Origin of the sequence: Kitasatospora sp. NPDC088783, assembly GCF_044750705.1 — a bacterium.
GTDB classification, from domain to species: domain Bacteria; phylum Actinomycetota; class Actinomycetes; order Streptomycetales; family Streptomycetaceae; genus Kitasatospora; species Kitasatospora fiedleri.
In genome coordinates this window covers 56660-98107 of record NZ_JBIVKJ010000008.1, presented here as the reverse complement: position 1 = coordinate 98107, position 41448 = coordinate 56660, and the positions used below count along the sequence as shown (strand labels likewise).

The following is a 41448-nucleotide window of genomic DNA, read 5'->3' as shown; positions in this document are numbered from 1 at the left end:
CGGCCGGCAGCGGCGTCTTCGGCGCGGTCTGACTGATCCGCAGCAGGTGAGCCCCCGGCGTGGTGCCGGGGGCTCTGCTGTGTGCGGGTCGGGGCAGGGCTACTGGTCGGAGACCTCGGACAGGTTGCTCAGCCAGGTCGGGACGTCGTACTCCTGGGCGCAGCTGCGCGCGGCCTCCTGGGTGGCGGAGTCGGCCCGGCAGTCCAGGTAGTCGTGGTAGGTGAACTGGATGGTGAACGCGCCCAGCGAGACCAGCAGGGCGAGGCCGCCGGTGAGCAGGGCGCCGAGCGCGGCGGGGACCTGCGGGCGGACCGGGCGCGGGGCGAACGGGTCGCTGACCGGTTCGGCGGGGGTGCGCAGGACGGTGACGGCGTACCAGACGGCCAGCAGGGAGAGCGGGAAGCCCAGCCAGTAGAGGCCGAACAGCACGGTGAGCAGCGCGGCGAAGCCCGACAGCAGCGCGTTGCGGGCGGCGCGGTGCGTGGGGTCGGCCGGGTCGAGCTTCGGCGGGGCGGGCTGCTGCTGGCCGGGGTCGGGGCGTTGGCCCCACGGCGGGGGTTGGGGGCGGTCCTCGTCGGACCGTCCGTCGGGCTGCTGCCCGGACGCGGGCGGCCGCGGGGTGCGGGGACGCCAGGGCTGGTCGGGCGCGCCGGGCGGAGGGGGCGCGAAGGGGTTGCGCTCGCCGCTGTCCTCGCCGCTGCTCATGGTGTCGGCCGTTTCTGCTCGTCGGGTGGCCGCCCGTCGGTGGGGGAGTGGGCGGTCGGTCAATGATCCCCCAGCCGGTTCCCGGCCGTACGGCACCCTGCCGGGTCGGGGTCCGGGCGGGTGGGAGATCCCCGTCTCAACTACGCGCGTAGCGTGGCCGGGCGGTGACAGGTGGCCTCCCACCAGCCGTTATCGTGGTGACGGTCGGCAGCTTCCCAAGGTTCCTCGGGCACCCGCAGCGCCGCGGCCCCCGGTGGTCCGCCGCCGGCTCCCGACCTGCCGCCGCCCGTAGTGGCCCCACCGAGGGTGGACGTACCAGCGGGCGGCACCCGACACGTACGGAGAATCGCGCCGTGGCTGCCGCTGACGCCCAAGTGTTCCCGCCCCGTACCCCCGGACCGGCCCGGCTGGTGGTGCTGGTCTCCGGCTCCGGCACCAACCTCCAGGCGCTGATCGACGCCGCCGCCGACCCTGCGTACGGTGCCGAGATCGTCGCGGTGGGCGCCGACCGGGACGGCATCGCCGGCACCGAGCGGGCCGAGCGGGCCGGCGTCCCGGTCTTCACCGAGCGGATCAAGGACCACGCCGACCGGGCCGCCTGGGACGCCGCGCTGACCGCCGCCGTCGCCTCGTACGCCCCCGACCTGGTGGTCACCGCCGGGTTCATGAAGATCCTCGGCCCCGCGTTCGTCGCCGCCTTCGCCGGGCGCACCGTCAACACCCACCCCGCGCTGCTGCCCGCCTTCCCGGGCGCGCACGGCGTCCCCGACGCGCTGGCGTACGGGGTCAAGGTCACCGGCTGCACCGTGCACCTGGTGGACGCCGGGGTGGACACCGGGCCGATCATCGCCCAGGGCGTGGTGGAGGTCGAGGACGCCGACCACGCCGACGGCGGCGAGGCGCTGCACGAGCGCATCAAGACTGTCGAGCGCAAGCTGCTCGTCGAGGTCGTGGGCCGGCTGGCCCGCGAAGGACACCGCATCGAAGACCGAAAGGTATGGATTCCGGCATGAGCGCCGCTTCCTCCGCCAGTAAGCCCGTCTCCGAGAACGTGCGCCCGATCCGGCGCGCGCTGATCAGCGTCTACGACAAGACCGGGCTGGAGGAGCTGGCCCAGGGGCTGCACGCCGCCGGGGTCGCCATCGTCTCCACCGGCTCCACCGCCGGGAAGATCGCCGCCGCGGGCGTCCCGGTCACCGAGGTCTCCGAGCTGACCGGCTTCCCCGAGTGCCTGGACGGCCGGGTCAAGACCCTGCACCCGCGGGTGCACGCCGGCGTGCTGGCCGACCTGCGCCTGGAGTCGCACCGCGCGCAGCTCGCCGAGCTGGGCGTCGAGCCGTTCGACCTGGTCGTGGTGAACCTGTACCCGTTCACCGCCACCGTCGCCTCCGGCGCCACCCCCGACGAGTGCGTCGAGCAGATCGACATCGGCGGCCCGTCCATGGTCCGCGCCGCCGCGAAGAACCACCCCTCGGTGGCCGTCGTGGTCGACCCGGCCCGCTACCCGGACGTGCTGACCGCCGTCCGGGGCGGCGGCTTCGACCTGCTGACCCGCAAGCGCCTGGCCGCCGCCGCGTTCGCGCACACCGCCGCGTACGACGTCGCCGTGGCGAGCTGGTTCGAGGAGTCGGGCTACACCGAGTCCGAGGCCGCGTTCCCGACCTTCCTCGGCAGCACCTGGGAGCTGGGCGACGTCCTGCGCTACGGCGAGAACCCGCACCAGCAGGCCGCGCTCTACACCGACGGGACGGGCGGCCTCGCGGGCGCCGAGCAGCTGCACGGCAAGGCGATGTCCTACAACAACTACGTGGACACCGACGCGGCCCGCCGCGCCGCGTACGACCACGAGGGCCCGGCCGTCGCCATCATCAAGCACGCCAACCCGTGCGGCATCGGCACCGGCGCGGACGTCGCCGAGGCGCACCGCAAGGCGCACGCCTGCGACCCGGTCTCCGCGTACGGCGGCGTGATCGCCGTCAACCGCCCGGTCTCGGTCGAGCTGGCCGAGCAGATCGCCCCGATCTTCACCGAGGTCGTCGTCGCGCCCGGCTACGAGGACGGCGCCCTGGAGGTGCTGACCAAGAAGAAGAACCTCCGGGTGCTGCGCGCCCCCGACGCCCCCGCCGACGCCCTGGAGTCCCGCCGGATCTCCGGCGGCCTGCTGCTCCAGCAGGTCGACCGGGTCGACGCGGCCGGCGACGACCCGGCGACCTGGACGCTGGCCACCGGCGCGGCGCTGTCCGCCGAGGAGCTGGCCGAGCTGTCCTTCGCCTGGCGGGCCTGCCGGGCCGTCAAGTCCAACGCGATCCTGCTCGCCAAGGACGGCGCCTCGGTCGGCGTCGGCATGGGCCAGGTCAACCGGGTCGACTCCTGCAAGCTCGCCGTCGAGCGGGCCGGCGAGCGGGCCGCGGGCGCGTACGCCGCCTCCGACGCGTTCTTCCCGTTCGCCGACGGCCTGGAGATCCTGCTCGCCGCGGGCGTCAAGGCCGTGGTGCAGCCCGGCGGTTCGATCCGCGACGAGGAGGTGGTCGCCGCCGCCGAGAAGGCCGGCGTGACCATGTACCTCACCGGCACCCGGCACTTCTTCCACTGAGCCGCGGGTGACGCCGAGGGCCCCGCACTCCGGACTCGGAGTGCGGGGCCCTCGGGCTTCGCGCGGTGCGGTTACTTCTTGATCACCAGGGTGCCGGCCGCACGGTCGTGCCAGCCCTGCAGCTTCCCGGAGTTGTCGAAGAACGGCGACAGGAAGACCAGCAGCGCGCCGATGTAGCAGACCAGGGCGCCCACCATCGGGATGATGAAGCGGATGAAGCCGCCGCCCACGCCGGGGTGCTGGCCGTCGTTCTCCCGGACCACCCGCAGGCCCAGCGCCATCTTGCCGATGGTGGCGCCCGCCAGGCCGACCAGCAGCCACTCGTACAGCAGGCCGAACACGGCGACCACGGCGATCAGGCCGAACATCGCCACGACGACGTTGGTGCCGGCCTGCGTGTTGCTGTTCACGCAGTCGTTCCAGGCGGTGCTGGGGTAGTCGTAGCCCGAGCAGTCCGTGGTGGTCTTGTCGGCCAGGCCGACCATCCCGGCCACGCCTGCGAACATCGCGATGCTGACGATCACACCGGTGACCAGGCCGTCCAGCAGCCGGGCCAGGAAGCGCTGGCCCATGGTGGCGAGCTTCACCGTGCCCAGGTTCGCGATGTTGATGTAGCCGTTGTTGGCCTGGATCGTGCCGGGCTGCGGCGGGTAGCCGTAGCTCGCCTGCGGCGGGACCTGCTGCGGGTAGCCGTACGGCTGCTGCGGCTGCCCCTGCGGGTAGCCGTAGCCGGGCTGCTGCTGCGGGGCCTGCGGGGCCTGCGGGGCCTGCGGGTAGCCGTAGCCGGGCGGCGGGGGCTGCTGGCCGTACGGGTTGTTCGGGTCGGGCGGGTAACTCAACGGTGCCTCCGGGCAGGAAGGGGTGTGGACGGAACAGGGAAAACCTGGGGACGGGCGGGCAGGGACACCGACCGTCGGGCAGCGTAGCGGAGCGTTCGGACAGGACACCGGGCAACTGGCATCGACGGCCCGCCCGTTCAGAGCCGGAACGGGCCGAGCCGGGCCAACTCCCAGGCCCAGGCCGGTAACAGGGCGCCGGCCAGCAGCAGGTTGCGGCCCGCGTACGACAACCCGCGCCACCACCGGCCCGGGCCCAGCGGCCAGGCCACCAGCAGCACGGCGGCCAGCGCCGTCACCGGGTTCGCCAGCAGCGCGGCGCCCCAACGGCCGTGGCCCGCCTCGACGAACACCGTGGTGCTGCCGCACAGCGGGCACGGGACGCCGGTCAGCAGGCGCAGCGGGCACAGCACCCCCGGGTCGTGCGCGTCGTGCGCCACGGCCACCGCGACGGCCGCCCCGGCGACCACCGCCGCCCGCAGCAGCACCCGCAGCGCCGCGCCCGTGCCGGTACCGACCGCCCGGCGGCGCGGGGCCGGGGCGCTCGGGGCCGCCGCGGCCGGGGCCGGGCCGTACGGGGTCGGGCCGTACGGGGTCGGACCGGGCGGTATCGGGTGGACCGGGGCCGGCGCCCCGGGGGCGCTCACGGCCGCACGGGGGCGCGAACGGGCAGGGCGGCAGCCGTGCCGCGGACGCCGCACGGCCCCGGCAAGTACGGTTCGCTCACTGTCGTTCTTCCCCCGGCTTCTCGTCCCCCGCCGGCGACGGCCCGTCACCGGGACCCGACGCGGCAGGCGTGGCCCGGCCATCGTCGTCCGTACCGCGCCGCGCTGTCCAGCCACCGGCCGGAACCCGGACCGGACCGTGGCACAACCGCAACGGGGCCGGTACGCTCCGTGGCCGCCGCGGGGGCGCTCGGCGGCGGGCGCGGACACCGCCGGTCCGACGGGCGGTCCGGCGGCACGCCCGCCGCCGCCGATCCGCGAGAATGGGGGCATGACTGCCCAGATTCTCGATGGCAAGGCCACCGCGGCCGCGATCAAGTCCGAACTCGCCGTCCGCGTGGCGGCCCTCAAGGAGCGGGGCATCGTCCCCGGCCTCGGCACCGTCCTGGTCGGCGACGACCCGGGCAGCCGGTGGTACGTCAACGGCAAGCACCGGGACTGCGCGGAGATCGGCATCGCCTCCATCCAGCGCGAACTGCCCGCCACCGCCACCCAGGAGGACGTCGAGAACGTCGTCCGGGAGCTCAACGCCGACCCGACCTGCACCGGCTACATCGTCCAACTGCCGCTCCCCAAGGGCCTGGACCAGAACCGCGTGCTCGAACTCATGGACCCCGACAAGGACGCCGACGGCCTGCACCCGACCTCGCTCGGCCGCCTCGTCCTCGGCATCGACGGCCCGCTGCCCTGCACCCCGCTCGGCATCGTCGAACTGCTCCGCCGCCACGGCGTGGCCCTCGACGGCGCCGAGGTCGTGGTGGTCGGCCGCGGCATCACCGTCGGCCGCTCCATCGGCCTGCTGCTCACCCGCCGCAGCGAGAACGCCACCGTGACGCTCTGCCACACCGGCACCCGCGACCTCGCCGCGCACCTGCGCAACGCCGACGTCATCGTCGCCGCGGCCGGCGTCCCGCACCTGGTCAAGCCCGAGGACGTCAAGCCCGGCGCCGCGATCCTCGACGTCGGCGTCTCCCGCAGCGAGGGCAAGATCGTCGGCGACGTGCACCCCGGTGCCGCCGAGGTGGCCGGCTGGATCTCCCCCAACCCCGGGGGCGTCGGCCCGATGACCCGCGCCATGCTCCTCAACAACATCGTCGAGGCGGCCGAGCGCCGCGCCGGCGTCTGACACCGGTGCCCGGCGCCATGCGGCGAGGCCGCCGCCGTCCCCCCGTCACCACCGAGGGCACCCTGCCCCCGGAGGGCTCCGCGACCGCGCTCGACCGCCGCCACACCCTCCCGCTGCGGCAGTGGCCGATCACGCTGCTGCTCGCCGTGGCGGCCCTCGGCCTGCTCACCACCTGGGCGGGCCACTTCCGGCTCGGGCTGCTCCTGGTCGGCGCGGCGCCGCTGCTCGGCGCGCTGCTCCGGCTCGGGCTCCCCGACGTCGGCATGCTCGCCGTCCGCAGCCGGTTCACCGACGTCACCCTGATGTTCCTGTTCGGCGGCGCGATCGTCCTGCTCACGCTGGTCGCCCAGCCCGACCCGTGGCTGCGGGTGCCGGTGCTGGAGAACATCGGACGGCTGATCGGGCACCCGCTGCGGTGACCGCCGCGCGGGACCGGGGGCGCGGAGCGGTCCGGCGGCCCCGGTCCCGCACCGGCGCACCGGCCGACCCCGTGCCCCGGTCGGTGCCGTCAGCGGCCTTGCGATAGCCTTGCCCAGGTCTCTCGATATCGAGAGATCATCCTCGGCTCCAGCGCGCCGGTGTGCCTGGGGCACCTGGCGATCGCAGGAGAAGGCTGAAATGACTCGCACCCCCGTCAATGTCACCGTCACCGGAGCCGCCGGCCAGATCGGCTACGCGCTGCTCTTCCGCATCGCCTCCGGTCACCTCCTGGGTGCCGACGTCCCGGTGAACCTGCGGCTGCTGGAGATCCCGCAGGGCGTGAAGGCGGCGGAGGGCGTCGCCATGGAGCTGGACGACTGCGCCTTCCCGCTGCTGCGCGACATCACCATCACCGACCAGGCGAACGTCGCGTTCGACGGCGCCAACGTCGCCCTGCTGGTCGGCGCCCGTCCGCGCACCGCGGGCATGGAGCGCGGCGACCTGCTCTCGGCCAACGGCGGCATCTTCGGCCCGCAGGGCAAGGCGATCAACGACAACGCCGCGGACGACATCAAGGTCCTGGTGGTCGGCAACCCGGCCAACACCAACGCCCTGATCGCCCAGCGCAACGCCCCGGACGTCCCGGCCGAGCGCTTCACCGCGATGACCCGCCTGGACCACAACCGCGCCGTCGCCCAGCTGGCGAAGAAGGCCGGCGTCACCGTCGAGGACGTCAAGAAGGTCACCATCTGGGGCAACCACTCGGCCACCCAGTACCCGGACCTGTTCCACGCCGAGATCTCCGGCAAGGCCGCCTTCGACGCCGTCGGCGCCGACCAGGAGTGGGTCGAGAACTTCTTCATCCCGAAGGTCGCCAAGCGCGGTGCCGAGATCATCGAGGTCCGCGGCGCCTCCTCGGCCGCCTCCGCCGCGAACGCCGCCATCGACCACGTCCACACCTGGGTCAACGGCACCCCGGCCGGCGACTGGACCTCGATGGGCATCGTCTCCGACGGCTCCTACGGCGTGCCGGAGGGCCTGATCTCCTCCTTCCCGGTCACCACCTCGAACGGCACGTTCGAGATCGTCCAGGGCCTGGACCTCTCCGAGTTCGACCGCAAGCGGATCGACGCCTCGGTCGGCGAGCTCGCCGAGGAGCGCGACGCGGTCCAGGAGCTCGGCCTCATCTGAGCCCCCTCCCACCAGGGCTGAACGGCCGGGCACCCACGGGGTGCCCGGCCGTTCTCCTACACTCGCCCCGTGAGTGAAACCCTGCAGGACGCCGCGCTCGTCCTGGTGTTCATCGTGCTGGGCGGCCTGTTCAACGTCGCCGAGATCGCGCTGATCTCGCTGCGCGAGGGACAGATCCGCGCCCTGGAGGCGGTGGGGACGCGGCGGGCCGGGCGGGCCGCGCACCTGGCGGCCGACCCGAACCGGTTCCTGGCGGCGGTGCAGGTCGGGGTGACCTGCATGGGCTTCCTGTCGGCCGCGTTCGGCGCGGACACGCTGGCCGGGAAGCTGGCGCCGGTGTTCGTCCGGGCCGGCCTGTCGGAGGGCGTCGCGGACGCGGTCGCGCTGGTCGGCCTGACCCTGGTCATCTCGTACGCCTCGCTGGTGCTGGGCGAGTTGACGCCCAAGCGGATCGGCCTGCAACGTGCCGAGTCGATCGCGCTGCTGGCCGCGCCGGTGGTCGACGTGATGTCGGTGGTGCTGCGGCCGGTGATCTGGCTGCTGGGCCACTCGACCAACCTGATGGTCCGCCTGCTGGGCGGCGACCCGAGCGCCGGACGCGGCGTGATGAGCCCCGAGGAACTGCGCGGCCTGGTCGCCGCCAACACCGAACTCGGCTCGGACGAACGCGCGTTGATCAACGAGGTATTCGCGGCGGGGGAGCGCCAGCTGCGCGAGGTGATGGTGCCGCGCACCGAGGTGACCTTCCTGGACGGCGACCGGCCGGTCGGCGAGGTCCGGGCCGAGACCGACTCCGCCCCGCACTCCCGCTACCCGGTGGTCGAGGGCTCCTACGACGCGGTGACCGGCTTCGTGCACGTCCGCGACCTGTACGGGGCGCGCGGCGAGCAGGCCGTCCGGGTGCGCGAGCTGGCCCGCCCGGTCAAGCTGCTGCCGGCCACCAAGCGGGTGCTGGAGGCGATGGGCGAGATGCGCCGCGAGGGCCACCACCTGGCGATCGTGGTCGACGAGTACGGCGGCACCGCGGGCATCGTCACCCTGGAGGACCTGGTCGAGGAGGTGATCGGCGAGATCCGCGACGAGTACGACGCCCAGGACACCACCGCGACCCGCCGGCTGGCCGGCGGCGGCGTCGAGATCGACGGGCTGCTCAACCTCTCCGACTTCACCCAGGAGACCGGCCTGACCCTGCCCGAGGGCCCGTACGAGACGGTCGCCGGCTTCGTGGTGCGCGAACTGGGCCGGCTGCCCCGCAAGGGCGACCAGGTGGTCACCGACGCCGGGGCGCGGCTGACCGTCGCCCGGCTGGACGGGCGGCGGATCGAGCGGCTGCGGGTGAGCACCGTCACACCGGCCGAACCGGCGGCCCCGGAGGTTTCCTGACCGGCCCGGGGAACTGGAACAATGGCCGCATGGTCAACGCAGCGGTCACCGGTCCCGTGAAGGACCGTCCCCGGGTGCTCTCCGGCATCCAGCCCACCTCGGGCTCCTTCCACCTGGGCAACTACCTCGGCGCGGTGCGCCAGTGGGTCGACCTCCAGGAGGCCAACGACGCCTTCTACATGGTGGTCGACCTGCACGCCATCACCGTCGAGCAGGACCCGGCGGTGCTGCGGCAGAACACCCGGATCTCCGCCGCGCAGCTGCTCGGCGCCGGCCTCGACCCGGAGCGCTGCACCCTGTTCGTGCAGTCCCAGGTGCCCGAGCACGCCCAGCTCGCCTGGGTGATGAACTGCCTCACCGGCTTCGGCGAGGCGTCCCGGATGACCCAGTTCAAGGACAAGTCGGCCAAGCAGGGCAGCGACCGCACCACGGTCGGCCTGTTCACCTACCCGGTGCTGATGGTCGCCGACGTGCTGCTCTACCAGGCCGACGCGGTGCCGGTCGGCGAGGACCAGCGCCAGCACCTGGAGCTCACCCGGGACCTCGCGGACCGCTTCAACACCCGCTACGGCAAGACCTTCACGGTGCCCGAGCCGTACATCCTCAAGGCCACCGCGAAGATCCAGGACCTCCAGGACCCGGCCGCGAAGATGAGCAAGTCCGCGGCCACCGACAAGGGCCTGGTCAACCTGCTCGACCCGGCGAGGACCAGCGCCAAGAAGTTCAAGAGCGCCGTCACCGACACCGACACCGTCGTCACGTACGACGAGGCCGCCAAGCCCGGCGTCTCCAACCTGCTGCGCATCCACTCCGCGCTCAGCGGCCGGTCGGTCGACGAACTGGTCGCGCACTTCGAGGGCAAGATGTACGGCGCCCTGAAGACCGAGCTGGCCGAGCTGTTCACCGAGTGGGTCACCCCGTTCCAGGCCCGCACCCAGCAGTACCTGGACGACCCGGCCGAGCTGGACCGGGTGCTGGCGCTGGGCGCCGAGAAGGCCCGCGCGGTGGCCGCCGAGACGCTCGCCGAGGTCTACGACCGGGTCGGCTTCCTGGCGCCCAAGCGCTGATGCCGACGGCTGCCGCCCCCGACGGTGCCGGCCTCGACGAGGCCGTCACCATCGGCGTGTCCATACACGTCCCGGAGCCCTACGGCAGCCGGGTGCAGGACGCCCGGGCCGGCCACGGCGACCCGCAGGCCAGGTCGATACCGACCCACGTCACCCTGCTCCCGCCGACCGAGACCCGCACCGCCCTGCTGCCCGCGATCGAACACCACCTGCGGACGGTGGCCGCCGCGCGCCGCCCGTTCCGGATGCTGCTCCAGGGCAGCGGCACCTTCCGCCCGGTCTCCCCGGTGGTGTTCATCCGGGTCGAGGAGGGCGCCCAGGAGTGCCGCGAACTGGAGGCCGAGGTCCGCTCCGGCCCGCTCGCCCGCGAACTGGCCTTCCCCTACCACCCGCACGTCACCGTCGCCCACGGCCTCCCCGAACCGGTCCTGGACACCGCCTACGAGGACGCCCGGAGCTTCCGGGCGGTCTTCGAGGTCGGTGAGTTCGTACTCTCACGGTTCGGGGCGGATTCTGTGTGGCGTCCCTGGTTGGCATTCGGATTCGGCGCTGCCTGACCGCCGGGTACGTGCCCTCTGGCAGTTCTCTGTGAATTGTTTGGCATTGCTTTGTGCGCCGTTGCGCCGTTGTTAGCGTCACCAGGGTTTTGGCGCGCACGGGAGTGACATGACGACCAGGCAAGCAGTTCCGCGGACGGTCCGGAGGGCCGTCGGCCGTGCCCTGCGCAGGTGCGGGCTGCTGCCTCCGGTACCTCCGCCACCGCCGCCACCGGTCGACCCGCGGCGGGTGCGCGAGGACGAGCTGGCCGCCGCCCGCCCCGGGCTGGTGCGGCACCGCGGCCGGCTGGCCGAGGTCCGCGACGACCTGCTCGACCCGCAGGCCCGGCAGGCCAACCTGGTCGACGCCGCCGAGGCCCTGGACGCGGCCGGCGTCCGCTACCTGCTGATCCCCGACGGCGGCCCCCGCCACCGCCTGGGCGTGCTGCCCGGCTCGCGCCCGGCCGCGCTGGCCGCCGTCGCCGAGGCGTTCCGCGGCGCCCCCGTGTACGCCGCGCTGCTCGGCCACGGCCGGGTGCACGGCACCGTCCTCGCCGAGGAGCTGCCGGCCGCCGTCGCCGCGCACGAGGCGCTCCCGCCGGTGCCCGAGGCGCCCGGGGACGAGCAGCCGCCCCCGCCGCCGGAGCCCCCGGAGCCGGTCAAGGGCGTGCGCCTGTACCGGCCGGTGGTCACCAGCGGCCGCACCCTCCACTACGGCGAGCAGCACGGCTGCGACCTGGAGTTCTGGGACGCCGCCGACACCCGGGCCGGGGGAGTCGCCTCGATCGACGAGACCCCGTACGGGTGGTGGCTGCCCTCGCTGGAGGCGGCCGGGAGCATCCGGATCGGCGAGCGCGACTACCCCGTCGCCGAGGCGTTCCTGCACGACCTGCCGGAGGCCGTCCGCTTCCCGGTGGACGCCGTGTTCACCTGGGTCGACGACGCCGACCCGGCCTGGCAGCGCCGCCGCGCCGCGGTCCGCGCCGAACTGTTCGGCGGAACGTCCCCCGAGCTGGTGGACACCGCCCACGACGACGGCGACCACCGCTACCGCAACCACGACGAGCTGCGCTACAGCCTGCGCTCCCTGGCCATGTACGCCCCGTGGATCCGGCGGATCTTCCTGGTCACCGCCGACCAGGTGCCGTCCTGGCTGGACACCGAGGTGGCCGGGCTGACCGTCGTCCCGCACCGGGACCTGCTGCCCGGCGGGCCGGTGTTCAATTCGTGTGCGATCGAGACCGGCCTGCACCGCATCCCCGGCCTGGCCGAGCACTTCCTGTACTTCAACGACGACATGTTCCTGGGCCGCCCGGTCCGCCCCGAGGACTTCTTCCTCGGCAACGGCCTGCCCAAGGTCTTCCGGGACACCCGGATCGTCCCGCCGTCCACCGGCACCACCGACCCCGACGTGTACGTCGCGGGCCAGCAGAACACCAGCGCACTGCTGGAGGCCGAGCACGGCCGGATCTACACCCGGGTGCTCGCACACGTCCCGTACCCGCTGCGGCGCAGCCTGCTGGAGGACGCCGAACGGCGCTGGCCGGCCGAACTGGCCGCCACCGGCCGCTCGGCCTTCCGGGCCGCCGCCGACGTCGCCCCCGTCACCCTGGCGCTCTTCCACGCCCAGCTCGGCGGCCGCGCCGTCGACGGCCGACTGGTCCACGAGTACCGGGCGGTCGACTGCGTCGAGGACCGGGAGCGGCTGGCCCGGCTGCTGGCGGAGCGCGACGTGGACGCGTTCTGCCTGGCCGACGGGGCCGGCGACGGCACACCGGCGGAGGAGCAGGGCCGGATCCTGTCCGCCTTCCTGGCCGCCTACTTCCCGGTGCCCGGGCCGTTCGAGCTGCCGGGGTCAGCGCCCGGTGCCGAGGGCCAGCATCCGGGCGGCCACCCGGGCGGCGGCCGCACCGTCGTCGAGGGGGCAGAACCGGGCCCGGAACCGGCGATAGGCATCCCGGTGCCGCGCCGGGTCGAAGTCCCGTAGCGCCGCCACCACCTGCTCGGAGCTGGACAGCAGCGGGCCCGGCGCCCAGCGCTCGAAGTCGAAGGTGAACCCGCGCAGCGCGTCCCGGTAGTGGGCGAGGTCGTAGGTGAAGAACAGCATCGGACGGCCGGTCACCGCGAAGTCGAACATCACCGAGGAGTAGTCGGTGACCAGGACGTCCGCGATCAGCAGCAGGTCCTGCACGTCCGGGTAGTCGGCCACGTCGCGGACGAAGTCGTCGTCGGGCAGCGCCCCGCCGACGTGCACGTGCGGGCGCAGCAGCAGCACGTGGTCGCGGCCCAGCACGGCCCGCGCGGCGGCCAGGTCGAGGCGCAGGTCGAGGGCGTGCCGGCCGCCCGGGCCGGGCCGGTCGTCGCGCCAGGTCGGGGCGTACAGCACCACCCGGCGGCCGGGCGGCAGGCGCAGCCGGCGGCGGATCCCGGCGGCCACGGCTCGGTCCGGGCGGGCCAGCCGGTCGTTGCGCGGGTAGCCGGCCTCCAGGACCTCGCCCCCGTAGCGGAAGGAGGCGCGCAGCTCCGGGGTGGCGAACGGGCTCGGGGACAGCAGTAGGCTCCACTGCCGCACCTCGTGCCCCAGCCGCTCCAGGTAGCCGTCGGCGGCGGCCCAGCCCGGCGGCATCCGGTGCGCGATCCGCTTGAGGGGGGTGCCGTGCCACAGCTGGACCACCACCTGGCCCTCGCGGCGGCGCAGGAACTCCGGGAAGTGCGTGTTGCCCACCAGGTAGCGGCAGGTGGCCAGGGCCTCGTACCACTCGGGGCTCCACTGGCGCACCGCGCGGACGCCCTCGGGGGGCCGCTCCTGCCCGTCCTCGACCACCCACAGGTGCTCCAGGGCGGGGCCGGAGCGGGCGAGTTCGGCGTGCACGGCGCGCGGGTTGCAGGCGTAGCCGCGGCCGCCGAACACGTCGTACAGCACCGCGTCGCGCAGCGGGCGGCGCCGGGCGGCCGGGTAGGCGTCGGTGCGCAGGCGGTGCTGGCGGTGGGCGCTGCGCTCGACGGCGGAGAGCACCGGGAGGCTGTCCACGATCAGGGTGTCGTGCCAACGGCGCTGGAGCAGGAAGGACTTGTCGCCCGCCCGGGCCCGGGCGGGCAGCAGCGGCAGCACCGCGGGGTGCAGCCGCACCGGGTCCCCGTGGCCGCCGTCCGGCCCGGCCGGGCGCAGCAGGACCTCCCAGACGCCCTTGCCGAGCGGGCGGGGCGCGCCGTCCGGGCCGTCCGGGGCGAGCGGCAGCCGGGCGGTGAAGCGCCCGTCCGGGGCGGGGCGGACCGGGGCACGGCGCTCGCGGCCGTCCCCGGTGTGCCGCAGGACCAGTTCGAGCGGGCGGTCCGCCGGGCCGGGGAACTCGCCGGCCAGCTCGAAGGCCCCGTCGGCGGGGGAGATCCGGTCGACCCGCGGTTCGGCCGGGCGGACGCAGAACTGCACCCGGCCGTCGGCGAGCTGCTTGGCCTGCAGGACGGATCCGCCACCGGGCAGCGGGAGTTGGCCGGGCCCGTGCGGCGGGTGGCGCAGCAGCAGCGGGGCGGGCCCGTCGGGCAGGGCCAAGGCCGGGTCCCAGTGCCCGGGCGCCGGGCGCGGGACGGTGCCCACCACGGCGGTGAACCCGCCGTCCTGCCAGTGCACCTGGGTCTGGATCAGCTCACCGGTGTCGCGGTGCCGCAGGACCAGCGGCCCGCCGCCGGGGCCGTCGGCGGTGCCGCGCAGCTCGAAGCCGTCGGGGCGGGCCCGGCAGGAGTCGACCCGGACGGGCGGGCGGCCCACCGTCAGGTGCAGGGTGCCGTCGGCGGTGAACGGCGCCAGGTGGATGCCCGGGCCGCTCCAGCCGGCCGGCGGGTACTCGCCGCCGCCGCACCAGTGCGGGGCGAGCGGGGCGCGGGCCAGCAGCCGGCCGGAGGCGACGGCGGCCTCGACCCGCCAGGTGGCGGCGGGCCGGCCGGCCCGGGGACGTAGCACGGCGGGGTCGAGGCGGGCGGTGAAGCCGGTCCAGTCGAGCCCGTGCCGGGTCTGCGCGCTGTCGTCGGTGGCCTCGGGCAGGTAGCGGGGCACGGTGCGCAGCCGGACGGCGCGCCGGGAGCCGCCGAGCGGCCGCAGTTCGAGGACGACCCGGGTCTGGCCCGGCCGTTCCCCGGGGTGGCCGTCCAGCCGGCCCTCGCCGTGCAGCACCAGGGCGTCGCCGTCCCAGACGGCGTGGCGCAGCGCGGCGTACGCGGTGGGGGCGGCGGGCGCCGCGGGCCGCGGGGCGTGGCCGGTCGGGGTGCGGTGCCGTACCAGGTGGGCCATTCACGACATCCCAGCGCAGAAACCGGGAAAATGTCAATTCCCTCCGCTTTCGAAAAGCGGAGGGAATTGACATATGTTTATCGGAATTACTTGGCCGGTGCTTCGGAATGCGGTCCGGAATCCGCCGCGCCCTCGGCCAGCAGCGCGTCCACCACCCGGGCCGCGGCCCGGCCGTCGTCCAGGTCCCCGTACGCCTCGCGGAACGCCGCGTACCTGTCGGCGTACTCGGCGGCCACCCCGGGCAGGTCGGCGAGCGCGCCGACCACCTCGGCGGAGGTGCGCAGCAGCGGGCCGGGAGCCTGGGCCTCGAAGTCGAAGCTGAAACCGCGCAGGTTGTCGCGGTAGTGCTCCAGGTCGTAGGCGAAGAACAGCACCGGGCGGCCGGTGTTCATGAAGTCGAACACCGAGGCCGAGTAGTCGGTCACCAGGGCGTCGGCGACCAGCAGCAGCTCGGCCGTGTCGGGGTAGGTGCTGACGTCCCAGACGTAGCCGTTGCCGGCCTCGGCGATCTGCCCGCGCACCACCTCGTGGCTGCGCACCAGCAGCACCTGGTCGTCGCCCAGCGCGGCGCGGGCCGCGTCCAGGTCGAGCTGCAGGTTGAACTGGTAGCCGCCGTCGGGCAGTCGGCGGTCCTCCCGGAAGGTCGGCGCGTACAGCACGACCTTCTTGCCCTCGGGCAGGCCGAGCTGCTCGCGCACCCGCTCGGCGGTCTTCTCCCGGTCGGCGGCGAACAGCAGGTCGTTGCGCGGCGAGCCGCTCTCCAGCACCTTCCCGGTGTACCCGAAGGCGCGCCGCAGCACCGGCACCGACCAGCGGTTGCCGGCCGTCAGCAGGCTCCACTGCGGCACCTCCTCCTTGAGGTGCTCCAGGTACCCGGAGTCGGTGAACCAGACCTTCTCGAAGTCGGTGCCGATCCGCTTCAGCGGCACGCCCTGCCAGGTCTGCAGGACGACCTGGCCGGGACGGCGGCGGAAGTACGTGGGCAGGTGGGTGGAGGTGACGACGTACTTCGCGGTGGACAGCGCCCGGAACCACTCGGGGGAGCGGTGCCGGACGGCCTCGGCGGTCTGCGGCAGCTCGGCCTGCAGGTCCACCGAGGTCCACAGGTGGCGCAGCGGCAGGCCGCGGCGGACCAGCTCCTCGTGCACCGCGCGCGGCGAGTCGCCGTACACGCCGCCGTCGGCGGCCCACCAGTCCTCCCGGACGGTGTGGTAGAGCACCGTGTCGGTCAGCGGGCCGGCCGGCTGCTCGACGTAGGCGTGCCGCAGGGTGCGCTGCCGGTAGCCGCTGCGCTCGTCGGGCGTCAGCGGGTCGTGCGACTCCAGCGAGAGGGTGTCGAACAGGCGGCGCTCCAGGGCGACCCGCTTGCCGCGGGCCTCGACCTCCAGCGGCAGCGCGTCGAAGGTCCGGGCGTCCAGCACGGCGGCCGGCCACAGGCTGTCGACCGGGGCGCCGACCGGGCGGAACAGCACCGTCCAGGTGCCCTTGTGCAGCGGCACCCGGCCGGCGAAGGACGCGGTCGGCACGGCGGGCAGCGCGGCCCGGAAGCGCCCGTCGGCGATCTCCACCGGGTAGGCGTGCTCCTCCTGCCGCTTCACGTGCCGGATCACCAGCTCGTAGCGGTGGGCGCCGGGCAGCGGGAAGGAGCCGCTGAGCACGAAGCCCTCGCCGTCGGTGGCCCGGGACACCTCCTCGATCACCGGCTGGAGCACCTGGTCGCACAGCTGCAGGTAGCCGGACGGGGAGGGCTTGGCGTACAGCGCGCGGGCGCCGCCGGCCAGCGGCAGGTGCAGCTCCACCGCGGCGGTGCGGTCGTCCAGCACCAGCGGCAGCGCGCTGCCGTCGGACAGCTTGAGCTCCAGGTCCCAGCGGTCCCGGGTGCGCTCCTCCGCGGCCGGGTCCAGGGCGTCCCAGGACTCCCGGACGGCGGTCAGGTCGGCCACCCGGAACCGCGCGGTGAACGGCAGGTCGCGGCCGGCCGGGGTGCCCAGCTCCAGCTCGGCGAACAGGTCGCGGTCGGACTCGACGTGCTTGAGCCGCAGCTCCGCGCCGGCCAGGTCGGGGCCGGAGCGGACCAGGCCGCGCAGCTCCACGGTGCCGTCCTGCGCGGTGGCGGCCACCGCGCGGGCGCGCACCCGCTCCACCCGCAGCAGCAGGTGGCCGTCCCGGGACCACGGCACGATCCGGACGTCGTCCTCGACCCAGTGCGCCGGCGGGTACTCGCTGCGGTCGTGCCAGCCGACCGACACCCGGCCCTTGTACACGCCGCCCTTGCCGGCGCCGGCCACCAGCACCCGCCAGGAGCCGTCCTTCCAGCCGCCGCGCTGCTTGAGCCGCTGCGGGTCGATGGACGCGGCGAAGCCCGCCCAGTCGCAGCTGTACAGGTCGTGCGGGGAGCTGGCGGTCGCCTCCGGGCTGTACTGCGCCTTGGTCTGCACGGCCACCACGCCGCGGCCCTTGGCCTCGCGCAGCACCAGCGCCTTGACCATGTCGTGCTTGTGCTCGGCGCCCAGGTGCTCGGGGAAGGCGTGGCCGGTGAGCCGCAGCCGGCCGCCCTCCCAGCGGGCCTCGTACAGCCGCGAGCGCATCACCAGGGCGTTCTTCAGCCGCAGCACGTCCGCGGGCACGCTCTTGCGGCCGCCCCGCAGGAACGGGTAGTCGGCGTACGGGCGCAGCAGGCCGCGGGCCGGGGCCGCGCCGTTGCTGTCCTTCTCGAAGCGGAGCTGCTCGATCAGCTCGTCCAGCCGGCCCTGCAGGGTCAGGTGGTACTTGAGCCGCAGCGGGGCGCGCAGCTTGCGGACCTGCTCGGGGCCGATCGCGCGCAGCAGCCGGCCGGCCGACTCCAGGTAGGCCGCGTTGTACGCCGGGTCGTTCTCCAGCACCGAGCCGAAGAACATCGGGATCTCCTCGACGAGGTTGTTCTCGTCGTAGGTGCGCAGGTACTTGCGGAACTTCGGGTCGCTCTGCGCCGACAGCCACTCCCGGACCAGCTCCATCGACTTGACCCGGTCGACGACGCCCTTCGGGTTGGTCTTCATCTGGGTGATCGACATCTCGCCGACCTCCCGCTCGCGCCAGTGGTAGATCGGCTCGGCGAGCACGTCGACCCGGCGGGCCAGGAAGTGGTGCGGCACGCTGACCGGGGCGTCCTCGTACAGGATGCCCTCGGGGTACAGCACGCCCGCCTGGTCGAAGAAGGCGCGGCGGTAGACCTTGTTCCAGGCGGTGCGGTCGGTGATCAGCGCCGGGATCTCGGTGATGTGGGTGCGCAGCCGGGTCTCGGCGAACGGCTTGCGGTGGCCGCCGGACTGGTAGTGGCCCACCGCCCGGAAGCGCAGCACGTTGCCGGTGCAGAAGTCCGAGCCGGTCTCGTCCAGCGTGCCGATCATCAGCTCGTAGGCGGACGGCGGCATGGTGTCGTCGCTGTCGACGAACGCCAGGAACTCGGTGCCCTCGGAGATGTGCCGGTAGCCGGTGTTGCGCGCCGCGCCCAGGCCCTTGTTCACCTGCTTGACCAGCCGGAAGCGGGAGTCCTTCGCGGCGTACGCCTCGGCGATCGCGGCGCTGGAGTCCTTGGAGCCGTCGTCGACCATGACGCACTCGAAGTCGGCGAAGGTCTGCGCGGCGATGGAGTCCAGGCACTCCTCGAGGTAGCGCTCGACGTTGTAGATCGGGACGACGACGGACAGGCGGGGGGCCATCGGTAGCGCAGAGCCTTTCCTCAGGGAGTGCGGCCGGCGGGCCCGAGAAACGTGCGAAAGCGGACCGGCACCGGCCGCGATCCTACCTCTCCGGGCTTGCTAGTCTGCGCCAGGCCAGGCCAGGTCAGGAGAGTGAAGAGATGCCGCGGTTCAGTGTCGTCGTGCCGGTGCACGCCGTCGAGGAGTACCTGCCCGAATGCCTGGAGTCGGTCCTGGCGCAGTCCTTCACGGACTTCGAGCTGATCGCGGTGGACGACCGCTCGCCCGACGGCTGCGGCGCGATCCTGGACGCGGCGGCCGCCCGCGACCCCCGGGTGACCGTCCGGCACCTGCCCGAGAACGTCGGCCTCGGCCCGGCCCGCAACGCCGGCGCCGCCCTCGCCACCGGCGACTACCTGGTCTTCCTGGACAGCGACGACACCCTCACCCCCGGCCTGCTCGCCGACACCGACGCCCGGCTGCGCGCCACCGGCGACCCCGACCTGCTGGTGTTCGACTACGCCCGCAGCTACTGGGACGGCCGGGTCACCCGCTCCGCCTCCGCCCCGGTCTTCGCCCGCCCCGGCGCCGAGGTGTTCACCCTGGACGAGCGCCGGGACCTGCTCGACCTGCTCCAGGTCGCCTGGAACAAGGCGTACCGCCGCGAGTTCCTGCTCCGGCACGACCTGTCCTTCCCGCCCGGCTACTACGAGGACACCCCGTTCACCTACCCGGCGCTGCTCGCCGCCGAGCGGATCACCCTGCTCGACCGGGTCGGCGTGCACTACCGGCAGCGCCGCGAGGGCGGCAACATCCTGGCCACCGCCTCCCGCAAGCACTTCGACGTCTTCGCGCAGTACGACCGGGTGTTCGCCTTCCTCGACACCCGCCCCGACCTGGACCGCTGGCGCCCGGTCATCTACCGGATGATGCTCGGCCACCTCGCCACCGTGGTCTCCAAGCCGGGCCGGGTCCCGCCCGGCGACCGCCGCGAGTTCTTCCGCCGCGCCGCCGAGCACTGCGCCCGGCACCGCCCGGCCGGCTACCGGCCGCCGCCCGGCCGCGAGGGGCTGCGCGGCGAACTGCTCGGCCGCGGCAACTACCTCGGCTTCCAGGGCCTGCGGGCCCTGGCCCGGGCCCGCCGGGCCGTCCGGCGCTGAACCCCCGGGCGGCGGGGTCGGGCTGACGGGGCCTCACCCGGGAGCCCCCGGGACGGCCCGTGACGCGCCCCGGAGGGCCCGCGCCGCGCCGGGCCCGGCCCCGCTCCCGCAGCGGGGGCCCGGACGCCGGTATACAGCCATGCGTGGACTTCCTCACCAAGCTGCCCGTGATCGGCCCACTGGCCGCCCGACTGCTGCGCAGCCGGCCCTACCGGGTCTACCTGCTGTTCGACGACGTCCAGGGCAACCGGCTGGCCGGGGCGGTCACCTTCTTCGGCTTCCTGGCGTTGTTCCCGCTGCTCACGGTGGCCCTGGCGATCGCCCTGGCCACCCTCTCCGACTCCCGGGTGCACCAGCTCCAGGACAAGATCACCGAGCAGCTGCCGGGCCTCGCCGACTCGCTCGACCTGAACGCCATGGTGGCCAACGCCGGCACCGTCGGCCTGGTCTCCGGCCTGCTGCTGCTGATCTCCGGCCTCGGCTGGGTGGACACCATGCGCGGCGCGGTGCGCACCGTGTGGCGGCTGCCGGACGACGGCGGCAACCCGGTCCTGGTCAAGGCCCGCGACTGCGTGGTGCTGCTCGGCCTCGGCCTGGTCTGCCTGGCCTCGCTGGCCGCCTCCGCGCTCGCCACCACCCTGGTCCACCGGCTCTCCGACGCCCTGGGCCTGGACGGCGGGGCCGCCCGCTGGCTGCTGTCCGGACTGGGCTTCCTGATCGCGGTCTGCGCCGACCTGCTGCTCTTCGCCTACCTGCTCGGCCCGTTCCCGCGGATCACCGGCCAGCGCCGCCGCGCCCTGCTGGAGGGCGCGCTGATCGGCGCGGTCGGCTTCGAACTGCTGAAACTGCTGCTCTCCTCCTACCTGGGGTCGGTGGCCGGCCGCAGCCTGTACGGGGCGTTCGGCGTGCCGGTGGCCCTGCTGCTGTGGATCGACTTCGTCACCCGGCTGCTGATGTACTGCGCGGCCTGGACCGCGCTCGCCGACCCGGAACGGGCCCGGCTGCGCGCCGTCCGGCAGGCCGAGGCCGCGCTCGAAGCCGCCGGGGAAACATCCGCCCCGCCCGCTGTGCGGCGTTCGGACGAGTGACTATGATCCCGGTCACACCAGTCCGGTTCCCGCCGACCGCACACCGCCGTGCCCCCGGCCCCGGCCAGCTCCCCAGGAGACCGCGTGTCCGCACCAGGCACCGCCGCCGCTCCCGCCGCCCCCGAGGGCGTCCCCGTCCCGGCCGCCCCGGACGACGTCCCGGGCTGGTTCTTCCGGGCCGACCAGGAGGTCTTCGCCCACCTGCTCGACCGGCAGAGCGAGGCCGGGACCACCGGCGACCTGCTGGAGATGGGCGCCTACCTGGGCCGCTCGGCGATCCTGCTGGGCTACCACCTGCGCGCCGGGGAGACCTTCACGGTCTGCGACCTGTTCGACCTGGAGGCCCCGGACGACCAGAACTCCGCCGAGATGGACATGTCCTACCGCGACACCCTGACCCGGCGCGCCTTCGAGGCCAACTACCTGGCCTTCCACCCCGAACTGCCGACGATCGTCCAGGCCCCCACCTCGGTCCTCGCCGACGGCCGGATCCCCGCGGGCAGCTGCCGCTTCGTCCACATCGACGCCTCCCACCTGTACGAGCACGTGGCCGGCGACATCCTGGTCGCCCGGGAGGCCCTCGCCAAGGACGGCGTGGTCGCCCTCGACGACTACCGGGCCCCGCACACCCCCGGCGTGGCCGCCGCCGTCTGGGAGGCCGTCTTCACCCTCGGCCTGCGGCCGGTGCTGCTCACCCCCGAGAAGTTCTACGGCACCTGGGGCGACCCCGAGGCGGTCCGCGCCGACCTGCTCGACCGGGACTGGCGCGGCGAGGGCTTCCGGCTCGACGAGGAGCACCTGGCCGGGCAGCGCTGCCACCGCCTCGCCTGGGACGAGCCCCCGGCGCCCGAGCCGGCCCCGGCCCCCGCCCCCGCCCGGCCGCGGCGCTCGCTGCCCCGCCGGATCGCCCTCGACGTCCTGCCGCCCATCGCCACCCGCTCGGTGCGCCGCGCGCTGCGGGCTGCCCGCCGCACCGCCTGACGCCCCGGGCCGCGCGAGGGGCCCGTGGGGCGTCCGCACGGCCCGCCTCCCGCGCGGCCCGGGCCCGGTCGGCCCGCTGCGCCGCCGGACCGCCCGACGCCTCGGCGGTCCGGCTGCCCGGTCAGCTCGGCCGGTCCCCCGAGCGGGCGGCCCGGCGGCGCAGGGTCCGCAGCCGCAGCAGCCCCGCCGCCGCGACCGCCGCGCACAGCCCGACCGCCGACCAGGTCGCCGGTCCCGGCCCGCCCGCCGCCGCGTGCGCCGCCAGCCCGCGGTCCGGGGCCGACGGCGCGGGCGGGGCCGCCGGGGCGCCCGGCGCGGTCGAACCGGCCGACCCGGCCGGGGCGTCGGCCACCGGCCGGGCCGCCGCCGACGGGGCCTGCTCCGGGGCGCCGTCCTCGGCCAGCGCCCCCACCGGGGTGACCTTCCCGGCCGCGGCGAAGCCCCAGTCCAGCAGCGCCGCCGCCTCGGTGTAGACCTTCGGGCTGTCCGCCGGGTGCATCACCGTCACCAGCAGCGTCCGCCCGTCGCGCTCGGCCGCGCCCGTGTAGGTGGCGCCCGCGTTGGTGGTGTAGCCGTTCTTCACCCCGATCAGGCCCGGGTAACTGCCCAGCAGCCGGTCGGTGTTGGCGATGCCGAAGCTCCCGCGCTGCCCGGTCTTCTTGTCCACCGCGCCCGGGAACTGCGCCCAGCGGGTCGCGCAGTAGCCCCGGAACTCCGGATTGCGCAGGCCCGCCCGGGCGAACAGGGTCAGGTCGTACGCCGAGGTGACCTGCCCGTCCATGTCGTAGCCGTCCGGGCTGACCACGTGGGTGTCCCGGGCCTGCAGCTGATCCGCCCGGGCCTGCATGTCGGCGACGGTCTTCGCCACCCCGCCGTTCATGTTCGCCAGCACGTGCACCGCGTCGTTGCCGGAGGAGAGGAACACTCCGCGCCACAGGTCCTCGACCTTGTACTCCAGGTCCTCCTTGATGCCGACCAGGCTGCTGCCCGCCCCCATCCCCTGCAGCTCCGCCCAGGCCACCTTGTGCACCGCGGAGGCCGGGAAGCGCGGCAGCACGGTGTCCGCGAACAGCATCTTCAGGGTCGACGCCGGCGGCAGCTGCGCGTGCGCGTTGAACGCCGCCAGCACCTGCCCGGTGCCCGCGTCCGCGATCAGCCAGGACTTCCCGGTCAGGTCCTTCGGCAGCGGCGGCGCCCCCGGCCCCGGCGCCACCTGGACCCCCGCCGCGCCCAGCCGCTCCCCGCCCACCACGCCGGGCGGCGGGGCGTCCCCGGACGCGGCGGCGGAGGCCGGCAGCGCGGGCACCAGCAGCAGGGCGGCAGCGGACGAACCGTGGAGAATCCGGCGGATTATCAGCATTCCGGAAAAATAACCCGCACCCGCCCCGGACCCGCTCCCGCCGTCGTCCGACGCCACGAACGAGTACCGCCCGCTGCTCCGATCGGCGGGCCCCGCATACTGGACGGGCACCCCGTCTGCCGCGAAGGACCCCGCCACCATGAAGCTCAGCCGCCCGGTCTCCTGGTTCCTCACCGCCTTCGGCGTCTGGTCGGTCTTCATCTGGACCACCTTCGTCAAGAACCTCTGGAAGGACTCCGGCGGCCAGGCCTTCGTGAACGGCGACCACGGGCAGCCCACCGCCTTCTTCTGGGTCCACCTCCTGCTCGCCGTCACCTCCCTGCTGCTCGGCCTCGCCATCGGCTGGATCGGCGTCCGCGGCCTGCGCGCCCTGCGCGCCGCCACCGCGGCCACCGCCGCCGCCCCGGCCGGCGAGCGCCCCGCCGAGTAGCCCCGCCGAGTAGTCCCGCCGGGCGACCCCGCCGGGCGACCTCCCGAGCCGCCCCGGCGGACGAAGCCAGGCGAAGCCAGACGAAGGCGGACGATCCGCGGGCCGCGCCCCGGACCCCCGGCGCCCGCCCCCTTCAAGTGGCCGAATCCCGCTGCTAGCCTGCCCGGCACGAACTTCGGGGAGGCTCGGCGTGAGCATCAGTTCCACCCTCGGTGAGACCCGCCCGGAGTGGGCGCGGCGGCAGGAGCGGGAACGGCGGCACCGGCGGGCGAAGTCGCGGCTGCGGCTGCCGTTCGCGGTGGCCGCGGCGTGCTGGGCGGTGCTGCTGCTGTGGTGGGCGGCGGTGTACCCGGCGTTCACCGGGGACGCCCCCGAGCCCGGTGCGCCGCTGTACGCGGCGGCGGTGCGGGCCGTGCACACCGGCCCGGCGGTGCTGGCGCAGACCGCGGCCGCGGCCTTCGCCCTGGGGTACCTGGCGGCCGCGCTGGCCCGGTTCGGGGTGCGGGGACGGCACAGCGGGCCGGTCGCGGTGGCGCTGGCCGCCCTGCCGCCGACCGCCGCGCTGGTGGTCTCGGCCACCCCGGCCGCGGTCACCACCCTCGCCGCGCTGCTGCTCACCGGGGCCGGGCTGCGGCTGCTCGCCCGGCGGGCCGAGGGCGCCCTGGAGCGGGGCGGCCCGGCCCAACGGCTGGATCTGGCCGTCCTGTTCACGGCCGTCTGCGCGTTCGCCCTGACCGGCACCCGGGGCGCCGGCACCGCGCTGGCCGCCGCCGCGGTGCTGCTGCTCTGCCTGCCCCGGGCCCGGGCCCGGATCGCGCTGCTGACCGCGGCCGCGCTGGCCGTGCCGGTCGCGCTGGCGCTGCTCGGGCACCCCGCGTCCCCGGGCGGCGACCTGCACCCGCTGCGGGCCGCCGACCTGGCGCTGGCCCAGCACCGGGCCGCCGCCCCGCTCGGCCCCGTCCTGACCGCCGTCGCCCCGCCCGCCGACTGGGACGCCGCGGGCGCCGACTGCTCCGCCACCGCGGCCCTCACCGACCGCTGGAACACCGCCACCGCCCGCCGGGCCGAAGACGAACTCGCCTCCACCTGGCGGCAGTTGCTGCGCGACCACCCGGACCGGGTGCTGGACGCCCGGCTCTGCCGGGCCCGGATCGCCTGGGCCGTCCGGGCGGGCGACGGCGGCCCGCACGCCGCCACCGGGGTGCCCGGCCCGGCGGCCGGCTCGCGCGGCCTGTGGCACCCGCTGCACGCCGCCGCGACCTGGGGCCGCACCCTGCTGCGCGCCCCGCAGCTGGACTGGCTGCTGTGGCGCGGCGCGCTCTGGGCCTACCTGGGCCTGGCCGCCGCCGCGCTGCACGCCTGGCGGCACCGGATCCGCGCCCTGGTCCCGGTGGCGGGCGCGGCCGTCCTGGGCACCCAGCTGGCGCTCACCGCCGCCGCCGCCGACCAGGACTACCGGACGATGGGTGCCGCCCTGTTCCTCGGCCCGCTGCTGCTCACCCTGGCCACCGTCCGCACCCGCCGCACCGACTGACGGCCCGCCGGGAGCACAGGAGCACAGGAGCACGGGAGCCCGGGGCCCCGCCGGACGCCGAAGGGCCCGCCCGGAGCGCACTCCGGACGGGCCCCTCGAACGGACGGACTAGAAGCGGCGCGTGACGAGCGCGCGCTTCACCTCCTGGATCGCCTTGGTGACCTCGATGCCGCGCGGGCAGGCCTCCGAGCAGTTGAAGGTGGTGCGGCAGCGCCACACGCCCTCGCGGTCGTTGAGGATCTCCAGCCGCTGCTCGGCACCCTCGTCGCGCGAGTCAAAGATGAAGCGGTGCGCGTTGACGATCGCCGCCGGGCCGAAGTACTGGCCGTCGTTCCAGAACACCGGGCACGAGGAGGTGCACGCGGCGCACAGGATGCACTTGGTGGTGTCGTCGAAGCGCTCGCGGTCGGCCTGCGACTGCAGGCGCTCGCGGGTCGGCTCGTTCCCGTTGGTGATCAGGAACGGCATGACGTCCTTGTACGCCTGGAAGAACGGGTCCATGTCCACGATCAGGTCCTTGAGGACCGCGAGGCCCTTGATGGCCTCGATCGTGATCGGCTTCTCCGGGTTGACGTCCTTGATCAGGGTCTTGCACGCCAGCCGGTTGCGGCCGTTGATCCGCATGGCGTCCGAGCCGCAGATGCCGTGCGCGCAGGAGCGGCGGTACGTGAGCGTGCCGTCCTGCTCCCACTTGATCTTGTTGAGCGCGTCCAGGACGCGCTCCTTCGGGTCCATCAGGAGCTGGTAGTCCACCCACACCGGGTCCGGGTGCTCCTCCGGGTTGAACCGGCGGATCCGGAAGGTGACGTTGATCAGCTGCACGCTGCCCGACTCGGCCGCGTCCAGCGCGGCCGAGTGCGTCTCGACGGTCGAAGTGGACATCAGTACTTACGCTCCATCGGCTGGTAGCGGGTCTGCACGACCGGCTTGTAGTCGAGGCGGATGGAGGTGGAACCGTCCTCGGCCACCTCGCGGTACGCCATAGTGTGCTGCATGAACTTCACGTCGTCGCGGGTCGGGAAGTCCTCGCGGTAGTGACCGCCGCGGGACTCCTCGCGCGCCAGCGCGGACACGACCAGCACCTCGGCCAGGTCGAGCAGGTTGCCCAGCTCGACGGCCTCCAGCAGGTCGGTGTTGTAGCGCGAGCCCTTGTCCGCGATCGAGACGTTCTTGAAGCGCTCCTTGAGCGCCGCCACGTCCTCGACCGCCTGCTGCAGGGTCTTGCCGGTGCGGTAGACGGACGCGTTGGCGTCCATCGACTCCTGCAGCTCCAGGCGGATCTTCGCGACCGACTCGGTGCCGGTGGACTCCCGCAGGCCCTCCACCAGCGACTCGACCAGCGCGCCCGGGTCCTCCGGCAGCGGCACGAAGTCGTGCTTCTCGGCGTACTCGGCGGCGGCGATGCCCGCCCGGCGGCCGAACACGTTGATGTCCAGCAGCGAGTTGGTGCCCAGGCGGTTGGCGCCGTGCACCGACACGCACGCGACCTCGCCCGCGGCGTACAGGCCCGGGACGACGTCGGTGTTGTTGCGCAGCACCTCGCCCTCGACGTTGGTCGGGATGCCGCCCATCGCGTAGTGCGCGGTGGGCTGGATCGGGATCGGGTCCGTGTAGGGCTCGATGCCGAGGTAGGTGCGCGCGAACTCGGTGATGTCCGGCAGCTTGGCGTCCAGCTGCTCCGGCGGCAGGTGCGTCAGGTCCAGGTAGACGTGGTCGCCGTCGGGGCCGCAGCCGCGGCCGGCCCGGATCTCCGAGTAGATCGCGCGGGAGCACACGTCACGGGACGCGAGGTCCTTCATGACGGGGGCGTAGCGCTCCATGAAGCGCTCGCCGTCCTTGTTGCGCAGGATGCCGCCCTCGCCGCGGGCGCCCTCGGTGAGCAGGATGCCCATCCGCCAGATGCCGGTCGGGTGGAACTGGAAGAACTCCATGTCCTCCAGCGGCAGGCCCCGGCGGTACGCCACGGCCTGGCCGTCACCGGTCAGGGTGTGCGCGTTCGAGGTGACCTTGAACATCTTGCCGGTGCCGCCCGAGGCGAACACCACGGCCTTGGCCTGGAAGACGTGGATCTCGCCGGTGGCCAGCTCGTAGGCCACCACGCCGGCGGTCCGGCCCTCGTTGATCAGCAGGTCGAGGACGTAGAACTCGTTGAAGAACTCGACGCCGTGCTTGACGCAGTTCTGGAACAGCGTCTGCAGGATCATGTGGCCGGTGCGGTCCGCGGCGTAGCAGGACCGGCGGACCGGGGCCTCGCCGTGGTTGCGGGAGTGGCCGCCGAAGCGGCGCTGGTCGATCCGGCCCTGGTCGGTGCGGGAGAAGGGCAGGCCCATCTTCTCCAGGTCGAGGACCGCGTCGATGGCCTCCTTGCACATGATCTCGGCGGCGTCCTGGTCGACCAGGTAGTCACCGCCCTTGACCGTGTCGAAGGTGTGCCACTCCCAGTTGTCCTCCTCGACGTTGGCGAGCGCGGCGCACATGCCGCCCTGCGCCGCGCCGGTGTGCGACCGGGTCGGGTAGAGCTTGGTCAGGACGGCGGTGCGGCTGCGCTGCGTCGACTCGATGGCCGCGCGCATGCCGGCGCCGCCGGCGCCGACGATGACGGTGTCGTACTGGTGAATCTGCATGGGGGTCAGTCGCCTCTGGTGGCTCGTCAGATGTTCGGGTCGAAGGTGAAGATCACCAGGGTGCCGAGGACGACCGTGAACACGGTCGCGACGCCCAGGAGACCCTTCAGCCACAGACGAGTGGCGTCCTTCTCCGCGTAGTCGTTGATGACGGTGCGCATGCCGTTCGAGCCGTGCAGCATGGCCAGCCACAGCATCAGCAGGTCCCAGACCTGCCAGAACGGCGAGGCCCACTTGCCCGCCACGAAGGCGAAGCTGACCTTGGAGACGCCGCCGTCCAGCATCAGGTTGATCAGCAGGTGGCCGAGGACCAGCACCACCAGCACGACGCCCGACAGGCGCATGAACAGCCAGGCGAGCATCTCGAAGTTGGTGCGGGTGCGGCGCGGGGTCCGCTTGCTGCGCGCCCGGGCCGGCTCGACCACGAAGGCGTCGGCCGGGTTGCCGGTGCCCAGTCCCTTGCCGGTGTGGGCGTGCACCGAGGGCACCACCAGGTCGTTGGTCTCAGTGGACACGCGGATCAGCCCCCGAACCAGGTGCGAAGGGTGTGCTCGAGGACGGGGTAGAAGGAGCCGGCCATCAGGACGACCCACACGCCCACGACGGTCCAGAGCATCTGCTTCTGGTACTTCGGGCCCTTGGCCCAGAAGTCCACCGCGACGACCCGCAGGCCGTTCAGGGCGTGGAACAGGATGGCGGCCACCAGGCCGTACTCCATCAGGTTCACCAGCCAGAACTTGTACGTGGCGATCACCGAGTCGTACGCCTCGGGCGACACCCGCACCAGAGCGGTGTCAAGGACATGTGCGAACAGGAAGAAGAAGATCAGGACGCCGGTGACTCGGTGAGCCACCCAGCTCCACATGCCTTCCCGGCCGCGGTACAGCGTTCCAGCCGGCACGGAAAACCCTCCGGAAGCGGTTCGGGGGCTCGGCCGGCTTCGGTGTCGGTCAGCCCGGCCGGATACGGTCCACCGGCCGCGAGCATCCTATCGACGCGCCGTCGGCAACCGCCGCCGGGGGCCCCTGGTGTGATCAATCAGGCACGCACGGCCTAATCGCGCCGGGAACCGTGACCCTGCGTCACAGGCCGACTGCGCTACGGTACGCCTCCTCCCGCCGCCCAGCAGAGAGACCCGCCGTGCGACCCCTGCCCGCGCTCGCCGCCCTCGCCTCGCTCGCCTCGCTCGCCCCCGCCGCGGCCGGCTGCGCCGCCGCGCCGTCCGCCCTCGCCGCCGACGGCGCCGCCGCCGGGGCCGCCGCGGGGCCCTTCGCCCGGCCGTCGGCCGCGCCGTCCTCCGCGCGGCCCGAGTACGACGCCGCCGCGGTGCGCGCCCTCGCCGTCACCGACGCCGACCTCGGCCCCGGCTGGCACGTCACCCTCATGCAGCCCGGCCAGAACGACATCTCCAGCCCCCCGCAGACCGCCGCCGTCCCGGCCTGCCAGCCCGTCCTCGACGCGCTGACCCCCTCCAAGGGCGGGGCCGGGCCGTTGGCCGAGGCCGACCTGGACATCGCCCGCGCGGGCGACGCCGCCGCCTCGCTCTACACCGCGGTGCTGGCCTTCCGGCCCGGCCGGGCCGCCGCCGTCCGCTCCGGGCTCGACCAGGTCCTCGACCACTGCCGGGCGTTCACCTCCACCGCCGGCCGCCACCTGCTCACCCGGCTCGACACGCCCACCCCCGAAGGAGCCGACGCCGCCAGCGCCTTCACCCTCACGAATGAAACCGGCGGGGCCGTCATCGCCCAGCGCGCCCTGGTCGCCCGGGCCGGGGACGTCCTCGCCGTCTTCACCACCCTGGACGCGACCGGCCGACCGGCCCCGGAGCCGGACCCGGCGGTGGTGCGGGCGCAGCTGGCGAAGATCGCCGGGAGGTGAGGACCGCCGGGAAACGGAGCAGGGCCCCCGGCGGGGCCCTGCGGGCGGATCGGTCGGTCCGGCGCCGTTCCCGGCGCCCGGTTCAGCTCTTCACCGCGACCAGGTGCTCCAGGCGGCTGAGCGCGATGCGGCGCAACTCCTCGGCGGAGACCAGGCGTTCCTCGTCGGGGTCGTTGGCCAGGCGGGTGCGGATGGAGGTGAGGACGGCGTCCAGCATCTCCTCGGGGACGACGCCCTCCAGGCAGACCACGAAGACGTACCCGAAGCGGGCCTCGTAGGCGGCGTGGGCGGCGCGCAGCGCGGTGCGGGCGGCCTGGCTGCCGGGGGCGCGCATGCCGAGCAGGGGCTGGGGCATCCAGCTCTCGTCGGCGAGGGCCTCCGCCAGGTCGGCCGGACGCAGGTCGTAGCTGGCCTCGCTGGCCGCGGCCAGCAGGGACTCGATGTCGGGGTAGGGGCGGTGGGCGGTGAGGCGGAGGGCCCAGCGGTGGCTGCCGCAGCAGGCGAGCAGTGCTTCCTCCACGGCGCCGGAGTCGGCTTCGTTGAACCGGTGGAGCCCCAGCAGGGACGGCTCCGTCCGCACGTCGAGACGCTGCGGCGGGATGTCGCTGGCCAGCGGATCCTCCTCGTGAGGGCGGGAAGGCGGAATGCTCCAGAGACGGGGTGGACCTGGGAGGACAGGGGTGTCGCGGGGTGCGGCGATGCCGCCGCTCGGGGCTGGCACAGCTCGGCGGGGCAGCGCCTCCACGGTAGTTGAGGGCTCATCAGTTGGGGAGGCGGCGGGCCGATTTCACTCGATCGAGCTATCAAGTTGTGACCCGCCGCCCTTTTCGGTCCCGCGGGACGGATCAACCGGCCCGGTGCACCTTGTGGTTGGCGGCCTGGGCGCGGGGCCGGACCACCAGCAGGTCGATGTTGACGTGGGCGGGCCGGGTGACCGCCCAGGAGACGGTGTCGGCGACGTCCTCCGAGGTCAGCGGCTCGGCGACGCCCGCGTAGACCGCGTCGGCCTTGTCCCGGTCGCCGCGGAAGCGGGTCAGCGCGAAGCCCTCGGACTTCACCATGCCGGGCGCGATCTCGATCACCCGGATCGGCTCGGCCACCAGTTCGAGGCGCAGGGTCTGGGCCAGCGAGTGGACGGCGTGCTTGGCGGCCACGTACCCGCCGCCGCCCTCGTACGCGGCCAGCGCCGCGGTCGAGGACATGATCAGCACGGTGCCCTCGCCGGTGGCGCGCAGCGCGGGCAGCAGGGCCTGGGTCAGGTGCAGCACGCCGAGCACGTTGACCTCGTACATGGTGCGCCAGTCCGCCGGGTCGCCCGCCTCGACGCTGTCCGCGCCCAGCGCGCCGCCCGCGTTGTTCACCAGGACGTCGACCCGGCCGACCTCGGCGGCGAAGGCGTCCACCGCCGCCCGGTCGGTGACGTCCAGGGTGCGGGCGCGTCCGCCGATCTCCTTCGCCAGCGCCTCGATCCGCTCGGTGCGCCGGGCGGTCAGCACCACCTCGAAGCCGTCCGCGGCCAGTCGGCGGGCGGTCGCCGCCCCGATGCCGCTGCTGGCGCCGGTGACCACGGCCACCTTCTGCTCGCTCATGTCGTCCACTCCTCGTCCGTCCGGTCGGTGGACCGATCATCCCAAGGGACGGGCCGCGGGTGTTGTGAGCAAGCTCCCAGCCGTGGCATCTGTCTGCTGCCGACGGGGCACGACTACATTGCGTATCCAGCTGACCCGTTAATCAGCGCTAACCCTCACCACCCCCCGCGGAGGAACCCCCATGGCAGCCGAGCCACGCCGCACCGAGTCGGGACTGCCGATCGAGCCGGTGTACGGCCCCGAGACACTGGCCGGATTCGACGCCGCGAGCCGGCTCGGCACCCCCGGCCGGTACCCGTTCACCCGCGGCGTGTACCCGACCATGTACACCGGCAAGCCGTGGACGATGCGCCAGTACGCCGGCTTCGGCACCGCCGCCGAGTCCAACGCCCGCTACAAGCAGCTGATCGCCAACGGCACCATGGGCCTGTCGGTGGCCTTCGACCTGCCGACCCAGATGGGCTACGACTCGGACGCGGCGATCTCCTCCGGCGAGGTCGGCAAGGTCGGCGTGGCGGTCGACAGCGTCGAGGACATGAACGTGCTGTTCGGCGGCATCCCGCTCGGCGAGGTCTCCACCTCGATGACCATCAACGCGCCCGGCTCGCTCCTGCTGCTGCTCTACCAGCTGGTCGGCGAGGCCCAGGGCGTGCCCTCGGGCAAGCTGACCGGCACCATCCAGAACGACGTGCTCAAGGAGTACATCGCCCGCGGCACGTACATCTTCCCGCCCAAGCCCAGCCTGCGGCTGATCGCGGACGTGTTCCAGTACTGCCGGGCCGAGATCCCCAAGTGGAACACCATCTCCATCTCCGGCTACCACATGGCCGAGGCCGGGGCGAACCCCGCGCAGGAGATCGCCTTCACGCTCGCCAACGGCATCGAGTACGTCCGCACCGCGGTCGCCGCCGGGATGGACGTCGACGACTTCGCGCCCCGGCTCTCCTTCTTCTTCGTCTCCCGCACCACGCTGCTGGAGGAGGTCGCCAAGTTCCGTGCCGCGCGCCGGATCTGGGCCCGCGTCATGAAGGAGGAGTTCGGCGCGAAGAACCCCAAGTCGCAGATGCTGCGCTTCCACACCCAGACCGCCGGCGTGCAGCTCACCGCGCAGCAGCCCGAGGTCAACCTGGTGCGCGTCTCGGTGCAGGCGCTGGCCGCCGTCCTGGGCGGCACCCAGTCGCTGCACACCAACTCCTTCGACGAGGCGATCGCCCTGCCGACCGAGAAGTCCGCCCGGCTCGCGCTGCGCACCCAGCAGGTGCTCGCCTTCGAGACCGACGTCACCGCCACCGTCGACCCGTTCGCGGGCTCCTACGTGGTCGAGGCGATGACGGACGAGCTGGAGGCCGCCGCCCTGGAGCTGATGGCCAAGGTGGAGGACATGGGCGGCGCCGTCGCGGCGATCGAACAGGGCTACCAGAAGGGCGAGATCGAGCGCACCGCGTACCGAATCCAGCAGGAGCAGGACTCCGGCGAGCGGACCGTGGTCGGCGTCAACCGCTTCCAGCTCGCCGAGGAGGAGCCCTACGAGCCGCTGCGGGTCGACCCGGCGATCGAGGCGCAGCAGGCCGAGCGGCTCGGGCGCCTGCGCGCCGACCGGGACTCCTCGGCGGTGGACCGGTCGCTGTCGCAGCTGCGCAAGGCGGCGGAGGGCACCGACAACGTGCTGTACCCGATGAAGGAGGCGCTGGCGGCCCGGGCCACCGTGGGCGAGGTCTGCGACGCGCTGCGCGGGGTGTGGGGGACGTACGTGCCGGTCGACCGCTTCTGAGCGGTGCCCCCGGCGGGGCGCGGGAACGCGGAGGGGCGCCGGGAGAAGACTCCCGGCGCCCCTCCGCCGCGTTGCCGGCGGTTACTTCTTGATGGTGAAGGACTTGAAGAAGTCCTTGCCCGGGGAGCCCAGGCCGGTGGCGGTGTCGTAGCCCTTCGAGGCCGACAGGCCGTAGTCCGCGCCGATCTTGTAGAGGCGGACCCGGAGCGAGCCGCTCACCACGCCGAGGTCGACGACGTTGCCGCGCTTGGTGTGGACGGCGCCGTCGTTGACGTCGTTGAACGCCTTGGTGCCGGCCCGGTCGTAGAGGGCCGGGTTGGCGAAGCCGAGGGCGCGGCCGCCGCGGGCCTGGATCGCGTTGGCGAACATCGCGGCGGTCTCCGGGGCGGAGACCGAGGTGCCGCCGTAGCCGCCCTCGCTGTAGGCGCCGCCGTCGGTGAAGCCGACCAGGGTGGCGGCCACCAGGTCACCGCTCATCGCGATGTCGGGGGTGGCGCGCAGCGGCGTCCTGGACTTGGTGCCGTCGGCCGCGGTCTTGGAGACCTTGTCCGGGACGACGCCCTGCTGGTACCACGGCTGGGCGAAGTCCTTGGAGACACCGCCGCCGCCGCCGAAGTAGAAGGTGCCGGGGAACGGGCTCCAGGACTTCTGGTCGGCGGAGAGCACCGAGCGCAGGTCGCCCATCGAGACCTCGGCGCCGTACTTGCCGGCCTTGTTGTCGAGCTGGAGGGCGGTGCCGCCGACCGAGGTGACCCACGGGGAGGCGGACGGCCAGTCGGCCTGGGCCTGGTTGGTCTCGGTCTGGCAGTTGGCGCCGGTGGCGGCCGCGCCCGGGGAGCTGTCGCCGCAGTCGCCGGAGGAGAAGGTGAAGCCGATGCCGGTCACCGCGCCGAGCTGGAATATCTGGTTGTCGGCGGCGACCACGGCCGGGTCGATGTCGCCGGTGGTGCCGTGCATGATCTCGCCCCAGGAGTTGGAGACCACGTCGGCCAGGTGCTCGTCGACGACCTTGGCCATCGCGTCGTACAGGTCCTCGTCGTAGCAGGAGTTGCCGCCGACGTAGACGACCTGCGCGTCGGGCGCCAGGCCGTGCACCATCTCGACGTCGAGCGCCTCCTCGCCGGCCCAGCCGGCGGCGCCGCCGCACTCGTCCTCGTGGGTCCACTTGTCCGGGGTGACGTACTCGGTGTACTGGCCCGGCTTGAACGGCTGGTCGCCGTGCAGGGAGGAGAAGTGGTCCGCGTCCTGCTCCATGGTGGACAGGCCGTAGGCGTCGATGATCGCGACCCGGGCGCCCTTGCCGGTGACCTTGGCGTCGCTGACGCCGTACGCCTTGCGCAGCTGGGACGGGACGTACGAGCAGGGGGCGAAGGGCTCGTTCTTCTCGTAGCCGTCCGGGGCGCCCTTGGCGGTCTTGGAGCCGTAGCCGTCCTCGGAGCAGGTCGGCACGTCCGGCAGGGTGGCCGGGGCCTTCTTGTCGGGGGCGGCGAGCCGGGAGGCGGCGTTCGCGCGCTGCTCGGCCTCGCGCACCGAGGTGGCGTTCGAGCTGTTCTTGTGGATCGCGTCGGCCAGGCCGGAGACGGCCAGCACCGAGCCGGCCACCGCGGCGGGGACCTTGGCGTCCGAGGCGGGCGCGCGGTGGGTGCCGTCCGCGGTGCGGTAGTTGCGGAAACCGGTGCCGAAGGCCTTGGCCATCGCGGCGGTGGAGCCGGCCACCTGCACGTAGTGGTTCGTGCTGGCGGAGACGGTCAGGCCCGCGCCGGTCACCCAGTCGGTGACGGCCTTGACCTGCTGCGGGGTGGCGCCGAACTTCGCCTGGACCTGGTCGGAGGACAGGTACTGGCCGTAGGCCGGGGAGTTCGGGTCGGAGACCGCCTTGGCGAGCGCGGCCAGGCCGCTGGCGTCCCGGCCGGCCAGGTAGATCCGGGCGGTGGCCGGGGCGGCCGCGTCGGCGGCGCCGGCGTCGGCCTGCGGGGTGGCCCACTCGGGGTGGGTGCCGGGCAGGGCCTGGGCGCTGTCGCCGGCCGGGGTGGCGGCGGAGGCCGGAACGGCCGCGCCGAGGGTGGTGAGGATCAGTGCGGCGGCGACGGCGGCCGGAGCGATGCTCTGGGCGAGCTTGTTGCGCGCGATGGGCACGTCGGGTCCCCCCTTCTCGGTTCGATGGAGCGTCAGCTGCCCCTCGTGAGGGCGTGACGGGGCGCGCCGCGAGCGGAAGACCCCCCACCGCGGCACCGGAGTTGACTGTGCGAAAGCTGTCTATGCGGACTGATGTACGCCACTCAAGAGCACGTCCGAAAGCTTTACCCCGGCATGACCCGATCGGGGGGAAACGTTTGGCCGCCGCGCTCCGGGGCCCGCACGGAGCAGCCGCCGTGTCCGATGACCGGTGCGGTTCGTTGCACAGGCTCAGGGGGGCCGGAACGAAGGGCGGGCCGAAACGAAGTGTCTTACCCATCCCGGCAGCCGCCATGCACCCATCCGGTGATCAGTTCTCCGGAACCCGGGCCAAAACCGCACGACCGGCCTACCCTTGACAAGGTGAACGCTCCCCAGCCGGCAGCCGCCGCCACCGTCACCGCCGCCCGTCCGCCCGCCGACCTGCGCGCCCGGGTGGCGTCGTACCGGGCCGAGTTGATCGAGCTGCGCCGTGACCTCCACCGGCACCCCGAGCTCGGCCGCCAGGAGTTCCGCACCACCCGGCTGCTGCGCGAGCGGCTGGTCGCCGCCGGGCTGGAGCCGCGGGTGCTGCCCGGCGGCACCGGGCTGCTGGTGGACCTCGTCCCGCCGGGCACCGCGCTGGGCACCCCGCTGCTCGCGTTCCGGGCCGACATCGACGCGCTGCCGATCGACGACGCCAAGCAGGACGTGCCGTACCGCTCCACGCTCCCCGGCCGGGCGCACGCCTGCGGCCACGACGTGCACACCGCGGTGGTGCTCGGCACCGGCCTGGTGCTGGCCCAGGCGCTGGCCGCGGGGGAGCTGTCCCGCCCGGTGCGGCTGATCTTCCAGCCCGCCGAGGAGATGATGCCCGGCGGCGCGCTGGACGTGATCGCGGCCGGCGGGATGGAGGGGGTCGGCCGGATCTTCGCCGTGCACTGCGACCCCAAGGTGGCGGTCGGCCGGATCGGGCTGAAGGCCGGGGCGATCACCTCGGCCTGCGACAAGGTGCGGATCTCGCTGGACGGCCCGGGCGGGCACACCGCCCGTCCGCACCTGACCACCGACCTGGTCACCGCGGTGGCCAAGCTGGCCGCCGAGCTGCCCGCCGGGCTCTCCCGCCGGATGGACCCGCGCTGGGGGGTCTCGCTGGTGTGGGGGCGGATCGCGGCCGGCTCCGCGCCGAACGTGATCCCGCAGCACGCCGAGCTGGAGGGCACCGTCCGCTGCCTGGAGCTGGCCGGCTGGCGGGAGGCGCCGGAGGTGCTGGAGGAGCTGGTCGCGCACCTGGCCGAGACCCACCGCGCCAAGTGGTCCCTCGACTACCACCGGGGCGTGCCGCCGGTGGTCAACGAGGCCGCCTCGATCGACCAGCTGGAGGCGGCGATGAACGCCCGGTTCGCCGAGGGGCGCGGCCCGGTGGTCGAACCCACCGAGCAGAGCCTGGGCGGCGAGGACTTCTCCTGGTACCTGGAGCACGCCCCGGGCGCGCTGGCCCGGCTCGGCGTCCGCGGCCCGCACGAGAAGGGCGCCCGGGACCTCCACCAGGGCGACTTCGACGCGGACGAGCGGGCGATCGGGATCGGCGTCGAGCTGTTCGCCGCGCTGGCGCTGGAGCACGCCCGGACCTGACCGGGCGCGAGCGCGGGGAGCCCGGGGCCGCCGCCCCGGGCTCCCCGCGGTTCCGGCGCGGCGCCTTCCCGGCTCCCGGGCGGGGGCGTGGCGGCGAGGCGCCTTCTCGGGCCCCGGGCAGGGGGCGTAGCGTGGTGGACCGATACCAGCCGGTAAGGAACGCAGGGTTGGCCATGTGTGCGGCTATGTCCGGATTTGCCTGGGCGTACGACCACATTTTGATAACAACCCGGACGCCCCCGCAGGCCGTAACACAACCGTGTTCTACGCGCGTTACGGTGGCGCACGACCACGCCAACCGGGTGTGTGAGAAGGAGAAACTCCCTTGCGCCGTTCACTCAAGCTCGCCGCGGCAGTGCTCTCGGGTTCCCTGGGCATCGCCTCGCTCGCCGCCTGCGGCGCAAAGAGCACCGACAACAACTCCACCTCCTCCTCGGCCGGTGCGGGCAGCTCCAGCTTCAAGGTCGGCATGGCCTACGACATCGGCGGCCGCGGCGACCAGTCCTTCAACGACTCCGCCGCGCGCGGCCTGGACCAGGCCAAGACCGACCTGGGCGCCACCATCACCGAGGCCGAGGCCAAGTCGGGCGAGTCGGAGGGCGACAAGGAGCAGCGCCTGAAGTCCCTGGTCACCGGCGGCTTCAACCCGATCATCGCGGTGGGCTTCGTCTACCAGGACGCGGTGAACAAGGTCGCTGCCGAGAACCCGAACGTGAAGTTCGCGATCATCGACTCCTCCTCGGCCGACCAGCCGAAGAACGTCACCTCGCTGACCTTCTCCGAGGAGCAGGGCTCCTTCCTGGCGGGCGTGGCCGCCGCCAACAAGTCGAAGGCCAAGCACGTCGGCTTCATCGGCGGCGTGCAGTCCGAGCTGATCAAGAAGTTCGAGGCCGGCTACACCGCGGGCGCCAAGTCCGTCGACCCGAACATCCAGGTCGACGTGACCTACCTGACCACCCCGCCGGACTTCACCGGCTTCGCCGACCCGGGCAAGGGCAAGCAGGCCGCCCAGGGCCAGCTCGACAAGGGCGCGGACGTCATCTACTCGGCGGCCGGCTCCTCCGGCACCGGCGCGATCGAGGCCGTCTCCGCCGCCGGCAAGTGGGCCATCGGCGTCGACTCCGACCAGGCCAAGCAGCCCGCCCTGGACAAGTACAAGGACCACATCCTCACCTCGATGGTGAAGAACGTGGACAAGGCCGTCTTCACCTACGTCAAGTCGGCGAAGGACAACAGCACCCAGGGCGGCGTGCAGAACTTCGACCTGAAGGCGGGCGGCGTGTCGCTGGCCACCACCGGTGGCTACATCGACGACATCAAGGCCAAGATCGACGCCGCCACCCAGCAGATCACCAGCGGCCAGACCACGGTCCCGACCGCCCCGTAAGGCCGGTCCGGCCCACCGCCGGTCCGACCCGATCGCACGGCAGGGGCCCGGGCGGGCGCGCCCCGGCGCGCCCGCCCGGGCCCCTGCCGGTTCCACCCACGGCACACCGCCGCACCGCCCCCCCGGCCCCGCGGCACGGCTCCCCCCGGGTTTCCCCACTGAGCCCTCAGCGCGACGAAGCGCCCGACGACCAGCAGGAGATCGCCATCACCCCCTCCGACTCCGTCCCGACGGACGGCACCCCCCGCGCGGGAACGGCGACACCTGCCGTCGAACTGCGCGGCATCACCAAGCGCTTCCCCGGTGTGGTGGCCAACCACGACATCGACATCACCGTGCGGCGGGGCACCGTCCACGCGCTGATGGGCGAGAACGGCGCGGGCAAGTCCACCCTGATGAAGATCCTCTACGGGATGCAGAAGCCGGACGAGGGCACCATCGCCATCGACGGCGAGCAGGTGGAGTTCGCCACCCCCGCGGACGCCATCGCGCGCGGCATCGGGATGGTCCACCAGCACTTCATGCTGGCCGACAACTTCACCGTCTGGGAGAACATCGTCCTGGGCGGCGAGAGCCTGTACGGCATCGGCGCCAAGGCCAAGGCCCGCATCCGCGAGCTGTCCGACCAGTACGGCCTGGGCGTCCGGCCGGACGCGCTGGTCGAGGACCTGGGCGTGGCCGACCGGCAGCGGGTGGAGATCCTCAAGGTGCTCTACCGCGGCGCCCGGATCCTGATCCTGGACGAGCCGACCGCGGTGCTCGTGCCGCAGGAGGTCGACGCGCTCTTCGACAACCTGCGCGAGCTCAAGGCCGAGGGCGTCACCGTCATCTTCATCTCGCACAAGCTGCACGAGGTGCTCTCGGTGGCCGACGCGATCAGCGTGATCCGCCGCGGCACCACCGTCGGCGACGCCGACCCGCGCCGGGTGACCGCCCGCCAGCTCGCCGAGCTGATGGTCGGCGCCGAACTGCCCTCCCCGGAGAGCCGCGAGTCCACCGTCACCGACACCGAGATGCTCCGGGTCGAGGGCCTGCGGATCGCCAAGCCGGACGCCGAGGGCGTCGAGCGCGTCGTCCTGGACGACGTGTCGCTGCGCATCCGCAAGGGCGAGATCCTCGGCATCGCCGGCGTCGAGGGCAACGGCCAGGCCGAACTGGTCGAGGCCGTCATGGGCATGCTGCCGCTGGACGCCGGCACCGTCACGCTGGACGGCGCCGACCTGACCGGCACCCTGACCCGGGCCCGCCGCGAAGCCGGCATCGGCTACATCCCCGAGGACCGGCACCGGCACGGCCTGCTGCTGGAAGCCCCGCTGTGGGAGAACCGCATCCTCGGCCACGTCACCGAGCGGCCCAACTCCAAGGGCGTGCTGCTCGACCCGGCCGGCGCCCGGGCCGACACCCAGCGGATCGTCGAGGAGTACGACGTCCGCACCCCCGGCATCGAGGTCACCGCGGCCTCGCTGTCCGGCGGCAACCAGCAGAAGCTGATCATCGGCCGGGAGATGAGCCACTCCCCGAAGCTGCTGATCGCCGCCCACCCGACCCGCGGCGTGGACGTCGGCGCGCAGGCCCAGATCTGGGAGCAGATCCGCACCGCCCAGCGCGACGGCCTGGCGGTGCTGCTGATCTCCGCCGACCTGGACGAGCTGATCGGCCTGTCCGACACCATCCGGGTGATCTACCGCGGCCGCCTGGTCGCCGACGCCGACCCGGCCACCGTCACCGCCGAGGACCTGGGCAGCGCGATGACCGGCGCCGCCAGCGGCCACATCGAGTCCGCCCCGGGCGCCGACGCCGCCGCGCCCACCGACACCCCGTCCACCGACACCGCCGACGACGAGCAGGCGGGGGAGTAGCCACATGACCAGTCCCAACCCCCCGGCCGCACCCGCGGCCAAGCGGTCGCTGCGCGAGCGCGTCGACCTGGAGCGGATCGGGCTCGCCCTGGCCGCCCCCGTGCTGGCGGTGCTGCTGTCGCTGATCATCGCCGGCGCCCTGCTGGCGGTCTCCGGCCGCGACCCGTTCGACGCCTTCTCCATCATGTGGAACTACGGCACCGCGTCCGACGGGCAGGTCGCCGTCCTGAACAAGGCCACCGTGTACTACCTGGCCGCGGCCGCCGCCGCGTTCGGGTTCCGGATGAACCTGTTCAACATCGGCATCGAGGGCCAGTACAAGCTGGCCATGATGTTCGCCGCGTTCGTCGGCAGCCAGGTCGACCTGCCGGCCTTCCTGCAGATCCCGCTGCTGCTGCTCGTCGCGATGTGCGTCGGCGGCCTGTGGGCGTCGATCGCCGGTCTGCTGAAGGTCTACCGGGGCGTCAGCGAGGTCATCTCGACCATCATGCTGAACGCCATCGCCACCGCCGTGATCGGCGTGCTGCTGGTGCCCGGCATCTTCGCGCCGAAGACCAGCGGCACCACCAACTCGATCCAGACCGGCAAGATCTCCGAGTCCAGCCACTTCTTCTCGATCGAGACCCAGGGCGGCACCCTGTGGGGCTTCCTCGTGATCGCGGTGCTGGTCGGCGTGGTCTTCCAGTTCACCCTGAACCGCACCCGGTTCGGCTTCGACCTGCGCGCCACCGGCCGCTCGGAGACCGCCGCGAGCGCCTCCGGCGTCAACGTCAAGCGCATGGTGATCACCTCGATCGTGGTCTCCGGCGCGCTGGCCGGCCTGGTCGGCCTGCCCGAACTCATGCAGAACACCCCGTACTTCGGGCAGAACGTGCAGACCGGCCTCGGCTTCATCGGCATCTCGGTGGCGCTGCTCGGCCGCAACACCCCGATCGGCATCGCGTTCTCCGCGCTGCTGTTCGCCTTCCTGGACGCCTCCGGCGCCCAGCTGCCCACCCGGGGCGACTACCCGTCCGAGATCATCCCGGTGATCCAGGGCACCATCGTCATCTGTGTCGTCGTGGCCTACGAGCTGGTGCGCCGCTACGGCCTCAAGCGCCAGCAGCAGAAGGTCGGCGCCGAGCTCGCCGCGCAGGCTGCCGCGGCCGCCCAGAAGGAGGTCGCGGCATGAGCACCGCAGTCGCCGGCAAGCCCAAGACGCCGGTCGCGTCCGCGAAGCGGACCAAGCTCACCTGGCCGGTGGTGCTGCTGCTGATCGCGCTCGCCCTGGTGCTGTTCGCCGCGGTCGGCGCGGCCACCGGCAACCACGGCCTGACCTCCTCCGGCCAGATCGCCGCCGCGCTCTCCTCGGCCGTGCCGATCGCGATGGCCGGCCTCGGCGGCCTCTGGTCGGAGCGCGCGGGCGTGGTCAACATCGGCCTCGAGGGCATGATGGTGGCCGGCACCTTCTG

Annotated in this window: 33 protein-coding genes and 1 pseudogene (1 of these 34 running past the window's edge); 21 read left to right on the top strand and 13 right to left on the bottom strand. The window is 73.6% G+C overall.

Going from position 1 to position 41448, the window contains the following annotated elements:
• Positions 1-99: 99 nt before the first annotated feature.
• Positions 100-705: a hypothetical protein gene (locus tag ACIP60_RS22605; RefSeq protein ID WP_400687161.1), complete on the bottom strand. Its 606-nt coding sequence runs from the start codon at positions 703-705 to the stop codon at positions 100-102.
• A 353-nt stretch (positions 706-1058) separates the two neighbouring features.
• Here ACIP60_RS22605 and purN point away from each other — a divergent pair, with 353 nt between their 5' ends.
• Positions 1059-1718, top strand: coding sequence for a phosphoribosylglycinamide formyltransferase (purN, locus tag ACIP60_RS22600; protein WP_400687159.1), 660 nt, complete (start codon positions 1059-1061; stop codon positions 1716-1718).
• Positions 1715-3298: a bifunctional phosphoribosylaminoimidazolecarboxamide formyltransferase/IMP cyclohydrolase gene (purH, locus tag ACIP60_RS22595; protein ID WP_400687157.1), complete on the top strand. Its 1584-nt coding sequence runs from the start codon at positions 1715-1717 to the stop codon at positions 3296-3298. Before purN ends, purH begins: the two co-directional genes overlap by 4 nt.
• A 71-nt stretch (positions 3299-3369) precedes the next feature.
• Here purH and ACIP60_RS22590 read toward each other — a convergent pair whose 3' ends face one another.
• Together ACIP60_RS22590 and ACIP60_RS22585 are read right to left on the bottom strand one after the other, a co-directional pair.
• Positions 3370-4137: an RDD family protein gene (locus ACIP60_RS22590; RefSeq protein ID WP_400687155.1), complete on the bottom strand. Its 768-nt coding sequence runs from the start codon at positions 4135-4137 to the stop codon at positions 3370-3372.
• Between the two features lie 137 nt (positions 4138-4274).
• Positions 4275-4781, bottom strand: coding sequence for a DUF2752 domain-containing protein (locus ACIP60_RS22585; RefSeq protein WP_400687153.1), 507 nt, complete (start codon positions 4779-4781; stop codon positions 4275-4277).
• Positions 4782-5130: 349 nt separating this feature from the next.
• On the opposite strand from ACIP60_RS22585, the gene ACIP60_RS22580 reads away from it, so the two are divergent.
• The 7 genes and pseudogenes from ACIP60_RS22580 to ACIP60_RS22550 all read left to right on the top strand — a co-directional run.
• Positions 5131-5985 (top strand): bifunctional methylenetetrahydrofolate dehydrogenase/methenyltetrahydrofolate cyclohydrolase, encoded by an 855-nt coding sequence (locus ACIP60_RS22580; protein WP_100837906.1) that lies wholly within the window; start codon positions 5131-5133, stop codon positions 5983-5985.
• 17 nt (positions 5986-6002) lie between these two features.
• Positions 6003-6404, top strand: coding sequence for a DUF3017 domain-containing protein (locus tag ACIP60_RS22575; protein ID WP_400687150.1), 402 nt, complete (start codon positions 6003-6005; stop codon positions 6402-6404).
• 199 nt (positions 6405-6603) lie between these two features.
• Positions 6604-7596: a malate dehydrogenase gene (locus ACIP60_RS22570; protein ID WP_100837908.1), complete on the top strand. Its 993-nt coding sequence runs from the start codon at positions 6604-6606 to the stop codon at positions 7594-7596.
• Between the two features lie 69 nt (positions 7597-7665).
• A complete protein-coding gene (locus ACIP60_RS22565; RefSeq protein WP_400687148.1) occupies positions 7666-8979 on the top strand; it encodes a hemolysin family protein in 1314 nt (437 codons plus the stop codon).
• Between the two features lie 29 nt (positions 8980-9008).
• Positions 9009-10046: a tryptophan--tRNA ligase gene (gene trpS, locus ACIP60_RS22560; RefSeq protein ID WP_400687146.1), complete on the top strand. Its 1038-nt coding sequence runs from the start codon at positions 9009-9011 to the stop codon at positions 10044-10046.
• Positions 10046-10603 carry a 2'-5' RNA ligase family protein gene (locus ACIP60_RS22555; protein ID WP_400687144.1) on the top strand — a complete coding sequence of 186 codons (558 nt, stop codon included), beginning with the start codon at positions 10046-10048 and terminating at the stop codon, positions 10601-10603. The genes trpS and ACIP60_RS22555 overlap by 1 nt, the downstream gene beginning before the upstream one ends.
• 109 nt (positions 10604-10712) lie before the next feature.
• Positions 10713-12428 (top strand): annotated as a pseudogene (locus tag ACIP60_RS22550) (stealth conserved region 3 domain-containing protein); the annotation flags it as partial.
• A 9-nt stretch (positions 12429-12437) separates the two neighbouring features.
• Here ACIP60_RS22550 and ACIP60_RS22545 read toward each other — a convergent pair.
• Together ACIP60_RS22545 and ACIP60_RS22540 are read right to left on the bottom strand one after the other, a co-directional pair.
• A complete protein-coding gene (locus ACIP60_RS22545) occupies positions 12438-14867 on the bottom strand; it encodes a CDP-glycerol glycerophosphotransferase family protein (RefSeq protein ID WP_400687142.1) in 2430 nt (809 codons plus the stop codon).
• Between the two features lie 86 nt (positions 14868-14953).
• Positions 14954-18568: a CDP-glycerol glycerophosphotransferase family protein gene (locus ACIP60_RS22540; protein ID WP_400687140.1), complete on the bottom strand. Its 3615-nt coding sequence runs from the start codon at positions 18566-18568 to the stop codon at positions 14954-14956.
• A gap of 140 nt (positions 18569-18708) precedes the next feature.
• Here ACIP60_RS22540 and ACIP60_RS22535 point away from each other — a divergent pair, with 140 nt between their 5' ends.
• From ACIP60_RS22535 to ACIP60_RS22525, 3 genes are all read left to right on the top strand, one after another.
• On the top strand, positions 18709-19707 hold the full coding sequence (locus ACIP60_RS22535; protein ID WP_400687138.1) for a glycosyltransferase family 2 protein: 999 nt from the start codon (positions 18709-18711) through the stop codon (positions 19705-19707).
• A 143-nt stretch (positions 19708-19850) separates the two neighbouring features.
• Complete coding sequence (locus ACIP60_RS22530; RefSeq protein WP_400687136.1) at positions 19851-20795, top strand: YihY/virulence factor BrkB family protein; 945 nt, start codon at positions 19851-19853, stop codon at positions 20793-20795.
• Positions 20796-20879: 84 nt separating this feature from the next.
• The gene (locus ACIP60_RS22525) at positions 20880-21776 is read left to right on the top strand and encodes a class I SAM-dependent methyltransferase (protein WP_400687134.1); all 897 of its coding nucleotides are present in this window, start codon (positions 20880-20882) and stop codon (positions 21774-21776) included.
• A gap of 121 nt (positions 21777-21897) precedes the next feature.
• On the opposite strand, the gene ACIP60_RS22520 is transcribed toward ACIP60_RS22525, so the two are convergent.
• Complete coding sequence (locus ACIP60_RS22520) at positions 21898-23136, bottom strand: D-alanyl-D-alanine carboxypeptidase family protein (RefSeq protein WP_400687132.1); 1239 nt, start codon at positions 23134-23136, stop codon at positions 21898-21900.
• A gap of 139 nt (positions 23137-23275) precedes the next feature.
• On the opposite strand from ACIP60_RS22520, the gene ACIP60_RS22515 reads away from it, so the two are divergent.
• Both ACIP60_RS22515 and ACIP60_RS22510 read left to right on the top strand, forming a co-directional pair.
• The gene (locus tag ACIP60_RS22515; protein ID WP_400687130.1) at positions 23276-23566 is read left to right on the top strand and encodes an SCO4848 family membrane protein; all 291 of its coding nucleotides are present in this window, start codon (positions 23276-23278) and stop codon (positions 23564-23566) included.
• 190 nt (positions 23567-23756) lie between these two features.
• Positions 23757-25100 (top strand): hypothetical protein, encoded by a 1344-nt coding sequence (locus tag ACIP60_RS22510; protein ID WP_400687128.1) that lies wholly within the window; start codon positions 23757-23759, stop codon positions 25098-25100.
• Between the two features lie 108 nt (positions 25101-25208).
• On the opposite strand, the gene ACIP60_RS22505 is transcribed toward ACIP60_RS22510, so the two are convergent.
• The 4 genes from ACIP60_RS22505 to sdhC form a co-directional block, all read right to left on the bottom strand.
• A complete protein-coding gene (locus ACIP60_RS22505; protein ID WP_100837921.1) occupies positions 25209-25982 on the bottom strand; it encodes a succinate dehydrogenase iron-sulfur subunit in 774 nt (257 codons plus the stop codon).
• On the bottom strand, positions 25982-27724 hold the full coding sequence (sdhA, locus tag ACIP60_RS22500) for a succinate dehydrogenase flavoprotein subunit (protein WP_400687126.1): 1743 nt from the start codon (positions 27722-27724) through the stop codon (positions 25982-25984). Before sdhA ends, ACIP60_RS22505 begins: the two co-directional genes overlap by 1 nt.
• A gap of 26 nt (positions 27725-27750) precedes the next feature.
• Positions 27751-28179, bottom strand: coding sequence for a succinate dehydrogenase, hydrophobic membrane anchor protein (gene sdhD, locus ACIP60_RS22495; RefSeq protein WP_282206516.1), 429 nt, complete (start codon positions 28177-28179; stop codon positions 27751-27753).
• Positions 28180-28244: 65 nt separating this feature from the next.
• Complete coding sequence (sdhC, locus tag ACIP60_RS22490) at positions 28245-28625, bottom strand: succinate dehydrogenase, cytochrome b556 subunit (RefSeq protein WP_100837923.1); 381 nt, start codon at positions 28623-28625, stop codon at positions 28245-28247.
• 239 nt (positions 28626-28864) lie between these two features.
• Here sdhC and ACIP60_RS22485 point away from each other — a divergent pair, with 239 nt between their 5' ends.
• On the top strand, positions 28865-29602 hold the full coding sequence (locus ACIP60_RS22485; RefSeq protein ID WP_400687124.1) for a hypothetical protein: 738 nt from the start codon (positions 28865-28867) through the stop codon (positions 29600-29602).
• A gap of 82 nt (positions 29603-29684) precedes the next feature.
• Here the strand turns inward: ACIP60_RS22485 and ACIP60_RS22480 are convergent, their stop codons facing one another.
• Both ACIP60_RS22480 and ACIP60_RS22475 read right to left on the bottom strand, forming a co-directional pair.
• Positions 29685-30182, bottom strand: a complete 498-nt coding sequence (locus ACIP60_RS22480) for a 2-oxo-4-hydroxy-4-carboxy-5-ureidoimidazoline decarboxylase (protein ID WP_400687123.1) — start codon at positions 30180-30182, stop codon at positions 29685-29687.
• A 265-nt stretch (positions 30183-30447) separates the two neighbouring features.
• Positions 30448-31191, bottom strand: a complete 744-nt coding sequence (locus tag ACIP60_RS22475) for an SDR family oxidoreductase (protein WP_400687122.1) — start codon at positions 31189-31191, stop codon at positions 30448-30450.
• Positions 31192-31372: 181 nt separating this feature from the next.
• Here ACIP60_RS22475 and ACIP60_RS22470 point away from each other — a divergent pair, with 181 nt between their 5' ends.
• Positions 31373-32962 carry a methylmalonyl-CoA mutase gene (locus ACIP60_RS22470; RefSeq protein WP_400687120.1) on the top strand — a complete coding sequence of 530 codons (1590 nt, stop codon included), beginning with the start codon at positions 31373-31375 and terminating at the stop codon, positions 32960-32962.
• 81 nt (positions 32963-33043) lie between these two features.
• Here the strand turns inward: ACIP60_RS22470 and ACIP60_RS22465 are convergent, their stop codons facing one another.
• Positions 33044-35098 (bottom strand): protease pro-enzyme activation domain-containing protein, encoded by a 2055-nt coding sequence (locus ACIP60_RS22465; RefSeq protein ID WP_400687118.1) that lies wholly within the window; start codon positions 35096-35098, stop codon positions 33044-33046.
• 402 nt (positions 35099-35500) lie between these two features.
• On the opposite strand from ACIP60_RS22465, the gene ACIP60_RS22460 reads away from it, so the two are divergent.
• From ACIP60_RS22460 to ACIP60_RS22440, 5 genes are all read left to right on the top strand, one after another.
• Positions 35501-36751 carry an amidohydrolase gene (locus ACIP60_RS22460; protein ID WP_400687116.1) on the top strand — a complete coding sequence of 417 codons (1251 nt, stop codon included), beginning with the start codon at positions 35501-35503 and terminating at the stop codon, positions 36749-36751.
• Positions 36752-37076: 325 nt separating this feature from the next.
• Entirely contained in the window at positions 37077-38138 is a 1062-nt protein-coding gene (locus ACIP60_RS22455; protein ID WP_100837928.1) for a BMP family ABC transporter substrate-binding protein, read from the top strand.
• A 305-nt stretch (positions 38139-38443) separates the two neighbouring features.
• Positions 38444-39997 carry an ABC transporter ATP-binding protein gene (locus ACIP60_RS22450; protein ID WP_400687113.1) on the top strand — a complete coding sequence of 518 codons (1554 nt, stop codon included), beginning with the start codon at positions 38444-38446 and terminating at the stop codon, positions 39995-39997.
• 4 nt (positions 39998-40001) lie between these two features.
• Complete coding sequence (locus tag ACIP60_RS22445; protein WP_400687111.1) at positions 40002-41168, top strand: ABC transporter permease; 1167 nt, start codon at positions 40002-40004, stop codon at positions 41166-41168.
• Positions 41165-41448, top strand: the start of a protein-coding gene (locus ACIP60_RS22440; protein WP_400687109.1) for an ABC transporter permease. 982 nt of this gene lie beyond the right edge of the window; only the first 284 of its 1266 coding nucleotides appear in the window; the start codon lies at positions 41165-41167; its stop codon lies beyond the right edge, outside the window. The genes ACIP60_RS22445 and ACIP60_RS22440 overlap by 4 nt, the downstream gene beginning before the upstream one ends.

Bases quoted from the DNA above. Each gene is read 5' to 3' on its own strand.
- ACIP60_RS22445 (WP_400687111.1), top strand. From the start codon at position 40,002: ATGACCAGTCCCAACCCCCCGGCCGCACCCGCGGCCAAGCGGTCGCTG.
- ACIP60_RS22535 (WP_400687138.1), top strand. From the start codon at position 18,709: ATGCCGCGGTTCAGTGTCGTCGTGCCGGTGCACGCCGTCGAGGAGTAC.
- sdhA (WP_400687126.1), bottom strand. From the start codon at position 27,724: ATGCAGATTCACCAGTACGACACCGTCATCGTCGGCGCCGGCGGCGCC.
- ACIP60_RS22580 (WP_100837906.1), top strand. From the start codon at position 5,131: ATGACTGCCCAGATTCTCGATGGCAAGGCCACCGCGGCCGCGATCAAG.
- ACIP60_RS22570 (WP_100837908.1), top strand. From the start codon at position 6,604: ATGACTCGCACCCCCGTCAATGTCACCGTCACCGGAGCCGCCGGCCAG.
- ACIP60_RS22520 (WP_400687132.1), bottom strand. From the start codon at position 23,136: ATGCTGATAATCCGCCGGATTCTCCACGGTTCGTCCGCTGCCGCCCTG.
- ACIP60_RS22505 (WP_100837921.1), bottom strand. From the start codon at position 25,982: ATGTCCACTTCGACCGTCGAGACGCACTCGGCCGCGCTGGACGCGGCC.
- ACIP60_RS22540 (WP_400687140.1), bottom strand. From the start codon at position 18,568: ATGGCCCCCCGCCTGTCCGTCGTCGTCCCGATCTACAACGTCGAGCGC.
- ACIP60_RS22545 (WP_400687142.1), bottom strand. From the start codon at position 14,867: ATGGCCCACCTGGTACGGCACCGCACCCCGACCGGCCACGCCCCGCGG.
- ACIP60_RS22605 (WP_400687161.1), bottom strand. From the start codon at position 705: ATGAGCAGCGGCGAGGACAGCGGCGAGCGCAACCCCTTCGCGCCCCCT.
- ACIP60_RS22515 (WP_400687130.1), top strand. From the start codon at position 23,276: ATGAAGCTCAGCCGCCCGGTCTCCTGGTTCCTCACCGCCTTCGGCGTC.
- ACIP60_RS22475 (WP_400687122.1), bottom strand. From the start codon at position 31,191: ATGAGCGAGCAGAAGGTGGCCGTGGTCACCGGCGCCAGCAGCGGCATC.
- ACIP60_RS22555 (WP_400687144.1), top strand. From the start codon at position 10,046: ATGCCGACGGCTGCCGCCCCCGACGGTGCCGGCCTCGACGAGGCCGTC.
- trpS (WP_400687146.1), top strand. From the start codon at position 9,009: ATGGTCAACGCAGCGGTCACCGGTCCCGTGAAGGACCGTCCCCGGGTG.
- ACIP60_RS22470 (WP_400687120.1), top strand. From the start codon at position 31,373: ATGGCAGCCGAGCCACGCCGCACCGAGTCGGGACTGCCGATCGAGCCG.
- ACIP60_RS22575 (WP_400687150.1), top strand. From the start codon at position 6,003: ATGCGGCGAGGCCGCCGCCGTCCCCCCGTCACCACCGAGGGCACCCTG.
- purH (WP_400687157.1), top strand. From the start codon at position 1,715: ATGAGCGCCGCTTCCTCCGCCAGTAAGCCCGTCTCCGAGAACGTGCGC.